The organism is Microcoleus sp. N9_A2 (assembly GCF_036701775.1).
GTDB lineage: Bacteria > Cyanobacteriota > Cyanobacteriia > Cyanobacteriales > Microcoleaceae > Microcoleus.
Genome location: NZ_JAUBRH010000005.1, coordinates 10,516 through 54,119, shown reverse-complemented (window position 1 = coordinate 54,119; position 43,604 = coordinate 10,516). Strand labels below are relative to the sequence as shown.

Below are 43,604 nucleotides of genomic sequence, written 5' to 3'. Positions count from 1 at the left end.
CACTCTCCCCATCTCCCCATCTCCCCCTCAAAGTAGCTTAAATGTTCTGGGCGCGGCCGTACCAACGCAGCAACATCCCCGCCAACCTTTGAGAATTGTGGCGAATTAAACCCGTATTTTTATCTTCATCCATGACATTGGCGATGACTATTCGCCGGCCCAATTGCGTTACGGCTTCTCTATCGAGCACAACCGGATAGGAATTCTCCTGAGAATAGCGGATTAAAGATTTTGCAGAGGGGACTTTTCCTTGAACTACTACAGCATCGAACAGGGGCCGGCCACAAGCGCGATCGATCGCCCGAATGTGATCTGCAACACTGTATCCGTCTGTTTCCCCCGGCTGAGTCATAATATTGCACACATAAATGCGCGGAACTTCGCTGCGGGCGATCGCATCAGCAATTTCCGGCACCAACAAATTCGGAATCACACTCGTATAAAGACTCCCCGGCCCAATAATTATAAAATCCGCTTCCCTCAGCGCTTGGGCCACCCTGGGCAAAGCCGGAGGATTAGCAGGAGTGCAGCCAATTTTGAGGATTTTCCCGTTAGCTTTTGTAATGCTGGACTCCCCCTCAATTCTCCTGCCGTCAGCCAGTTCTGCCCACAAAGAAACGTCGCTCAGAGTAGCCGGCAGCACCTCTCCCCTCACTGCTAAAACTTTAGAACTCGCGGCGATCGCCTGTTCCAAATCTCCAGCAATATCGCTCATCGCCGTCAAAAACAAATTCCCAAAACTGTGACCCACTAAACCGTCACCGGCCTGAAAACGATATTGAAATAACTCAGTCAATAACTTTTCCTCATCTGCCAAAGCTGCCAAACAATTGCGAATATCTCCCGGCGGCAATACCCCAATTTCCCGCCGCAGTCGCCCGGAAGACCCGCCGTCATCGGCCACGGTGACAATAGCAGTGATTTTGGCACTGTAATCCTTCAATCCCCTGAGCAAATGAGAAAGGCCCGTACCCCCTCCAATTGCCACAATTTTTGGGCCGCGGTGCAAGCGACGGTGGTTGAGGAGTCGATCAACCAATTCCTCATTCCCTTCGGGCATCAGCACTTGAGTAATCGAGTTCAAACTGCGAGTTTGGCCCCACAGAATTAACAAAATCCCGCCGGCAATGATGATCGGCCCCGACACGTAATTGGGAATAACTTCCGCAATCCACGCCAAAAAATTTTTCAACAATTGCAACAGGAAAAAAATCGGAGTCATCCCAGTCCAAATCGCTAAACCCAAAGTGGCAAGCACCACACCGCTAGCACTGATCAGCAGCCACCGTTTCACCAACAGTCCGGGGGCCAACCACTTAAACCACTGGTGAACTCGCCCGTTCCGCAAAGAAGGGGGGTAAGGATTTCTGGAATGGGCAATAACCTGCTTGGCTTTAGCCAAGACGCGAAGGGCTTTAGGAAATGAACTAATTGACATGGTTAATTAGTCTTAAGGGTATTGGAACAGCTCGATCTGACAAATTTACAATACAAGAGTGTTTTGATTCTGGCAGTCAATTTAAGTAATTAGTTATTAGTCATGAGTCATTAGTCATTAGCTAGACTGATAACTGAGGACTGACAACTTATTGATAACATCTTATGGCTGAGCCGCTAATCGAACTCAAAGGGGTAAGTAAGTCCTTCGGCCAGAACCAGATCCTCGATCGAGTCGATCTGAGGATTTATCGGGGAGAGGCCCTGGCAATTATTGGCCCTTCCGGGACGGGAAAATCTACGATTTTGCGGATAATTGCGGGTTTGTTGGCCCCCGATGCCGGTGAGGTTTTTGTTCAGGGACAGCGGCGGGTGGGATGGGTGGACGACGTGGCAGATCCGATCGGAATTGGGATGGTGTTTCAGCAAGCGGCTTTGTTTGATTCGCTGACGGTGGAGGAGAATGTCGGTTTTTTACTTTACCAGCATTCTAAGCTGCCGCGCCGCCGCATTCGGGAATTGGTGGAGGAAAAGTTGGAGATGGTGGGTTTGCCGCGAATTGGCGAACGCTATCCAGCGCAGTTGTCTGGGGGAATGCGGAAGCGGGTAAGTTTTGCCCGCGCTATCATGGCGAATCCGGATAATGACAGGGATAATCCAGAGGTTTTGCTGTACGACGAACCGACGGCGGGCTTAGATCCCATCGCATCAACGGTAATTGAAGATTTAATCCGCGACTTGCAGAAAGCTCAAGGGGTTTGCAGCACTTATGCGATCGTCACTCACCAAGACAGTACCATCCGCCGCACTGCCGATCGCATCGTATTTCTCTATCGAGGCAAAGTGCAGTGGGAGGGAACTGTCAGCGACATTGCATCGACAGATAATTTGTTAATCCGACAATTTTTTAGTGGCAGTGTTACTGGGCCAATTCAAGCGCTTGGATAGTCATTAGTCAGTTGTCAGTTGTCAGTTGGCAGTTGGCAGTTGATAGTTGGCAGTGGGTAGTTGGCAGTGGGCAGTGGTTAATTGTTTGTATTATTGAGAGATAAAATATGTCACAAACAAATTTTCAGAAGTTAGATGTTTATAAATTAGGCGAAAAATTAGCTGATGAAATTTGGAATATAGTTATAAAATGGGATGCACTAGCAAAAGATACGGTCGGCAAGCAAATTATTCGCTCTGCTGATAGTATTGGTGCTAATATTGCTGAAGGAAATGGTCGAGGGAGCTATCAGGATCATCGGCGATTTATCAAGCTTGCCAGAGGTTCTTTATATGAAACAAAGGCACTGGTTGAGACGGGCTTATACTAGACAACTACTAACAAGTATGCAAGTAGAAACACTCAAGCCAATTATTGACGAACTGTCGCCCAAGCTAAACGCCTATCTAAAATCTATAGGCAACACATCCGACAAAAATTAAAAACTATCAACTGTCAACTGCCAACAGTCAACTGCCAACTGCCAACTGCCAACTATCAACAGTCAACTGCCAACTGCCAACTATCAACTGTCAACTGTCCACTGCCAACTATCAACTGTCAACTGTCCACTGCCAACTGTCCACTGCCAACTGCCAAAGGAGGCAATATGCGATCGCGAACTGTAAGAGAAGGTTCTGTCGGGTTCTTAATTTTAGTAGGAATCGGTTTATTTGGCGGCTTAGTGCTCTGGCTGCGGGGCGTGCAGCTAGGGAACCGCAGCTACAAATTCGCCGTAGAATTTGGCAGCGCCCAAGGAATGCAAATAGGCACGCCCATCAGGTATCGCGGGGTTGCAGTCGGTAAAATTACCGCCCTCAAACCGGGTTCCAACGGCGTAGACGTGACGCTGGAGATTGCCCCCGGTACTTTAGTGATTCCCCGGGATGTTACGATCGAAGCGAATAAATCCGGTTTAATTGGCGAATCGTCGATCGACATTACCCCCAACTCGATTTTGCCAGAATCCTTACTTACCGCCAATCCCGTTAGTGCCGACTGTCCCCCGGAAATTATCTGCCAAAATTCACGCTTAAAAGGTCAAGCGGGAGTCACTATAGACGAACTAATTAGATCCACAGTCCGGCTAGCTAATTTCTACACCGACCCCGCGCTGTTCAACAATATTAAATCCCTGGCCGAAAATACAGCCAACACAGCTAAAGGGGCAGCTAAACTCACTCAGGATTTGTCTAATTTAACTCAAACTGCCCAAGCCGAAATAAAAACTTTGAATCAATCGGTAAGGGGAGATATCGGCAGCTTAAATCAATCGGTGAAAACCGAGATAGCAAGTTTAAATCAATCATTAAAAGGAGAAGCAACCAGTTTAAATCAATCATTAAAGGTAGAATCTAGCAGTTTAAATCAATCGCTTAAAGGGGAAATATCAGCAGTCGCCGCTGATATTTCTAAAGTAGCAGCTACAGCGGACACTTCTACAAAAGCCGTATCTGCATCTGTGATAAATTCTGCTAATTCAGTAACTCAAGCAGCCAATCAAGTTACATTAACAGCCAACCAACTCAATTCTTTAGTAGCAACCAACCGCGCCAGTTTAGTCTCAACTCTGAATAACATCAATCAAAGCAGTCAGGAACTGCGGGTAGCTGTCAGCAGTTTGAGTCCGACAATTAATCGAATTAACCAAGGACAATTGCTGAACAATTTAGAAGTTTTATCAGCGAATGCTGCCCAAGCTTCTGGTAATTTGCGAGATTTATCCAGCCAGGTAAACAATCCCGCCACTTTGCTATTATTGCAGCAAACTCTAGATTCTGCACGAGCTACATTTCAGAACGTGCAGAAAATTACTTCCGACGTGGATGATTTGACAGGAGATCCGGCTTTCCGCAACAACATTCGCAGGTTGTTCAACGGATTAGGAGGCTTGTTGGGTTCGACAGAACAACTGCGACAGCAAGTTAAAGTCACTCAAACATTAGCTCCTCTTTCTGCTAAAATAAATGCGAGTACACCTGCAAAAAATCAATCAGTAGAGCCGGGATTTCCCAGCTTGCAGAAACAGCAAAAAATGCCTGTTATACCTTCTCAAACTGCTAGGTCATCCGAACCAGTAGATCCATAAATTACCCATGCAAACCAGGTATAATTGAATAACGGCAATTGCACACTATTCGCGATCTACTCTAGTTAGTAAGATGCAAAAGGCGCGCCCCAATTACAGCTAGTTAATAAGGTGCGCCTTTCGCCCCCTGGCATTAAACTTATTGTCCAAATCCTATTAACAAAAAACTCTTTAACTCAAAACAAGGAAAACCAATGACGCAAACATTATCGAAACCGGCTGAAACCAAAACCCAGTATACTGTAACTTGGGAAAAATTGCCAGACGACTTTAAATTACCAGACGATCCTGTGGAAAATATCGACCAACCACTTTTAGCCGCCGCCTTGCGAGAAGCCTTGGATATCGCAGGATTTATCCTAGCTTCAATGCTAATAGCTTCCAATTTTGGACTCTGTGCCAAAGTCAACGACAAAACAGTAGTAAAAGCACCCGATTGGGTGTACATTCCCTCGGTATTGCCAGCAGAACCAGGAGAAGTTCGCCGCAGTTATACGCGCAATGCTGAGGGAGAAGTACCCGCAGTAGTGATGGAATTTTTATCAGATCCTGACGGCAGTGAATATTCAAATAAACCGACATATCCTTACGGAAAATGGCGGTTTTATGAGCGAATTTTGCAAGTCCCGATTTATGTAATTTTTGAACCGAAATCGGGGGTATTGGAAGTGTACAGACTCTCGACATCGGGAGAATACGAACTGCAAGAACCGGATGCTAATCAGCGATTTTGGATAGAATCAATGGGTTTATTTCTGGGGGTTTGGGAAGGTGAAAAATCTCAGAGAACTGGTTATTGGTTGCGCTGGTGGGATGAGAATGGCAATTTGCTGCTGTGGGGTGTAGAACGGGTGGAACAGGAACGCCAGCGCGCCGAAGATGAACGCCAGAGGGCCGATCGACTAATGGCATACTTGAGAAGCCAGGGCATCGATCCTGATGGCATTTGAAGGTGTGGGAGGTCGATCGATTTTCGAGTTTCGAGTTTCGATTGAATAATTGGGAATCAAGGAGCCAGAGCGATCGATTTTAGAGTTGAGATTTTCGATTTTCGATTGGGAATTAAGGAGCGCCATGACTGCAAAAACATTAGAAGAAAAATTAGATCGGCCGTTACTATTTCCAGGCTTAACCTGGGAACAATTCAAAACCTTAGAACCGATGCTGGATATTCCAGGGGTTCGGCTGTCATTTTTAGATGGGATACTGGAGATTCAGAAAATGCCTGGAAGAAAACACGAAACAGCCAAGGGACGTATCGGTGCGTTGGTAGAAACTTACATGATGGCGGCCGGAATCGATTTCACCCCTACGGAGTCTCTGACTTTAGAAAATGAATCGCGACTGGTGAAGTGTGAAGCAGACAAGTCTTACGAATTGGGTGCTGATAGAGAACGTCCAGATTTAGCGATCGAAGTAGTCGTCACTAGCGGCGGAATTGATAAGCTAGAGGCTTACAAACGGCTGCAAATCCCTGAAGTCTGGTTTTGGGAAAACAGCCGACTGTCTCTGTATGCTCTCAGACAGCAAGGATACGAAGAGATTGGCAGTTCCGAATTGCTCCCAGAACTGGATATTGGTTTACTCGTCAGGTGTGTTAATATGCCGAGTCATGTTGAGGCAATTAAGGAATTCAAAAGGGCGATAGATGGGGATTTGTAGTCAAAAATAGATCATACCAGAACCCCGAATTTTTGAATAAGTCGGGACTCTAAAGCACGAGATAGTTTTACGTTTAATTAAATTAACCTACTTAGTTGCATCAAAAAAGTTTATAATAAATCTACAACTCAAAGGAAGCACGACCATGACAACAGTCGTTCCCACCCTCAAAACTTCTGAAATCGTATACCCTAGCGCTGATGGAGAACCAGTGGCAGAAACTTACGACCATGTTTATGCAATCTTAACTACTTTAGAAGTCTTAAAACAATACCTTGCAGACCGTCGAGCTACTGTTTTAGCAAACCAATTTTTATACTACGCTCAAGGTTTCCCAAAAGTCCGTGTAGCACCAGACGTGATGGTAATTTTTGATGTAGAACCTGGTGGCAGAGATAATTACAAAATCTGGGAAGAAGGGCAAGTGCCGAAAGTAATTTTTGAAATTACATCACCAGGTACAAAGTCGGAAGATCAAAATAATAAAAAAGACTTGTACGAGGGGATAGAAGTTCAGGAATATTGGTTGTTTGACCCTAGAGGTGAATGGATTAGGGAACAATTGCGCGGGTATCGATTGGGGGAAGATGGGTATGAATTAATCAGAGATAATCGCAGCGAAGTATTGCAACTGCGGTTAGAAATAGAGGGAAAACTGCTTGGGTTTTATCGGGAAGATAATGGGGAGAAATTATTGATTCCCGATGAATTGGCTTCAGCTTTGCAAGCGGAACGGCAACGTGCTGCTGAACTCGAATCTTTGCTGGCGCGTTATCGAGATCAGTTTGGAGAATTGCCGGAGGATAACGGCTAAAGATGCAGGGGTGCGATCGCCCTTCACCGATCGAGATCGCCCGCGTGTTATTGTTACCTAAATGTCCTTGACAAATCTCAGATTTTATGTATTGGAATAGAATTGGTCTCAAATTTTAAATGGCGAAGGGCGATCGTTTTGCGATCGAACTTGGGCAATCTAGAGATAGGTGCTTTGCGAGTACCAGGAAAACAGCGAGGCCAAGAGTTAGCAATGGAAAGTATACAGAAAAAATCTAGCCCTCGTCCAGTTAATAAGGGCGATCGAATTAAGCAGATTTTTGCTTTAGTATCAATGGTTGGCTTTGGTGGTTCGGCAATTTTTGGTATGGTGAGTCTGTTCGGCAGCGGTTTGAGCAGCCAGCACCAGCAAAAACCCGCGACTGCTGCAGTTTCTCAGGAATCTTTGCTGGCGGCGCAGGAACGGGGATATGAGACGGTTTTGCAGCGGGAACCGCAGAATCAGACGGCTCTGGAGGGGTTGGCAAATGTGCGGTTGCAGATGAATAATCAGGTGGGGGCGATCGAGCCTTTGGAAAAGTTGGTGAAGCTAAATCCTGACAGAGCTGATTATAAGGTATTGTTGGGGCAGGTAAAAAAGTAGAGGGGAAAGAGAGGGGAGCGATCGCTAAGAATTAGTATAAACTGGTGGTTAGGAGTTGTGATGTTGCTGGATCTCCGCTTAGATACTTAGCTTGACCAAGAAACAACTGTTAAGTTCAAAGCAATTAAACAATATTTTTTATCTACAAAGTATCTTAAATTCTATGGCTGAAACACTTGGATCTCTCTGCGACAAGTTGACAATTATTAAACTGAAACAGTGGCATTCTGAAGACGAAATTAGGCTCAACAGCCTTTCTCTTCAAGAAAAGCAGCTTCAGAATGAGATTAACGAATTTGTGAATGCTGCTATATCCGGAAAAATTCCTATAGAAAAACTCACATTTGCCTCGAATAAAGTGTACAAAGAAGAATCTAATTTTGTACCAGATATAACAGGGAGTATCGGCGAAGTCTTCTCACAGCTTGCAGAAGTCAATTGCAAATTATGGCACGAACAGGAAAAAGTGTATGATTTTGAAAATGTTGCGTTCAAGGAAAAAAATATAGTTGTAAAGCAGCTTGCTGTTCTGAACTTGGAGCGAAATAAGTGTATTGATGAAATTGATAAAAATTTATTAGGGATTGTAAAAAGGATTAATTTTATTTAATTGGAATATCAACTTTTCGAGGAAATACAATGCATCTAATTCATCGTAAGACTTGCCGTGTATGCGGCTCTTCCGCTCTCACAAATGTCATCAATCTGGGCGAACAGCATCTGCAAGGTTCATTCATAAAGCCAGGGAAAGAGGAACCACCAATTAGAAAAATTGCCACCTCTCTTGTGCGTTGCGATCCAACTAGGGATGAAAAAGCTTGCGGTTTGCTACAAATGGAACATACCGTTCCGCCGGAAGTGTTGTATTCTGCGTACTGGTATCGTTCCGGCACGAATCATACCATGCGAAACCACTTGCGGGAAATTGCCGAAGAGGGGGCATCGCTTATTGGTAAAGACAAAGCATATGTATTAGATATTGGTTGCAATGATGGCACTTTGCTGAAGTGCTATCCAAAAGAATTTCTTAAGTTTGGAGTTGATCCGTCTGATGTAGCTCAAGAGATTACTGGAGACATTACTGCAATCCAAGATATTTTTCCTTCAGAAGAACTCATTAATGTGTTGCAAGGCGAAAAATTTGACATTATTACATCAATTGCGATGTTTTATGACCTTGAAGATCCTGTAAGTTTCTGCCAAGAAATTAAGAGAGTGCTAGCTAATGATGGAGTGTGGATTTTTGAAATGTCATATATGCCATCAATGCTGAAAATGAATTCCTATGATACTATTTGCCATGAGCATTTGGAGTATTACAGTTTAGCAGTATTGGAGTATGTTCTTAAAAAAGCTGAACTGAAGATAGTAGATGCTATACTAAATGATATCAACGGTGGCAGTATTCGTTGTTATGCGACGCATATTGATAACTTCGTTTACAAGAATAAAGAGGCTTCGCAACGCATTAAGCGGTTACGTCAAGAAGAGTTTGATATGGAGCTTGATACAGATAAGCCATACAAAAATTTTCAAGACCGAATTAACGTACATAAAGAGCAATTAACTTCGATGTTAAAGATGCTTAAAAAAGAAGGCAAGAGCATTCATGTTTATGGAGCTTCCACTAAAGGCAATACTATTTTGCAATGGTGTGGAATTGATAATCGCCTTGTGGATGTTGCAGCCGAGAGAAACCCTGATAAATACGGTGCGTATACTCTTGGTACAGATATACCGATCGTTAGTGAAGCGGAGTCAAGGGCCAGGAAGCCTGATTATTACCTGGTGTTGCCTTGGCACTTCAAAGAAGAATTTATTCAGCGCGAACAAGAAGTTTTGAATAGTGGTGTTGGCATGATATTCCCTCTGCCCAATATTGAGATTATCAAATACTAGCTATAAATACCAAAGCGCCAAGGGTATTTATGACACATAACTTTATTCGTTACAGTTTTGCCAACGGTAATGTAATATGATTTAGAGAGTGATCTCAATTTAGATTCAGATTTAAGGTTAATTAAATTCAGAGGTTTAAATATGTCGTTTTTCTTGTCCAGCCTAAAGCAAAGTGGTCATTTAGATAAAATTCATATGACAATATGTATTGTTGGTTCACGCAAAATAGTCAAGGAGGATGACTATGGCAGTAAAGGCTGGCATCTATTTGCACCTAACTTAACTATCTTAGGATTTGATGCTGACGAAGAGGCTTGTAATTTAGCTAACGCAGAGATTGAAGCTCGACAAGTTAATTGGGCTGAGTCTCACATTCCCTTAGCTCTTTGGAATAGTATAGGAAAACAAACACTTTATGTAACTAGAGATCCCGGATATAGTTCTTTGTATCAACCAAATGAGTCATATATGCAGCGGTTTAACGGGTATATAGATTTAATTCAATTAGATCGTACTATAGAAGTTGAAACAACAACTCTAGATACTTTTTGCCAATCAGAAAAAATCAAAGAAATTGACTTTATTCACCTTGATGTTCAGGGTGGAGAACTTTCTGTTTTAGAAGGAGCTTCTGAAATTTTAGACAAAAGCATTCTCGCAGTTTATAGTGAAGTTGAGTTTACTGATATATACGTCAATCAGCCTCTCTTCGGCGATCTAGATATTTATCTCAGAAACCAAAATTTTACATTGTTTGATTTAATTTTTAGTACGGGACGTGGAGTGCGTACAACTTCACCAATTGCTTCCCCAAATCGTCCTGGATCATTAGTATGGGCTGATGCCTTGTATCTCCGCGATTTGATACGCCCCAACTTAAATACACATTTACAGACACCTGAGCGAATTTTGAAGCTGGCTTGTATAGCTGATGTCATGGACTATACTGATTATGCCCTAGAGCTTCTGGAGTATCTTACTCTGAATTATGGCAATGATTCAAATTATAACTTTGCTGATAATATTATTGAAAGTTTAGCTCAAGTTCCTGAACTGGTAAAGCAAGGGATAGAAAATCTGCCAATAGTAAATCGTCTTCGAGACTACGTAAGCAGTAATAATATATATTTAAGGGATGCTCAAACTAAAATCAAAGGGAATAAAAATCGGATATCTCGCGCCCCTAATTTAACTAATAAATCAGAGAAGGACGCGCCTACTAAACCATCTGTATGTAAAATTTTGAAATTTCGAGATGAAATTTATAAATGTACTGATTATCTACATAGAAATGGCTATGCTTCCCATAATCTTGTCTGTAAAGACTGGGATATCGCTCACATCATCTTTGATTTATCAGACGGTAATCTTTTAGACATGGGTAGTTCTGACTCTTATATTTTAAAGAATGCGGTTTTGAAAAATGTTCAAGGTGAAAAATATGGGATTGACCTTCAACCTCCTGATGTGCCTCTGGAAGAAGTCAAATATATGATTGGCGATCTCATGGATACCAAACTTCCCGATCGTTACTTCACGAATATAACTTGTCTTTCTGTCATAGAACATGAAGTAGATTTCCAAAAATTCGCCACAGAAGTTTCTCGGCTTTTGATAGACAATGGCAAATTGTATGTAACTTTTGATTATTGGACACCGAAACTCAAGCCCGATTTCAAGCTTTACGATAAACTCTGGAATCCGTTGGATGAAAACGATACTAAAAACTTGATAGATGAATGTAAAAAATGTGGTTTAAATTTAGTTGAGCCTGTAGATTGGTCTTTGGGAGATGCAGTAATCAAACCTGGTTACTTTTCTCCGGGAGCAAATATCAGCTATACCTTTGGAATGCTGGTTTTTCAAAAAAATTAGTCTCTATCAAACTACTGTTTTTCAATAATGATGAAAAATTCTATGATTAATTACGGTAAACGAATCCTGCTTGGCCAGCTTGGCTCAAATGGGGATTGTCTCTATACGACTATACTGGCTCGACAAATCAAGCAGGATTATCCCAATTGCCATCTGACTTGGGCGATTTCATCTATTTGTAAGGGGACAGTTGAAGAAAACCCATTTGTTGATGAAATTTGGGAAATTCCTTTAGCGGGTTGGGCTGACATGGCAGCAGCTTGGTATGATTTTGAAAATCAGGCAAAAGCTCGTGCTGAGCGTGGTGATTTTGATGAAATATTTTTGACCCAAATTTATCCCAATAACTTTCAAAATTACGACGGTACTGTTCGACCATCTATTTTTAGAGCTTATCCAAAACCTATAACGGTTCCCATACAGAATATCTTACGATTGCGAAGCAATGAGGTTGAAAAAGTCCAAAATTTTGCCAAAAAGCATAATTTGCAGCAATCCAGTCATGTAATTTTGTTTGAATGTGCATCGAAAAGCGGTCAGTCTTTTGTTACACCGAACTATGCTTTATATGTGGCTCAAGGGCTAATTTCTAAGCTGCCAGATTGCCAAGTTATTCTTTCATCTAATTTCCCAATTCCTCAAGGAAATCCCGGAATTATTGATGGTAGCACTCTTACCATGAGGGAAACTGCTGAATTGACTAAGTATTGTCACCTTTTTATCGGCTGTTCAAGTGGCATTACCCAAATTGCGCTTACAGACTGGGCTAAACCATTGCCAATGATTCAGTTATTGTCACGATCGACATCTGCGTATGGTTCTATTGCACATGATTTTGAGTATTGGGGACTTTCATGTGAACAAATTTTAGAGATGACAGATGTACCAGTAGAACACTTGATCGAATGTACTTATACTGCTTTTACAAAAAGTTTTTCGGAAGCACGTCGAGATTTTCACCAACCAATTGTGATTGATTTTAATTACTATTTAGGCTATGTAAGGAGTTTTATTCTACAAAGAACAGAACAGTATTTCAAAGCGGTTCGCTCAATCTTATATACGGTGGAGCGATACGGCTGGCATCCCCAGTTAAAATTATTTGTACAAACTGAATTAATCCCGAAAATATGTCCTGGTAAAAAATTGCCAGTCACTGATGAAGACTATAGCAAATTGTTACAAGATTCGATTGATAGTTTTAATAAAGACTACGCATGGGCAGATGAGGGAGTGCCTCAGCATCGTATAGTTGATGCTCTTAGTAACGATCTCGGATTAAGAGATATCAACCTAATTATATTTCCCGACTGGAGCCAGTCAGAAGAATTAATCGCGGAGGATTTAGAAAGTGTCATTAAAGCTACTATGGCTCACCCAGACAAAAGCGAGATGACTCTACTGATAGATACTAGCAACATTTCTGATGAAGATGCCAATCTAGTTTTATCTAGCGTGGCGATGAATCTACTGATGGAAGAGGATTTAGATGTTTCTGAGGGGCCGGAAATTTCACTGATGGGGCGGTTAAGTGAAATTCAGTGGGAAACTCTGATGACTTGCCTTGATGGTAGAATTATATTGGAGAATGAGAATAAAGAGGCGATCGCCCAACTTGCCGACGACAATATTCCCTCCTATAAACTCGACCGTTTGAGCGATATTAGCAAATCCTAAATTTGATCTGCTATCTACTTTTTACAGTAAAGATAAATTTTGGTATTTTTATTTAAGTTGCGATTAAAATTTCCAAATTCATACTCTTCAAACTTATCCTTCAAGAACCAACTTGAGGAACTTCTTAAAAAGATTTCCTTCTGATATGGGAAAAGCACAATACATTGGAAGTCTTTTTTATTTGTGATTTTATCCAAAGTCTGATATTTATAAAGGATTTCTATTTTTTTAAAAAAAGAGTTTTGGGGATTCACATAACTATGAAAATACAAGTTAGTTCTCTTAGATACATAATTAATATATTTTTTGATTGAAGTGCTCCATTCATAGGACAGATGAGGGTTTGCAACAATTAAAATTGGATCGTTTACCTGAGTTTTGGCTTCTATTGTTCGCAGTAAAGCATTGGTAGATTTCCCTTCTAGCCCAAAAGTATGTGCCGCATCCCAAGCTAAACTCAAGTTAAAGCTCAACGTAATCATAATTAATAATAAAATTAACTTAGCTGCAAATTTATAAGTTTTATTCAGATAATTGTAGAGAGTTATTATTAAAAAAGCATAACCAAAAATGCCGGGTAATATGTATCGTTGAACAATTCCAGACTTGGCATAAAGCAATATTTGAGGTATTGCAACTAACAAAAGTAAAATAACCGGAAAATACAAAGCATTTAAAATCGGGGAGAGAGATTGAGCATAAGGGGGCTTAATAGTTAATCTAATTGATATCAAACTTATTAATATGAGCCACCAATAACCAGCCTGACTTAAACTTTGAGTAGCGTTGATAATACTGGAAATATTAAGTGCATCAACTCCCGCGTATCCAATATCAGGATTTAGCCCAATATAAAATTTTAAAATCCAAAGTTCTGTTAAAAAAAATATACCCAAAAATGATAGTGATAAAATATTTTTTTTGAGAGATTCAGGCCCTGATAAAGTTCTCATCTGATGAGATATCCAAACTTTAATCGAGGCGATAGCTGGAATCATAAGAATAAAACTTTCTTTAGACAAAGACATTATCAATACAAAAAAAATGAATAATCCTTCATAGATTTTTTTGTATTTATTAGCTCTCTCACTCAGCGCTGCAAATACTAAAGCACCCGCTAGTAAAAATGTACCTATTGTTTCATTAGGCCCAAGTTGCCACCAGACTGCTGATTGCGGCCCTAGAGTTATTAAAAAAGAAAATAGTAAAGCTTCTATTATTGAAAAATTGATCAACCTTCCAAACATGAATAGGAAGAATGTAGTAAAAACTCCTAACATTCCGGTATAAAGTGACCACCAAGCGAAGTTAATTCCTAGTAATCTTGTTTGAAGGATTCTATGAATATAATAAAATGGTCGGAACCTTCCAGTTAGTAAATCATTGTGAATCCATTGACTGCTTACTTCAAAAATACCGAGCTTTTCAACTATAAAATTATAGTTAATATGAGCTATTTCATGGTCATCAGTAAAGTGATATCCAGAAAACAGCGAACCACTTGTGATCAATAGGAGAAACCAAAATATCAAGATGAACAAGAAAACAGTTAGATAATCATATTTTTTGAAAAAGCTAATATACTTAGATATTTTCACGCTAAACCATCTCGATAGACTAATTGTTATCACAATATTTATGCCACATCTGCTCGTAGGCATTCTCCATTTCACGAGTAAACTGTTTGGCATTCCAGAGAGGAGATGTTTGCCTTGATTGCCGCAGCCGCCACGCTATCTGTTGTCGCAAAGCCGAATCTTTACCCAAGCGAACTCCCCACTCGACATACTCTTCATCCGTCCAAGCAATTCCTTCAGTTACACCCACATTCATCATCATCGTGTAGCTGTTACGAGCAGCAAACTGCTCGCCAACCCGCGTTACCAGAGGAATACCCATCCACAGAGTTTCTAGGGTGGTTGTAGCTCCGTTATACGGGTAGGTATCGAGAACTACGTCAGCGATGCCTAAGTTAGCTCGGTGAAAGGCTTCTGAGGGGTCTTGCGCCAAAAATCTCAGGCGATAGCCCTCCACACCCTCTTCTTCCGCTAGCTGAGTAAAAAAGCGTTCAATCGCTTTTCTATCGGCCCCACCCTTGATTAAAAAGTAACTGTTCGGTACTTCTGCCAGAATCTTAATTTGTAATCGCGCTGTGTCAGGATGCCGCTTGTAGCCAACCTGAGAACTAAGATATATAACAGCGTCGCTCGGAATATTCAAATGGTCGCGGCGCAGAGTGGGTACCTCCAGCTCAAAACCATCCACAGCTATATAGGTTTGAGGCAAACGCCAAATTTTTTCGCTGTAATAATCCTCGGCTGACTCCGGCAGAACATAGGGATCGGCAATAAAATAATCAATAGCGGGCAGCCCAGAAGCATCCCAACCCAACCAAGTAACTTGAATAGGCGCCGGTTTGAGCGCCATCACCTCAACACTAAAATCCAGAGTGATGCTGTCTAGATCTATTAGAATATCAATCTCATCCTGATAAATTTGCTCAGCCATTTCCCCCGGAAAAAAACTACCTTGATGAGCTTTATCGGATTGCTCAACATAAAATTCTTCTAACCAATCGTATATCGGCTTTTTTGTATAAGCCATGAAATAGGTATAAACTTGAAAGCGATCGCGGTCGTGATACTGAAACAGCCATCGCACCAGCCAGCCCACAGAATGTCTTCCCAGGCAATGGGATAGGTAGCCAATCTTCAAAGGCTTGGCAGTAGCACTAAGATTGCGACGAGCTAAGTTTCCCTGGCGAAATCGCTCTACCTCCTCCCTGGCAGAGATTTCAATGTTGGTTTGGCACAGTTGAGCCACTTGGTTTTGAAGTTGTCTGTTATTTTTCGCCCGATCTTGAAAGTATGGGAAAAAGAAAGTTGTAGTCCACAAACTTTGAACTCTCGTTTGAATCAGCGATGTCGCCTGTTGATCGATCAGAGCCTGCAATTGTGACTGGTGACGTTGCATGACCGAACAGACTTCTTCCCAATATCCAACAGCACCCATCAACCCTCGAAGAATCTTGTAATTCGCATAAACTTGATCTGGTAATTCCTCTGATAAGGAATAGCACAATTTAGCCAGTTCTATACCTTTTTCGTATTGCCTAGCATTTTGGTAACAAGCCGCCAAATGATGTAAAAGAGTCAACCTTTGCAAAATGTCTAAATTTTCAAAATCTAAACGGCGGCCTATCTCACCAAAACTAGCTGCTAGTGTCGCCGACGACGACGAAATTTTTATACAGGCTACAATCATAAGTTGGACAAAAGCTTGAGGATCGCGGACATGGGGGAGACAGGCTTCCGCTAATTCCAGAGCTGACGGGTGAAAAGGATTGCAATCTAAAACACTTTTCAACACTTGCATTAATAGCTCAAACTCTACTTCTATCGGTGGTTCCGACTGGAGGAGTTCTATTACACCAAAAGAATATAGTTCATCTCCTGTGTAGATATCAAGGAGGATCGACAGCCCTATCAAATGCAATAGGTTATTAATATCGGTGGGATTAATCTCTTTTATGTGTTGACGGATTGTCCAAGCTAGCAAATAGTCTACCAGATTCCCCCTGCGAACAGCTTCCGCTTGCAGCACCTCAATCAGTTCGGCTGTCCACTGCTCAACTTGTTCCGGCTCTCCCTCTGCCATGCCAAGCAACCAAGTTGTCTGAGCTTCTGCCTCTTGCCCTTGCAACAGCAACATCAACCCTAAATACCAGTAACAAGACTTAGTATCAGCTTCGTCTTCTATCGCCTGCTCGTATAAGTTTGCAGCTTGACTATAATCACCTCTGAGCAGGTATTGATGGGCTTGTTGCTGCCAAAGGGCAGGCTCAGGAGATAGCGAACTAGCAATCATAAAGGCAAGATTCTCAAAAATTACTGGTTGACAACTTACTTATGCAACCCCGAATGTTATTGCGAGGGGAACGTAGCTAAAGGAGAGCTATCGCCAAACACAGCTTAAGATTACTGTATTACAGATATCAATTCGGTGGCCATAACAAACTACGCAAGTCCTACGATCCTCTAATAAGAGTGGGTAGCGTACACAGACACTACCCACTCTCCAAAAAATTTTAGGCTAGGCCAGCAAAAAACATTCTCAAGCTAATGCCTTTCCTACTTCGAGACTTCTATGCTGGTAGCAGGATCGCAGACTGGATTAGTGCTAGCAGCAACCCCAGCGAGTGCATCTGTTTGGGTTCCTTTACTCTCGCACAATATTGCCAACGTAGTTGCTTCACTTGTACTAGGAACTACACTCAGAACCACAGAGCCTGTATAGGCTTTGAGTGCACCAACGCTGGGTTTTCCCTGATTGGCAACTGCACTGTTGCTAGTGCCTGAGACTGCGTAAGTGTAGTTAGTAGTTTGAGTTTTGATGCCAATTCCTAGTTTATCAATGGTGTCTGTTACGAAGCCACCAGATTCCGCATATTTTGCTTGCTGAGCTCTGTTCATTGAACCTGTATACTGCTTGGCTTCTGACTGCTTAGCTTTGTTGGCTTGGTTGAGGAAGGAAGGCAAAGCAATAGCAGATAGAATACCGATGATGATGATCACGACCAGCAGTTCAATCAAGGTAAAACCTTTATCTTGTCTCTTTTTGTTGAGGTGTTGCAGGAATCTGGCTTTAAATTCGGTTTTCATGGTTTGTTTCTCCTAGAGGCGTGGGATGCTTGATTTCTAACTCGTAAACTTAACTTACCCAGTTTCCCTAGCTTACATATCACCCCCGGCAATTTTTTTTAATTTTTCAAGCCGATCGCTCCAAAAGCACGTACAGAAAAGCTTCTAGCATACTTAAGAGTTCCTTCACTTCCTCAAACGCTGTCTCTGGGTTTACCTGCTCTAGAGTGGCGGGGTGCAGCGGTCTGAGCTTTAGCCAGAGTTCGACTAGGGACATTATCGGCTGCGATCCCTCCCACAAAGGCAGCAGGCAGGCCGCCAGCATACTTTCGACTGCGATCGGCACTTGGGTGGGCAAAGGGATATAATTGCTAATGATAAAGGGTTTCTGGTTGGCGATGCAGTTGAGCAGGTCTTCTCTCACCTGGGGAGTCTTTAGCTGAGGATGCAGGTGAACCCGTGCTGCCTGCCAGTCAGGCTCAGTCCATTCAGAAACGGGTACAAAGGACTGAGGTTTCTCGGTGGGATGACCGCACCAAAAGTCAATAAGACGATGGACGGGATGTAACAGTTCAAACATATGCAGCCGATCTTCTATAGAAATTTCTGGCAAGCTCATTGCTAAAAAGGCGGGCAAATTTTCTGAATCTTGGAACAAATCCGTCACATCCCAGTGCCGCCAACCCACCATGCTGACAAACTCCAAATCAGCCGCTCTCAAGGTGGCAAACACTTCTGGGATAGTATACCCTTTGTCCCCCTGGAGTAAATAGTTCATAAAAATCCATTCATCACTATTATTAGAATTCCAGTTTCTTGCTTTTAGAAGAACTTCGTTTTTTAAAGCATTCATAGTTTCTCGAACTATTTCAATCTCTAAATCCTGGGGATTTTCATCCATCAAACCCATTAGTTGCCACAACTTTTGAGATCTAAAAAAGCTCGCTCGCTGGAAGTAACTATGTAAATTTGTCCGAATAATTCCCTCTGGCTTTAAAACAGACTTCATTGCTTGCAATCCTACAACCGGATCTGGCAAAAGATAAAGAACTTCATCATTATTAATTAAATCAAATTCTAAACCTAATCTCGGTAAATTCTCTATTGAGAGTGCATGAAATTCTACATTCCTAAAGCCGTGATATTCCAAACGCTGGCGGGCTAATTTCACTGATTCTTCTGATAAATCAATTCCCACAATTTTAGCGCCTGGATTTGCTTCGGCCAAAATCAAAGATTTATATCCACTACCGCATCCAGCATCCAAAATAATTTTTCCTTCAGTTTCTATTATTTTTTGATTTATTAAATAATAAGGCGTTACCAAGTTATGAATATAGAGCGACACACAGTCATTTTTGGGAGTTTCTTCTAGGGCTGTTCTCGGATAGCACACTGTGTCGAATTGCTGGCGAATTTTTTCTGAGACATCCAATTGTTGATTGTTCATTGGGGAATTACTTTGAACCTTCGTTGAAGATGGTAGAGATTTTTTTTGGAGTTCGGTAGCGAGTTCGGCAAGCTCCTCTGACAGAGGATACATATGCTGGTACTGAAGGATTTGTTTGCCTATCAATGCCAGACGCTCCTCGAAATTTGGAGTAACGGATGGGTCAAGTAGCGGAGTTTTATAAGGCTCAACATCACACCTTTGAAATTCACAAGCCAAGCTGATGCGCGGATGAGGCGCTCTTTCGCTGCTGCGGCCTCCCCAGTGCAATACTGCATGATTCCAGCACAAAACAGAACCTGCATTTGCGGGCAATGCACGAATATCTTGAAAGTTGATGCTTTCCCTTTTTTGACCTTTTTGGACGTTACCATAATTGGCATCCAAAGGAGCTGGCACGATGTACATACATCCATTGAGTGGGATGGCATCGCTGAGGGGAATCCAGATGGTTACACACTTGGGCATTCCGTCTGGTAAAAGAGTGCTCTCGGTGTTGTCACGGTGCGGCTGCCATCCTTTTTCGGCATTAGTCGTGTCGATGTACCAACTCCAAAAAGCGGGCAATTGTTGATACTCATCACCAAGGATAGCTGATAATATTTGCGACAACCGAGAAAAAGTATGCCAAAACTCATCATAAATGAACGCAAATGGTACAGGCCAGCCGGACTGTCGCAGTTTTTCTATGCCAGCGGCCATGCGCGAAATCTCTGCTTCAGACAAAAAAGAATCGATTTGAAAGTAGCCTTCTTTTTTGAGATTGAATAACAGTTTTTCCTGGTGTTCTTGCTCAAATGAAAGAACACTTCCAGATAGTGAAGTAAAATCTTCACCTACACTTAGCTGGGGATTTAGGCTTTTCCAATAGTCTGGATTTTGAGCTTGCTCTAAAAAAGTTTTGACGCTAATCATCGGTTTTGGCTGTGAGTCCCTGAGTTGACGACTTATAATTTATCAATTTTTTCGGAAAGATGCTTGGCCTGCTTGAATGATCGCCAGCAACAAGGTCTGCTCTTGCGGAGTTAGCTTAATCTAGGAAATCTCAGTTATGGGAATCTAGCTTAAAACCGAAGCTTACCCAAAATTATCATAAATCTTATCAGCACTCGTCCACGATCGATCGCACTTTTCCCCAAACCCCACACTCAACAAGACCATAGCATGGCCATAATAGTTAAGGTCAAAGTTTCCCACCCCCGCCCAAAAAAAGATTATACAACCAACCAGCACATCTATGAACACCAACATCAGCCCCATCCTCAAAGTATTCTGCTTCTCCGCCGCCCTTTCCCTTGCCATTAAATACGCAGGGCCCAGCTTATCCATACCCTCCACCGACTTAAACGCCCTCATCGCCGTGCTTTCCCCCAGTATCATCCTAGCTGCGATCCTAGGCTGGCGGGCGTGGCAACAGCAGCCGAGATAGCTAGCTAGGTGCGATCGACCAAAACAGCAAAAGCCCCACAATACCCAACAATACAGGACAGACTATCACATGGATATAACCACCTTAAATCTCAAACCCTTAAACTTGCTCATTTTCCCCGATTGGAGCCAATCAGAAGAATTGCTATATTTAGAGTTAGCAGCAATCATTAGAAGTATTGTCACTCATCCCGATAGCCATTATCTAGCTCTGTTAATAGACAGCACCAACATTATAGAATCATCTGAATTAGATGCTAATTTAATTTTGTCAGGAATTCTCATGGATCTCTGCATGGAGGAAAATTTAGATTCTAGCATAGAACCGGAAATTATTTTATTAGAAAACCTCAGTCAAAGCCAGTGGCAAGATATTTTGCCACAAATTAAACATCGAATTAGGTTGGTGGCGGAAAACCAAACAGCACTAGCCGAATCCGGGGCTGACAAAATTCCTGTATTGCAACAGGATAGACTTAGCGATATAACCATTGAATCCCAAGCATCACGGTTGATAGACTTTGGCAACGCACTCTACCGTCAAGGAAGATACGAAGCAGCCATTAAGCACTATCAAAGGTTTTTAGTATCCCAGATAGGAGATATAGAACTGTATGGTAACTTAAGCGAGTGTTTAAGAAACCTCAACAGAATCGAAGAAGCGATCGCGATTCTAGAGTCAGGCATCCGCAATTACCCGACAGCCGGACAACTACATTTTCAACTCATCAAAGTTTGCCAGCAAAACGGACGCACTCAAAAAGCTATATTAAGTGCAGAAAAAGCCATGCAGATATTGCCTAATGAATATGTTTTTCAACTGTTTAAACACTTAACATTGCCGATTATTTATAACACATTAGATGAAATACAATTTTACAAAAAAAGATTTGTTCAAGAATTGAAAAACTTAATTCAGCAAACATCCCTAAGAACTCCACAAAACAAAATTAATGCTTTCCGGGGTTTTAGTAGTTTCACTAATTTTTACCTAGCATATCAGGCTCACAATGTTGTGGAATCGCAATCAAAGTATGCTAATTTAGTCCATCAAGTTATGGCCGCCAACTATCCACAGTGGGTGCAAGCGCGATCGATGCCTCCACTGCTGAAAAATTGCAAAATTAGAGTCGGTTATATTTCTAGTTATTTGCATTCTTACAGTGGCACTTTATGGTTGACTGGCTGGTTGCGTTATGCCGACACAAAACACTTTGAAATTTACTGTTACTATACGGGTAACGATCCCGATCCAATTACAGAACAATTTCGTCAATATAGCACAGAATTTCGGCACATTCCCTACAACCTAGAAGCCGTATGCCAACAAATTATTGATGACAAATTGCATATTCTTGTCTTCCCAGAAATTGGCATGGATGCAGCAACTATCCAAATAGCAGCTTTGCGCCTTGCCCCCGTGCAATGTTCGGCGTGGGGACATCCTGTCACCTCTGGTTTACCTACGATTGATTACTTTATTTCCAGCGAATTGATGGAACCCGAAGATGGGCAATTGCATTACTCAGAAACTTTAATTAAGTTGCCTAATATTGGTGTTGCCTACCCAAAACCCATTGTTGGTCAATTAACTCAGACTCGCTCAGATTTTGACCTCCGAGAAGATGCAATAATTTATTTGTGCTGCCAAGCGCCTTTCAAATACTTACCGCAATATGATTTCATATTAGCAGAAATTGCGAGTCGCGTTCCGCAAGCTCAGTTTATTTTTCCGCGCGGTGAATTGCTGCGGGAACGGCTAAAACGTGCTTTTGCTGCTATCAATCTTGACAGTGAAGATTACTGTCTGTTCCGAACTATTCCAACTCGACAAGATTACATAGCAATTAACTTTATTTCCGATGTTTTCTTAGATACTTTCACTTGGTCGGGGGGGAATACATCTTTGGAGGCGATCGCCTGTAATTTACCCATAGTAACTTGTCCGGGAGAATTTATGCGGGGACTTCACACCTATAGCTTTCTCAAAATGCTGGGAGTGACAGACACAATCGCTAAAAATGAAGCAGAATATATTGAAATTGCTGTCAAGTTGGGTAGAGATTCAAAGTGGCGGCAAGATATTGCACAACGCATGAGTCAGCGACAAGGTAATCTATTTGACGATCGAGTTTGCGTGACTGGGTTAGAGTCTTTTTATCAAAAAGTTGTTCTAGAAAAACTTGAATGTTATAGTAATTCTATAGCTTAGGGTCGCAACCAAACTAAAGGCACTCACCATGATTCAAAGCATAACAGAATTAGTAACATTCGATGAATTCATTGACTGGTATCCTGAAAATTCAGAACACCGCTACGAATTGCACAATGGAGAAATTATTGAAAGGCCAAAAGCAACAGGCAAACATTCTAAAGTTGCCGGTTTTACCGCACTGAAAGTCGGAATAGAGATTGAGCGTCTCAATTTGCCCTACTTCATCCCTAAAGAATGCGTCATCAAACCGATGCCCGAGGAATCGGTATATGAGCCAGATATTATTGTACTTAACGAACAAACCATTGCCAACGAGCCGCGATGGGAGAAATCATCAATTATCACGATGGGTTCATCAGTGTCCCTAATCGTAGAGGTAACTAGCACTAACTGGGAGGATGATTATGCCCTAAAGCTTGAGGCATACGAGGCAATGGGTATTCAGGAATATTGGATTATAGACTATCTAGGATTGGGTGGCAGACGGTTCATCGGCAACCCCAAACAACCTACTTTTTCGATTTACCAACTAATTGACGGGGAATACCAAGTCAAACTGTTCCGAGGGGGCGAGTGTATTGAGTCCCCAACTTTCCCAGAATTGAAGCTGACAGCGCAGCAGGTGTTCGCAAAAGGGAATTGAGGTGGCTGCTTATGCTAATGTCCGAGTAGGGGTATCCGATTCAAGATGCGATCGCGCGCATCTGCTGTATCTTGATATAAAGGCGATTCATCGCTTCTGGGCTGCAGAGCAATTAGCAAGCAGTAATTCCCCATACTCTATTCCTCAATCTAAAATCTAATATCTAATATCTAAAATCTAATGAAGCTAGGACAGTGGATGGGCTTATTAGCCCTCATCGCATCTTGTTACATCCTCTGGCAAATCAGACAAGCCCTGCTGCTGCTGTTTGCCGCTATCGTCTTAGCCACATCCTTAAACAGACTAGCACGCTACTTGCAAAAATTCCGACTCAAAAGGTCGATCGCCGTACTTTTATCAATTAGCTTTTTAGTCCTGGTTTTGGTAAGCTTGTTCCTGATAATTGTACCGCCCTTTGCCCTACAATTCCAACAATTGACCCAAAAAGCACCTGAAGCAATCGCCAAACTCAACGATTGGGTAGATCAAATCGAAGCTCGCTTCTCGGGACAAATCGATCAGCGGCTGCTGCCCAATCTCGATGTTAACGATATTATGCGACAACTGCAACCCTTGTTCAACCAACTCGTTGGCGGTGCAGGAGCTTTTGTCGGCAACACATTAGGGGTTATTCTCAGCTTTTTGCTGGTCTTAGTTTTGACCTTGATGACCTTAGCAGATCCGCTCTCTTACCGCAAAGCATTTATACAACTATTTCCCTCTTTTTACCGCCGGCGAATCGATGGTATTTTAGATGAATGCGAAATAGCTCTCGGTCGATGGGTTGTCGGCGCTCTTATTAGCATGAGCGTGATTGCTTTGTTGAGCTTAATTGGTTTGTCAATTTTGCGAGTTCCCCTACCGCTAGCTCACGCTGTAGTAGCAGGATTTCTTAACTTAATTCCCAATATTGGCCCCACGATCAGCGTCATTCCGCCAATGACGATCGCACTTTTAGACTCTCCCTTACAATCCGGTTTAGTTTTAATTCTTTACTTTCTAATTCAACAATTTGAAAGCAACATCCTCACTCCCTACGTCATGGCACAGCAAGTATCATTGCTGCCAGCAGTAACATTAATCTCTCAAGTATTTTTCGCCACCTTTTTTGGATTTTTAGGACTATTACTTGCCCTCCCCCTCACCGTTGTAGCTCAAGTTTGGATTAGGGAAGTATTAATTAAAGACATTCTCAACCATTGGGACGCGAATCCTAAAACTTTAGCAGCAATCGATTCGGCTATTCACGAAGAATATGAGTCTCTAGGAGTAAAACATCACAGACAAGAAAGCCTTCCAGAACCAAAAACAGACATCGCAGACCAAGCAGAAAATGACGATACTGTCAATCAATAATTCAGGTTTGATCGTTCGGACTTCAGTCAGGTTTGATCGTTCGGACTTCAGTCCTTCTTAATTCTGAGAGTGAGGACTGAATTCCTGGGAGCATCTCATTTTCGCAAAAAGTTTTTTACAGTGCGAGCGTCCCCGCTCGCGTGGTATGTAATAAAACACGCGAGCGGGGACGCTCGCACTACAAATGCAAAACCCAGATGCACCAGAATTCCTGATGATAAAACAATACGGTTTACTTAAGTTATAAGTTGTAGGGTGCGTCGCTCGTTTAATCTGGCGTTTCATGGCGAGATTTGTTATTGGCGACGCACCCTACGTTCACTAAAAATTTAGGAAATTGATCGCCATCAATAAAACTAAAAACTAAAAACTAAAAACTAAAAACTAAAAACTAAAACTAAAACTAAAATTATGAGATCGATCGACGAAATCAACGATAAAATCAGCCAGGGCAAAGCCACAGTCTGGACAATCGAAGAGCTCAAAACTAGAGTTCAAGAAACCAGCATTACCCAAGCAGCCAAAGAAGTCGATGTGATTACCGCAGGCACATTCGAGCCGATGGAATCCTCCGGTGCAATCATCAACCTCGGCCATACCGACCCGCCGATAAAAATCCGCCAATGCTGGCTGGACGGCGTTTTAGCCTACTCCGGCTTTGGGGCTGTAGACCTGTACTTGGGGGCCACCCAAGTAGCCGAAGACGGCGAAGAATCCCGCGAACGGGGCGGCGGACACGTCATCGAAGACTTAATAGCCGGCAAACCCGTGCAGTTGCGAGCCTTGGGGCAAGTCACAGATTGCTACCCCCGCGCCTCCTTTGAAACCACGATTACCCGCGATACCATCAACCAATTTTATTTATTCAATCCCCGCAACGCCTATCAAAACTTTATTGTGGGAGTTAACGGGGGCGATCGCCCGCTGTTCACCTACCTCGGCCCCCTGCAACCAAACCTCGGCAACGCCGTCTACTCGAACCTTGGAGCCATGTCTCCCCTGCTAAACGACCCCGACCTCGAAATCATCGGCATCGGCACCCGCATCTTCCTAGGAGGCGCCACCGGCTACATCACCTGGGAAGGAACCCAGCACTTCCCGCTGCAAAAACGCCAGCCCAACCGCACCCCCATCGGCCCGGCCGCCACCCTCGCACTCATCGGCGACGCCAAACAGATGAACTCGAAATGGGTGCGCGGGTGCTACTTCAAAAACTACGGCCCATCCCTGATGCTGGGAGTCGGCATCCCGTTTCCAGTCTTAAACGAAACGGTCGTCGCCCACTGTGCAGTATCAGACAAAAAAATAGTAGCGCCGGTGGTAGATTTCTCTATCCCCCGGCGCGTTCGTCCCACCTTCGGTTTAGTCAGCTATGCTCAATTAAAGACTGGCCGCATCCTGATAGAGGGCAAACCTGTGCGGGCCGCCCCCCTTGCGAGTATGTTTCTCTCCCGGCAAGTAGCATTGGAATTGAAGCAGCAAATTGAAGCGGGTCAATTTACCCTCACGGCCCCAGTTGCTCCCCTACCCACCGACAGAGTATTTCTCCCGCAAGATTTGTGGGGAGCCCAAGTGAGGCTGGAATAGACATTCGCTAAACTAAAGTCACGGATTATACAGGGTATTCCAGGTGTATAAAATACACCTCAGAAACCGGGTTTCTTTACAGTTCTCGCATCCTTACTGATTCTGTTGCTCGAAACCCGGTTGATCGCGATCTACATCTACATGGAATATGCTGTAAATATGTCATTGATGCGTCCTGGAATGACATCGGAATGACATTAAGGGTGCGATTGTCCCCGCTGGCGAGGCACCTTAGAGGGAGCGAAATCAAAGCGATCGAAATTAGATCGCTTCTGACCCAATTTTCCCGCTTATTCTACAGTCTGAGAAACTGGCCGACAGCCAGACAATATCGAGTGCAAATTGACGACATTTCCGATTACTGCGATCGCAGGTGCTGAAAATCCGATCGCCTCAACTTGCTCTACAATTGTACCCAAAGTCCCGATCAATTCTTCTTGTTCCGGCCGTGTTCCCCAGCGCACTAACGCTATTGGCGTTTCTGCACTCAATTGGGCTGCTGTTAACTGACCGATAATGTAAGGCAAATTGTGGATTCCCATGTATACTACAATGGTTTCCGAGCCGCGGGCGATCGCCTGCCAATTTACCTCCGGCCGATATTTTCCCGCTGATTCGTGACCGGTGACAAAGGTGACAGAGGAACTGTACGATCGATGTGTTAAAGGAATTCCCGCATAAGCAGGGGCCGCAATCCCAGAAGTTACGCCGGGGACGACTTCTACTGACACTCCAGCTTTTACCAACTCTTCCATTTCTTCGCCGCCGCGCCCGAAAATAAACGGATCGCCGCCTTTGAGACGAACTACGATCGCATTATCTCCAGCTTTTTCTATCATTAACTGAGTTGTTTCATCCTGCATTAACGAGTGACGACCTTTGCGTTTTCCGGCATCAATTCGTTCTGCTTGGGGGTTGATTGCTGCCAAAATTTGAGGGCTGACTAAAGCATCGTAAATCACCACATCCGCGCACTCTAACAGAGCTTTTCCCTTCAAGGTCATCAAACCCGGATCTCCGGGCCCCGCACCTACTAAATACACTTTTCCTAAAGACATTTTTCTTTCTTCCTTTACCAGAAAAAATTGGTTTAAAGCCTCTCCCTTAAAGGCGAGAAATTAAAAGAAGACGATTCATTACTTCAATCCTCTTCCTTCTAGGTAGAGGTCGCACTCATCTGTCAACTGTCAACTGTCAACTGTCAACTGAACTCTGCTTTGCCTCTGGGGTTCATTTTTGAATTAAATTCCCAATTAAGTCTGCTAATTGTACACTTGCGCCTAGAGGATTTGCGAGATGAAGTTCCGCCGCAGGAAATTGCTGCTTTAGCTGTGCGACATTTTTGGCGATCGCATCTGTAATTCCTCCATTAAATAAGAAGTATGGCACAATCCCTATTTGCTGCTGTCCACCACGAACCAAACTGTCAATTTGCTCTGACAAACTCGGCTTTACCGACCAATAAGCTGTCTGTGCACCTAGTTTGCTGGCGATTTCCTCAACAATCGAGTTACCTCCGGGACGACGGCTGCCGTGAGATAATAAAATCCATTTTGGCAATAGCAGATTGGGGAGAAAAGTCACCTCTTGCATCTGACTTTTTACCAATTGTGTTAAGCCTGCTTCCTGGGAACCTAAATGCGGGCGCAATTCAATTTTTAGCTTGTCACCAAAAGTTTTTTGGGCAATTTCCACCTCTGCCGGTATGTCTTCGGCGACGTGAACTCCCGGCAATAAAAATACAGGCAGGATTTGCAATTCTGTCAGTCCCAGCGACAGGGTACGTTCGCCAAAACTGCAAATTTGTTCGTGCAGCGGTGCGGGGCCCAGTTCTAAGGTGGCGGTTGCTACTGCGGGGAAGGAGTCAGCCAAATTTTGAGACAGCAGTTGACCTAGGTTTTCCAAAGCTAGTTGGGGTCTGGGGTCGCGGCTGCCGTGAGAGACTAATAAATAGGTCGATCGCAATTTCAATATAGATTTGATGTTAATGTTCGATCGGGATTTCAAATAATTATAACACCGTTGGGCGCGTGACTTGAAAAATACTCAACCCTCAACCGGAAGCTTCCGAGTCACCCACCTCTAACAACTAAAGCAAAGTACCCGGCTTGAAAATTACTCAACACAGGGCTTAAATCTTCTAAGCCGCCCACCTTACAAAACAAGGTGCGCGGCTTAAAAATTACTTAATACTGGGCTTAAATCTTCTAAGCCACACACCCTAGACAAATCTCACATTAACCTTTGGGAGCGGGATCGGCAATGTATTGGAAAGTAGGTTCTGAGTTCCAAGGGCCACGTTCATCCTTGCCATTTGTGGACAAGTTAAAGTAGAGATCCACAGTGGAATCTGGCTGAATATTTCCGAACAGCGGATCCGTGAGTTTACCCAGCGATTCCAAAGCTTTCATGAACATTTGAGTGTGAGAAATTTCGCGAGTCAGCAGAAAGTGCAGCGTCTTTTTCGTTCCCATATCCGGTGCTAGTTTAATCAACTCTTCGTAGGTTTGGCGAGCTCCTGCTTCCGCAGCGATATCAGCGCGCAAATCGCGCACCACCTCCCCGCCTTCGTTGATATAAGCTGCCGTCCAAGCTTGACCTTGGCTGTCCAACAAGTGTGGGCCTACGCCACGCACCGCAAACAAAGTGCTTTTGTAAGCTTCTGTTTGGTCAACGTTTTTGGTGTGCATTTCGATGAGTTGCCCCACCATTTCTAAGTGGCTGAATTCTTCTATTGCAATATCTTGGAGCATATCCTTAATCCCTGCATCTTCACAGTGAAAGGACTGCACCCAGTATTGCAGAGCTGCTGTCAATTCTCCGGTTGCTCCGCCAAACTGTTCTAGCAGCAATTGGGCAAAACGGGGGTTGGGTTCGTCTACAGTCACCGCAGCCATTAATTGTTTTTTGTGAAAAAACATGGATCGATACCTCTCTTTAATTCTGTTGCTACAGTCTGAGGATTGCAGACTTGTAGCTGTGTTCACCTTCAGAATCCATTGTGCGACAAGCGATCGCACCGAACCTCGGTCGCTGGATACATCTAGCGGGACAAATTTCTCTGCTTTCAGGTAGAGTTTAATGTAAAAATTTTAGCTAGTTGGTCGGTATAAATACTACAATTTAGGAGCAGTATTATTGTCGCACTCGGTTAATTTTGCAGACAGGGCATCGAGATGCCGCAGCCACTGAATGCCGCCAACCCAACTGCGAGAGGGGAGGTGTCCGATTGGTGCTTGCTGACTAAATTTAATCTGTCCTAAAGTAGTAGCAGAATTGTAGCTTTGCCAGTTGACCCGATCGCAAAATCTGATATAGTCTCCCTTAACGCTTTCATAAATCTGCTTTTGGACGCTGAAGCCAAACCGACCTTGACTGTAGTGCAACCAAAGACGATCGACTGTGTGCAAATCTTCGCAGGGTAGCTGGTAAATTTGGCTAATTTCTAGCTGAGTTCCCGGTGGCTGGGAAAGAGACTGACACATCAAGCCCCAAGTTTCGCGATCGGCTTCTTTCCACTTTTTGTTACACAAAAAATCTCGCAGTTTGGTATAATCAACTCCCCGTGCAGAAATTAGGGTTGGCTCGATATTTGAAGTATTTGAAGTAGCAGATAAGGAAAAATCTTCTGCACAATGGGCGACGGCATTGGTCGGTAAAATAGGAGAATCAGAAGTTTGTAGCGCGCTGAGATCGGTTGAGTTGTCGCTATTACCGAGAGCAGGAGCGATCGGCTTTTTTGGCGAAAGCAAATTTTGATGGCGAATATCTAAAGCTGCTTGGATATCTTGCAAAACTTCCGCAGCAAAACTGTACCGCTGATTGAGATGAGTTTGCAGCAATTTATCTAAAATTTCACCTAACTCGTCGCTAATACTCGTGGCTTTGGGGAGAAACTCGCGCCACCACCAGCGCTCGTTGTTGCAGTCGTACATATCCAAAGGAGGAACTTGCGTCATCAGGCGAATGCAAGTAACCCCTAAACTGTAAAGGTCGCTAGCAGGAAATACTTTGCCGCGCATTTGTTCGGGAGCTACATAATCTTGACTGCCGATGAGCGTTGCTGGACGGAGTATTGCTGTATCAGTCAGCAGTTTGGCAATGCCGAAATCGATCAATACGAGTTTGTTGTCCGATTGGCGGCGGATAATATTTTCAGGTTTGATGTCGCGGTGAACGACGCGCTTCTCGTGGATAAATTGCAGCACGGGCAATAAGTCTTGCAGCACTTGCCAAATTTTCTCTTCATCGTATACACTCTTGTCTAATTCTTGTTTAAGAGTCGCTCCCTCTATAAACTCTTGAACTAAATAAATATGACCTTCTTGTTCAAAGCAGGCTAATAATGTGGGGATTTGCGGGTGTTTTCCGAGTTCGTCTAAACGGACGCCTTCTTGCCGAAATAATTCAACTGCTTTGTTGAAAATTTCGGGGTCGCGGTCGTAAAAATAAAATTGCTTGACTGCACAGCGGGGTACAGATGGGATGTCTTCATCAATTGCTAGGAAAGTTTTACCAAATCCGCCTCTACCTAAAAGTTCAATCGGGCGATATCGCTGTCTCAGCAACAGGTTAAAGCCGCAGTTTAAGCAAAATTTGGCGGTGTTGGAGTTTTGACGATTTTGACATTCTGGGTTGACACAGTAGCTCATATCGATTTTTGATTTTTGATTTTTGATTTTCGATGGCGGAAAAGACTTTTTTTTAAACGAACCGCGAAGACGCGAAGCTGCGCGTTCGGCGAAGCCGTTCCCGAAGGGTAGGAAGAGGGAATAGAGAAGAGAGAGAAGAGAGAAGAGAGAAGAGAGAGAAGAGAGATGGTTGATAACTCATGCAGTGTGGGATAAGCTGTCCCGCTTCTTGCGTTGTATTTTTCGGGCGGGCGGGACACCCCACAAGCATTTCATCTGAGATGTTGCACCATTCTCAGTCAGGCTTGTAGGGGCGGGCTAGAAGAGCGCACCCTACAAGAAATTCATTCTTTGTGGAACAGGCATCTTGCCTGTTAAGTGAGAATGGTGCCAGATGTGAGTTTTATCAAACTGGAGTGTAAAATTTAGATGCGCCAGGGCTGATAAGGCTATTTTAATGCGCTGGATCGAATCGGGACGCTGCCAAAGCTGCCGAACCCAGGCCAGATGACTGCTGTGGGCGAGATAATTGCCGATCGCACAGGCCGATCGCGCAGAGCGAGAATTGTGCTAAACTCTTACTGTGCGTTGGATTTAAGGCACAATCGATCTGTCCGGTTCAGGGACGCTCAGAAATATTTCAAAATATTTTTGCTTTACCCCTAGACTTGTGCTGAGATCTGATGCTATAGTTACAAAAGATATGGCGAGTGTAGCCAAGTGGTTAAGGCAGTGGTTTGTGGTACCACCATTCGTGGGTTCAATTCCCATCATTCGCCCTTTTAATTCTGAACTGTTTAATTCGATCGCCCGTCGCCTGTACGGTTACTTGCGATGGTGGTAGGGTGTGCATTGCACACCTTAATCTTTTTTGGGATTTAGCGGTTCTGTCGGCACAAGTTCCGATGTGCTAATCTTAAATCCAAGATAAAATCTAAAATCTAAAATCTAACATCAAAATATGCCATCTTTAGTAACAGAAGATTGGGGATATAAATTTAGTGGTGATCGCACAATTAATAAGTTTATTCGCGATGTTGAAGGGGAAGCGGCTTTAGCGAAATATTGCGATTGGGAATGCCGAGAGCGTGCGGAAATTCTGATGTCGGAGATAGCTGGCAAATCCCACAATCTTTTCTACGTGCGTCGCCAAAAGGTAAATGAGAGATTTTCGGAAGAAGAAATCTGGGAATTGCTCCTGGCTACGGATGGAGATGATTTTGAATTACCTCAATTGTTGCAAAAAGCTGATCGCACTTTGCGGTTGTTAGCAACTGTACGTGTTGAAGACGGAATTGGCGGTTTAAAGCTGCTGGATGCTGGTTTGGTGGCGCTTCCGAGAGGAAGAAAAGATGGGTATGCTTTGCCGGTTCAGTTGCGACTTTTGGCTAACAGTCGAGCGCCAATTCCTGTAAAGTCGATCGCCCGCGTCCAAAAAATGCCCTTTTGGGACGACAGACACATACCAACTACCGAACAACTAAAAATTTGGCATACTTTTTTAAATGTGGAAAAACGCATCGCGGAAGCGCGTCAATTTTGCGTGCCTTTCCGAGCGCACAATTACGGTTCAGGCTTTAAAATCGTCACTTTTGAAATTGATCGTAATTCCGCAACTCTTGACGGCTACGAGGAAAATCCCTTAGAATTGGGCGACTTTCGCGATCGGCTGAAAAAGGCGCGAAATGAAGAAATTATTCTGTTTGATTCGCCGCCCGGAAGCAGAAGCAGCCGCGATGGAGAGACATTGGGTAGCATCGCTGAAATTGACTTTGAACATGGTAAATTACGGATTAAGTTAGATGTTGATTTAGGCGATCGCATGGCGGGTGGCAGATATCAACTGCCCAAACAAGGATTCTTGTATTTTGAGGCTGCGGGCGATATCAGTCAGATTGAACGCAAGAAAAAAGCTTTAAAAATGCTGACAGATGGCCGCGCTCAAAATCCCTATTTGAGCGAATTTTTATTCGACTCTTCTCAGGCGAGAATACCCGAAAAACTGATTAAATTGAATAGGGAAAACTTATTAAATCGCAATGCTAATGACGACCAACTTGCTGCCGTAGAAACGGTGCTTTCGGCGCGGGATTTAATTTTGATTCAAGGGCCGCCGGGAACGGGCAAAACGACTGTGATTGCGGAAATTTGCTATCAAATTGCCCGTCAGGGCGGCAAAACGCTGATTGCTTCGCAAGCAAATTTGGCTGTAGACAATGCTTTGAGTCGGTTAGTTCACAATCCAGCGATTCGGGCTTTGCGGAAAGGAAAAGCTCATAAGGTGCAGGAAGAAGGGCAGCCGTTTTTGGAGGAAAATGCGATCGGCACTTGGCTGCAAAATACGGCGACTGACTGCGAAGAAAAGCTCTCGCAGCGCCTGACTAATATCAAATCTTTGCGGCAGTTGGTGGCAGAATCAGAGCGATTTACCGCCTACTGTTCCGCAGAGAGAGATTTTTTTAATGAACTAAAACACCTGCACGACAGTAAAGCAAATCTTGAGGAAAAGTGCAGCCAGCAAGCAGCAGAGTATGAAGGGGTTTTAACCGAAAAAAGGGAGATTGAACCTCTAGTTAGTGGGTTAGAAAATCTGCTGGATGCGCCTAATGTCAACTGGGAATCTCCAGAAGTTGCCGAGTTTATGCCCCGACTAAAACCATATTCCGAAGGCAATGTTTTAGTAGATAACTTTATGGCAAATGTTCGGATTGCCGCTAGCAATGCTATTCAAATAGGCTTCGATCGCCCTGCTTGTGGCGCGTTTGGGATTGCTGTTTGGCTTCAGGAAACTGTAGCAGGGCAAATATCGGAATTTAAGACAGAATTCGATCGCGCTGATGATGTTTGTCACGCTATGTCAACGGTTGCGGAGTCGTTGCGGGTGTCGCGGCAGATGTCGGAGGCTGTTAATCAACTCGAATTGGGCGATCGGCAAAATCAGACACACCGCCACAATCTCGAACAGAAAATCAAGAATTTGGAACTGCGAAAAGCGGAAATTGCAGCCGTTGTCGTCGCCGTTGCACAGTGGATTGAAACAGCGGATACGGGACTCTATGAAGTTGTGAAAACTTGCTGGGAAACGGGCGCGATCCTGACCGATGAAATGGTAGAATTGCCTGTGGGACTGTTGAAAATTGCCCGATCGCTCAAATTGCCGATCGTGCCGCCCAAATGCAAAATAAATTTGCCCGATTTGGATCGGTTGCGAAACGCGGTATCCCACGAAGCAAACGCAGGTTTTAAGGACATACAAGGGCAACAGTTCCGGTTTAGCGAGTTTCTGCACCTAAATTTGAGTCAAACGCCGATCGTGCTCTCTGCGGGCGATCGTACGCAATGGCAGCAGCTAGCCAAAGACTTCGCCAGCTATTCCCAAGTTAGTCAAAGTCAGCGCAAATTCATCATAGAAAAAGCTGGCACTTTCTTAAGTAGCATTCAACAATTTTACAGTGAATCCTTGCAGCCAAATCAGATCCAGGCTACCTTCGATCGCCTAGTCAAAGAATTGCTGCACAGTATCCTCGCAAATGCCCGTCAGTGCGTGGTTCCCCTGAAAACCGAAACCGATCAGCAACTGATCAAACAGCAACAGTTATTAGATAAAATCGGTCAAACCTTGAACCAGCAGCAAATATCCGCCGCTAAACTTCAGGTAGAAACAGCGCAGCAAGAGGCAAACTTAAAAATTAGCGAAGTTACTAATTTGTTGCAAGCAATTGTCCAACAGCCAAATGTACCTGAAAAATTGCGGATTTTATCCGAACAATATCTCGCCCAAAAATCGAATATTTGGGAGCAACCGCAGCATTTTGTCAAGCAAGTTGAGGCTTGGAAAGCCAGCGCCATTCAGCTTGAAAAATCGATTGCTGACTTAGATGCTTTTGGGATTTTGGAGATAATCAAAAACACTCTTGACGATCATTTATCTCCGCTGCAAATTGCCGCCGCAACTTCGCACCAGCAACTCGCCGAACTTCAAACAGAATTGAGCGGAATTACCGCTCAACTGCAACAGCAGCAACCGACAGCAGCATTACTTGCTGAGAGGAATTGGTGGGAATCAACCTGGAAAAAAATCCCGGAACAATACGGGCCAGAAGTTCCCAATACAGGATTGTTCAGCGTAGATTTTTTAAGCAAAATTAAGCGTCTTTTCAAAACTTGGCAGCGAAAATTAGAACAAGAAGAAACAGCCCTAAATCGTTCTCAAACGTTTGTGACTGATTGGATTCAAAAACTCCGCAATCCATCAGAAAAAGACCGCAACGATTTAAAGCAAATTTATATTGACAATGCCAACGTGATCGGCATTACTTGCGTGCAGGCTGCTAGTTTCGATTTTACTAAAAACTTTCCCAGCTTTGATGCAGTCATCATTGACGAAGTTAGCAAATGCACTCCCCCAGAGTTATTAATTCCGGCTTTGAAAGGCAGGAAGTTAGTATTAGTTGGCGATCACAGGCAATTGCCACCGATGTTTAATCAAAGTACGATCGACGATATTGCCGAAGACATCGGTTGTACCGGAGACGAACTTAGCTTCATCAAAGAATCTTTGTTCAAAGTATTGTTTGAGAATGCCAGCGACAGCATCAAAAAAATGCTGACAACTCAATACCGAATGCACCCGCAAATTATGGGCGCAATCAATCAGTTTTACCAACAAAAACTCAATTGTGGCATTCAGGAAGCTGACACCAAGCGCGCCCACAACCTCGCAGGTAGAATCATTCAAGAAAATAATCACATTCTCTGGGTAAAAACGCCCATCGGACAAGGATTTGAAGAGGAAAAACAGGGTACTTCGCGGTTGAATGTCAAGGAGATTGATGCGATCGAGCGTTTGTGCGAGCAAATGGAGGCTGCTTGGCGGCCCAAAGTTGCGATCGGCGAACCGCCGAAAGAAATCGGAATTATCACTTTTTACGGCGCTCAATTAAATGCAATTAAAGACAGAATCGAAGCCGAAAAATTTCCGTCTTTGAGCATCCGCACTGGTACGGTTGACATATTCCAAGGCATGGAAAGACCTGTAATTATTGTTAGCACAGTGTGTAATAATATTAGGGGCGATATTGGATTTGCTAAGGAACCGGAACGGGTGAATGTGGCATTTTCCCGCGCTCAAGAATTGCTGGTAGTTGTCGGCTGCCACGATTTATTTACCCAACAAACAGGTACTGTCGGAAAAATGTATCAGGAAGTTTCAAAAACGGTGCGTCACTGCGGAGGTTTTGTAGATGTTTCTAGCGTCCTCAACTAAACCAATAGACTCGAATTTAAGTTCGCTAGCCGAACAAATTGAGCAACAAAATCCGGGTTTGTCAGTGTTGGCGGCGCGTCAATTCCGCTTCGCAATCCGTCAAACTCCGCTGGAGGTGGCGATTAGTGAACCGCGCGAGTTTAACGTGTTGGAAGAGTTCATTTTGCGGGCGGGTGTTGAGTTTGAACCTGCGCCAACTTTGAAGGAATTGGCGGATTTGCTGGGGTTAGACGAGATTTTTGTGAAGACTACGGCGGCGACTCTGGTTAGTTTGGAAACCTTGGAGGTGGCTGAAAATGGGCGAATTGCGTTAGCGAAGCCCGCCCCTACGGGAGGCTCATCAACGAAGAGGATCGCCCCGCAAGGTGGAGATTTTTTCGATAAAGTTGCGGTTAGTCGATCGCAAATTCAATCAATTTACGCCATTTCCGATCCGCTGAATCAAACTCTTACCTTTAAATTCGATGCTGTAGCCGCAGAATCGATCGACTTACCAGATTTAGCAGAATTAGTATCCCTCGAACATAAAATTAGCGACCTTGCGAATTTAAGTCTAGCAGAAATCCAGCCGTTAATTCAAGATTCCGGCTTAGGAATTCACGCCCCAGAAAACGGCAAAATTGTCTCTGCTTGCGATGTCGTCGGCGACGATTTAGATATTTGGCAAACAGTCTCGATTTTTGTGTTGCTAGATGGAATAGAAAATAAAACTACTATCCAAGTCCGACAGGGAAAGCAAATATTAGAAACAGCTTCAAACAGACTCAACGAACTTGAATCTCAGCAAAAACTTTCCTTAAATGACTTGTGCAAATTAACCCCCGACATCACACAGCAAGAATCAGATACAATCGCCGTCCCGAAAACTCCTAAAAAGCCATCTAAGAAAAAACCCAAGGAAACGATATGATGAGCACTAAAGTGCTGATTACGAACAGGTTTGTAGTAAGGACTTTAGTCCTGATTAACTGATATCTTGCACCATTATCAGTTACTTGTTTAGGAACGGGCATCTTGCCCGTTCCACAAAACTTGATTTTATTGTGGAACGGGCATCTTGCCCGTTCTTGACAAGAGTACAAAATATAACTATAGTAATCCTAAATCATTATCTAGATCGCGAACATAAATGTGATTTCCCCAAAATCCATCAGTAGGGACACGCCAGTGCCGGAACGGGCATCTTGCCCGTTCCACAAAACTTGATTTTATTGTGGAACGGGCATCTTGCCCGTCCTTGACAAGAGTACATATAACTATTAACCAACCAATGAGGTAATTGTGCAATGGACAAACTAACTCAATATCGTCAATACGTTCAGACATTAATGAGCCGTTATGCCGAAGAAGATGTTTCTGATGATGAAGTCGAAGTGCAACTTATCTGCGACACAGAACGAGATCATTATCAGTGGATGAATGTCAGCTGGGAACACTTAACCCGGATTTATCAAACCTTCATTCACATTGACATCAAAGATGGAAAAATCTGGCTTCAGCAAAATTTGACAGAGCAAAATCCTGCGGAGGAATTAGTTGCAATGGGAGTACCGAGAGAGGATATTATTTTGGGATTGCAACCGCCATACAAACGGCCATATACTGATTATGGTGTAGCGTAAACAGTTGACAGTTGACAGTTGACAGTTGACAGTTGACAGTTGACAGTTGACAAATGTCCACTTAATATAGGGCCCGTCTCTTTAGAAAACACCAATTATTTTGTACTTCCTCCTGTGACTTACTATTATCAGGTAGGGTGAGTCACTTGGGAAAATCCCAATTATTTTGCATTCGCTTCCGTGACGCACCCTACAATAATCCTACTGAGCCTTGACGCATTTCACCATCCGTAAAGTAGCCGCGGCGTAATTCCGCTTTGCATAATTATCGAAAGCAAACCGATTGCCAATTTCGTTAATAGCGGCAGCAACAGAACAATAAGCCGACATTTGAGTAATAATAGAAACAGCCCAATAATTCTGAGTGTCTGAAAAAGTTTTATACCGCTCTTTAACAACTAAATTCGGCTGAATTCCCGCCGACAAACCAAATTCGGCCGCTTTTGGCAGCACCGCCATCAATTCAGCGCGAGTGACGGGCTGGGTAGGTTTAAAAGTTCCATCTTGATATTAGCTAACTATCTTGTTGTTCCGTGCCAATAGAAGTTTTCCGGCACTCCAGCGGGAAATATCAAAGTCGCTAAATGGACGGATAGAAACATGGCTAGAAAAGGTGATATTAGCACCTTGTATTCATTTCAAAGATTCCCCAACTAAAGATACCAATTGCTCTCTGCTAACAGCAAGTTGCGGCCCCAAAGCATTATTTTGATAAAACCGGGCTACAAACCCAAAGCCCACAACTTCTTTAATTTCGGAAGCGTAGATATCATCGGTAGCTATCTCCGAATTGTAGAAAAGCCAGTATTGCCTACGGTATTGGTATTTCCTGCGGTATTGGCTGCGGTAATGGCTGCGGTATTGGTATTGGCTGCGGTATTGGTATTGGCTGCGGTATTGGTATTGGCTGCGGTAATGGCTGCGGTATTGGTATTGGCTGCGGTAATGGCTGCGGTATTGGTATTGGTTGCGGTATTGCTTCGGTATTGCCAATTTCTCCCGGTGCGGATTGATTGGTAGTGAAATAAAAGTGGCCTAATGTGCGGCCTTGGTAAGCTCTTTTACTCAAGCGCCAAGCAGGATCGAGACTGATTTTCATGAAGTCGTTAACCTCACCGTTTGTGCGACCGATAATTACCGATTTACCTTGGTAATCTACCGGAGTTCCCATTAGAAGAACATTGCCATCAACAGTTTCCAATGTCAGGGTGTATTTTAATGCTAAATCGCTGCCTGCCATGCGAATTGAAAAGCCGTTGCTGTCTGTTGCGCGGCCACAAATACCGGTGAAATCAAAAGTAACTAATAATGGATCGACTTTCACGGGATTAGAGCCACTTTCGCTCCAGCATTGTCGCTTGTCAGATACTTGTTCTAAAATTAGCAATTGGTAGCCGCCGAAAGGGCGGGGTTGGGCGATGACAATTACTCGGTCTTGGCTAATTTCGGTTTCGTCAAAAGTAAATGCTTTAGCTGAACCGATCGCGCCAAGTGTTAAAATTGCTGAACCTGCCAGTGTGGCCACTGTTCGTACAAGTGAATGTTTCATGATTTTTCCCTATTGGCCCCTTATTGTGACGAGACTTATCTAGAATATAAAAAAGTCGCCCTCTTCAGACAACAAGATAGAATTTTACCATCTCTTGTTCCGGTGGTACCAAGTGCGATCGATCGCCGATCGTCACATTGGTTCGTAGTGAAAACTCAAGTCCGAGCGAATTTTAGGAGAACTTTAGTCCTCACTACAAAGTTATAACCGTTATTTTAGCGAGGAACTTGATAAACTATTCGACCTCTAAATTGTATTTTCCGGGCGGGCGGGACGCCCACTCCACAAGAATTGAAGGGGAGTTGACTGTAAAATTGAGATGCGCCTGGGCTGATTACTTGCGGGAAACGATCGCACTATTGAGCAAAAAAACGGTGCGTTACACTCTTGTTAACGCACCCTAAAACAAACATTCAAAAAGCGCTTTTCCTGTCTAGCGGAACATACTGCTAACAGAACTATCTTCGTGAATCCGCCAAATAGTTTCTCCGAGCAAATTCGCTACCGAAAGCACCGTCAACTGCTTAAAACGGTTCTCTTCCGGCACAGGAATTGTATTCGTAACAATTACCTCTTCCAAAACCCCGCTCGACAAACGCTCGATCGCCGGAGGCGAAAACACCGCATGAGTAGCACAAGCATAAACCTGCCTCGCACCCTCGCGGCGCAACAATCGGGCCCCTTCAGAAATCGTGCCGGCAGTATCGATCATGTCGTCCACCAACACAGCAGTTTTGCCCCTGACATCACCAATAAGATTCATCACTTCTGCCACGTTGTGAGCTTGGCGGCGCTTGTCAATAATAGCCAGGGGAGCATCACCAAGCTTTTTGGCAAAAGCTCTCGCCCTAGCGACTCCGCCAACATCCGGCGAAACCACAACAATATCCGTCAATTGCTTGCTCGCCAGATAATCCAAAAGCACCGGCGAACCGTAAACGTGATCGAAAGGAATGTCAAAATAACCTTGAATCTGAGCCGAGTGCAAATCCATCGCCAAAATGCGACCGGCCCCAGCTTCCGTAATCAAATTAGCCACTAATTTTGCAGTAATCGACTCTCTTCCGGCCGTTTTGCGGTCAGCCCTAGCATATCCGTAATAGGGAATGACAGCAGTAATTTGTCTGGCCGAAGCGCGGCGACAAGCATCGATCATAATTAACAATTCCATGAGGCGATCGTTTACCGGACAGCAAGTTGGCTGAATCAAGTAAACATCGCAACCCCGAATCGATTCTTGAATTTGAACGTAGAGTTCCCCATCAGCAAACCGCTTGCGAACCATCGGCCCCAAATCGATCCCCAGATAGCGAGCCACCTCTTGGGCGAGGGGAACATTAGCAGAACCGGAGAACAGCCGCAGACGGTCATGAGCGGAAACCGGCGGCTCGGGAAGCGGAAGCGGTAAAGTAGCAGAACGGATCACAGCAGGCCTCTTGCAGGACGTTTATTCCATCGATATCTTACCATCTGAAACTAGAAATATTCAGCCAAATTTTTGAGAGATTTAACTTTCGGGGCGACCACAAGTGTGAAGTTAGGCGAATTGAATAGGACTTGCAGAAATATGTCCGAGAAACCGGGTTTCTAGCCCACTTTCGGCACTTTCAACGGTCACAATCGGTTTTTACTTATTTTTATCCACTAATAAAACTCTAAGTTATACTAAAATACCGTACATTAACGGATAAATTACTTTTTAAAGGCATAATTTATTACTGTAAAGATAGAGTATTCTGCGTAATTATGCTGTGTGACACCCCCAGGGTGCGGAATGTGGGTTCTAGCGAACTCTGTACTGGGAGAAGTACGATCGCACTTGTGCCCCTGCGTCTAAAAGTTCTAGCGTGAGTCAATTTGGGGCTGAGGCTGCAAGTGCAGCCACCCCAAATTCAGTCGAAAGCCGAAGGCATCCGGGTTCAATGCGATAAAAAAGCCACCAACAGGCAATAAACTTGAAAAATACTGTAAAAAAAGTTAAGAATCGGAAGCATACTTCAGATTTTTGATGTCGGGCAAAGCAAGGTAGAAATCGATGAGCTTAAGAGAACGCATTGACGCAGAAATCAAAGCAGCCATGAAGTCCAAGGACAAAGTTCGCTTGGAAACAGTTCGCGGCATCAAGAAATTTATTCTCGAAAAAGAAGTCAGCCTTCGTCCTTCCGGGCAAGACACGCTGACAGAAGCTCAAGAAATGGAAATTTTGATGCAAATAGCCAAACAGCGCCGGGATTCGATCGAACAATACCGCAAAGGTGGCCGCGAAGATTTAGTGGCACAAGAGGAGGCGGAGTTAGCAATTGTTGAAGAGTATTTGCCACCGCAGATGTCAGACGAAGAGGTGAGTCAAGTCGTTGACGAAGTGATTGCTTCGGTTGGCGCTACTTCTGCAAAAGATATGGGCAAGGTGATGGGCAAGGCAATGCAGCAGCTTAAGGGCAAAGCAGACGGTAACAGAATTCAAGACATGGTGAAAGCAAAGCTTAGTCAGTTGACAGTTGACAGTTGACAGTTGACAGTTGTTAGTTGACAGTACCATCAGCAGTCATTCGATCGACCCCAAAACATCGGAAATGTAGGGGCAAACCCCCCGTGGTTGCCCCCTCCTTAAATCTAAAAAAAAATTGGTTGCTCAAAGTTGCGTCAAAAAACGTAAGATGCTAACTTTGGTCGGGACTGGGAGCGAGAGACAGTGAAGTATGCTATTGAGTGTTAAAGACCTAGCAGGATCGTCTATTTTTTAACACTGGACAATTAGCAATTGTTGATGAACGGGTTTAAATCCCCAGTCAACTGTCAACTGTCAACTGTCAACTGTCAACTATTTAACAGTTTCTACTTAAACTTATGCAGCCACCTATTGCTATTGGAACTCTCCTACAAAACCGCTACCGTTTGGTGAATATTTTAGGTCAAGGGGGATTTGGCCGGACTTATTTAGTAGAAGATTTGGGACGGTTTCAAGAACGCTGCGCCCTGAAGGAATTGATTCCGGTGCAAAGCGGGCCTTACGTTTTGGAAAAATCGAAGGAATTGTTTCAAAGAGAGGCAGCAATACTTTACCAAATTGGGCACCCGCAAATTCCCCAGTTTCGGGCAATATTTGAAGAGAATCAGCGTTTGTTTTTAGTGCAGGATTACGTGGAAGGGATGACTTACCGCGAACTGTTGCTCGATCGAACTTCAAATGGTCGCAGCTTCACCGAAGCCGAAGTCTTGGTATTTATCCGGCAAATGCTGCCGGTACTGGCTCACATCCACGCCCGCGGCATCATCCACCGCGACATCTCCCCAGAAAATATAATTCGCAGGGAAAACGACCAGTTGCCGGTGCTGATTGACTTTGGAGTGGTGAAGGAACTCGCCACCAAAGTTCAGTCTCCCGAAGGAACAGCCCACGCGACAACTGTCGGTAAAATCGGCTACGCGCCGATGGAACAGTTGCAAAGCGGGCGGGCAACAGCCAGCAGCGACCTCTACGCTTTAGCTGTAACGGCGATCGTCCTGCTGACAGGCAAAGAACCGCAGGAATTGCTCGATCAAACGACGCTGCAGTGGAATTGGCAGCAGCGAGTGCAGGTGAGCACAGGTTTGGCTTTGGTGCTGAATCGGATGTTGAGCCGGTCTCCGGGCGATCGATATCAATCTGTCAGCGAAGTCGCCCAAGCACTCGACGGCCAAACTAATCCTAAACCTACCCAGCCAACTGTACCGCCCGCGCCAGCAGTGGTGCCGACAAACCCTTCGCTAATAGCAACGGTGGCCGTGGGCAGGCCGCCAGAGCCCGCCGCCCAGAGTTCCCACCCGCAAAACCAGCCAGATCCGCTAAGTGAGCCTGTTGGCAACTCTGTTTGGGACAATCCCATCGCTGCGATCGGACTGCTGACGGGCTTAGTAATCTTGACTGGCTTCGGTTCCTGGGCTTTAGTCGGCTCATTTCTCAACAATTCGCGGCCCAAACCCACTCCGACAGCGCCAGCAGTCATCAGTCCGACGCCGACACTAACTCCGGTACCCAACCCGCTACCTTTGCCAACCCCAACCCCGCAACCTTTGCCAACCCCAACCCCGCAACCTTTGCCGGAACCAACCCCAGAACCTTTGCCGGAACCAACCCCAGAACCTTTGCCGGAACCAACCCCAGAACCTTTGCCGGAACCAACCCCAGAACCT

33 protein-coding genes, 1 tRNA gene and 2 pseudogenes are annotated in these 43,604 nt (G+C 44.0%); 21 read left to right on the top strand and 15 right to left on the bottom strand.

Features of this window, described 5'->3' with window-relative positions; all coding sequences use genetic code 11:
- Positions 1-37: 37 nt before the first annotated feature.
- Positions 38-1,438 carry a gluconeogenesis factor YvcK family protein gene (locus tag QUA44_RS04365; protein WP_333248817.1) on the bottom strand — a complete coding sequence of 467 codons (1,401 nt, stop codon included), beginning with the start codon at positions 1,436-1,438 and terminating at the stop codon, positions 38-40.
- A gap of 164 nt (positions 1,439-1,602) precedes the next feature.
- Here QUA44_RS04365 and QUA44_RS04360 point away from each other — a divergent pair, with 164 nt between their 5' ends.
- The 11 genes from QUA44_RS04360 to QUA44_RS04310 all read left to right on the top strand — a co-directional run bounded on the left by QUA44_RS04360 (position 1,603) and on the right by QUA44_RS04310 (position 13,044).
- Positions 1,603-2,385: an ATP-binding cassette domain-containing protein gene (locus QUA44_RS04360; protein ID WP_333248820.1), complete on the top strand. Its 783-nt coding sequence runs from the start codon at positions 1,603-1,605 to the stop codon at positions 2,383-2,385.
- A 107-nt stretch (positions 2,386-2,492) separates the two neighbouring features.
- Positions 2,493-2,756: a four helix bundle protein gene (locus QUA44_RS04355; protein ID WP_333248822.1), complete on the top strand. Its 264-nt coding sequence runs from the start codon at positions 2,493-2,495 to the stop codon at positions 2,754-2,756.
- A 279-nt stretch (positions 2,757-3,035) separates the two neighbouring features.
- Positions 3,036-4,514, top strand: coding sequence for an MlaD family protein (locus QUA44_RS04350; protein ID WP_333248824.1), 1,479 nt, complete (start codon positions 3,036-3,038; stop codon positions 4,512-4,514).
- Positions 4,515-4,708: 194 nt separating this feature from the next.
- Positions 4,709-5,464, top strand: a complete 756-nt coding sequence (locus QUA44_RS04345) for a Uma2 family endonuclease (protein ID WP_333248827.1) — start codon at positions 4,709-4,711, stop codon at positions 5,462-5,464.
- 124 nt (positions 5,465-5,588) lie between these two features.
- Entirely contained in the window at positions 5,589-6,176 is a 588-nt protein-coding gene (locus tag QUA44_RS04340) for a Uma2 family endonuclease (protein WP_333248829.1), read from the top strand.
- Between the two features lie 145 nt (positions 6,177-6,321).
- Positions 6,322-6,990 carry a Uma2 family endonuclease gene (locus QUA44_RS04335; RefSeq protein ID WP_333248831.1) on the top strand — a complete coding sequence of 223 codons (669 nt, stop codon included), beginning with the start codon at positions 6,322-6,324 and terminating at the stop codon, positions 6,988-6,990.
- A 102-nt stretch (positions 6,991-7,092) separates the two neighbouring features.
- Positions 7,093-7,593: a tetratricopeptide repeat protein gene (locus tag QUA44_RS04330; RefSeq protein WP_333248834.1), complete on the top strand. Its 501-nt coding sequence runs from the start codon at positions 7,093-7,095 to the stop codon at positions 7,591-7,593.
- A gap of 163 nt (positions 7,594-7,756) precedes the next feature.
- Positions 7,757-8,203, top strand: coding sequence for a hypothetical protein (locus tag QUA44_RS04325; RefSeq protein WP_333248835.1), 447 nt, complete (start codon positions 7,757-7,759; stop codon positions 8,201-8,203).
- A 29-nt stretch (positions 8,204-8,232) separates the two neighbouring features.
- Positions 8,233-9,492, top strand: a complete 1,260-nt coding sequence (locus QUA44_RS04320) for a class I SAM-dependent methyltransferase (protein WP_333248837.1) — start codon at positions 8,233-8,235, stop codon at positions 9,490-9,492.
- Between the two features lie 141 nt (positions 9,493-9,633).
- On the top strand, positions 9,634-11,367 hold the full coding sequence (locus QUA44_RS04315) for an FkbM family methyltransferase (RefSeq protein ID WP_333248840.1): 1,734 nt from the start codon (positions 9,634-9,636) through the stop codon (positions 11,365-11,367).
- 42 nt (positions 11,368-11,409) lie between these two features.
- Entirely contained in the window at positions 11,410-13,044 is a 1,635-nt protein-coding gene (locus QUA44_RS04310; RefSeq protein WP_333309516.1) for a hypothetical protein, read from the top strand.
- A gap of 14 nt (positions 13,045-13,058) precedes the next feature.
- On the opposite strand, the gene QUA44_RS04305 is transcribed toward QUA44_RS04310, so the two are convergent.
- The 6 genes and pseudogenes from QUA44_RS04305 to QUA44_RS04280 all read right to left on the bottom strand — a co-directional run bounded on the left by QUA44_RS04305 (position 13,059) and on the right by QUA44_RS04280 (position 20,514).
- Positions 13,059-14,642, bottom strand: a complete 1,584-nt coding sequence (locus QUA44_RS04305) for a hypothetical protein (RefSeq protein ID WP_333248844.1) — start codon at positions 14,640-14,642, stop codon at positions 13,059-13,061.
- A 19-nt stretch (positions 14,643-14,661) separates the two neighbouring features.
- A complete protein-coding gene (locus tag QUA44_RS04300) occupies positions 14,662-16,911 on the bottom strand; it encodes an O-linked N-acetylglucosamine transferase family protein (protein WP_333248847.1) in 2,250 nt (749 codons plus the stop codon).
- 263 nt (positions 16,912-17,174) lie between these two features.
- Positions 17,175-17,705: a type IV pilin-like G/H family protein gene (locus QUA44_RS04295; protein WP_333248850.1), complete on the bottom strand. Its 531-nt coding sequence runs from the start codon at positions 17,703-17,705 to the stop codon at positions 17,175-17,177.
- A 106-nt stretch (positions 17,706-17,811) separates the two neighbouring features.
- Positions 17,812-19,134, bottom strand: coding sequence for a class I SAM-dependent methyltransferase (locus QUA44_RS04290; protein ID WP_333248931.1), 1,323 nt, complete (start codon positions 19,132-19,134; stop codon positions 17,812-17,814).
- A gap of 264 nt (positions 19,135-19,398) precedes the next feature.
- Positions 19,399-19,836 (bottom strand): annotated as a pseudogene (locus QUA44_RS04285) (phytanoyl-CoA dioxygenase family protein); the annotation flags it as partial.
- 375 nt (positions 19,837-20,211) lie between these two features.
- On the bottom strand, positions 20,212-20,514 hold the full coding sequence (locus QUA44_RS04280) for a hypothetical protein (protein ID WP_333248852.1): 303 nt from the start codon (positions 20,512-20,514) through the stop codon (positions 20,212-20,214).
- A 118-nt stretch (positions 20,515-20,632) separates the two neighbouring features.
- On the opposite strand from QUA44_RS04280, the gene QUA44_RS04275 reads away from it, so the two are divergent.
- The 4 genes from QUA44_RS04275 (at position 20,633) to QUA44_RS04260 (ending at position 26,363) form a co-directional block, all read left to right on the top strand.
- Positions 20,633-22,774 carry an O-linked N-acetylglucosamine transferase family protein gene (locus tag QUA44_RS04275; protein ID WP_333248854.1) on the top strand — a complete coding sequence of 714 codons (2,142 nt, stop codon included), beginning with the start codon at positions 20,633-20,635 and terminating at the stop codon, positions 22,772-22,774.
- A gap of 28 nt (positions 22,775-22,802) precedes the next feature.
- Positions 22,803-23,420, top strand: a complete 618-nt coding sequence (locus QUA44_RS04270; protein ID WP_333248856.1) for a Uma2 family endonuclease — start codon at positions 22,803-22,805, stop codon at positions 23,418-23,420.
- Positions 23,421-23,600: 180 nt separating this feature from the next.
- The gene (locus tag QUA44_RS04265) at positions 23,601-24,776 is read left to right on the top strand and encodes an AI-2E family transporter (protein ID WP_333248858.1); all 1,176 of its coding nucleotides are present in this window, start codon (positions 23,601-23,603) and stop codon (positions 24,774-24,776) included.
- A gap of 411 nt (positions 24,777-25,187) precedes the next feature.
- Positions 25,188-26,363: a homocysteine biosynthesis protein gene (locus QUA44_RS04260; RefSeq protein ID WP_333248860.1), complete on the top strand. Its 1,176-nt coding sequence runs from the start codon at positions 25,188-25,190 to the stop codon at positions 26,361-26,363.
- Between the two features lie 290 nt (positions 26,364-26,653).
- On the opposite strand, the gene cobA is transcribed toward QUA44_RS04260, so the two are convergent.
- The 4 genes from cobA to QUA44_RS04240 all read right to left on the bottom strand — a co-directional run bounded on the left by cobA (position 26,654) and on the right by QUA44_RS04240 (position 31,015).
- Positions 26,654-27,421 (bottom strand): uroporphyrinogen-III C-methyltransferase, encoded by a 768-nt coding sequence (gene cobA, locus QUA44_RS04255; protein WP_333248862.1) that lies wholly within the window; start codon positions 27,419-27,421, stop codon positions 26,654-26,656.
- A 172-nt stretch (positions 27,422-27,593) separates the two neighbouring features.
- Positions 27,594-28,370: a sirohydrochlorin chelatase gene (locus QUA44_RS04250; protein WP_333248864.1), complete on the bottom strand. Its 777-nt coding sequence runs from the start codon at positions 28,368-28,370 to the stop codon at positions 27,594-27,596.
- A 230-nt stretch (positions 28,371-28,600) separates the two neighbouring features.
- Positions 28,601-29,284: a manganese catalase family protein gene (locus QUA44_RS04245; protein ID WP_333248867.1), complete on the bottom strand. Its 684-nt coding sequence runs from the start codon at positions 29,282-29,284 to the stop codon at positions 28,601-28,603.
- A gap of 195 nt (positions 29,285-29,479) precedes the next feature.
- Positions 29,480-31,015 carry a serine/threonine-protein kinase gene (locus QUA44_RS04240; RefSeq protein ID WP_333248868.1) on the bottom strand — a complete coding sequence of 512 codons (1,536 nt, stop codon included), beginning with the start codon at positions 31,013-31,015 and terminating at the stop codon, positions 29,480-29,482.
- Positions 31,016-31,700: 685 nt separating this feature from the next.
- On the opposite strand from QUA44_RS04240, the gene QUA44_RS04235 reads away from it, so the two are divergent.
- The 4 genes from QUA44_RS04235 (at position 31,701) to QUA44_RS04220 (ending at position 37,882) form a co-directional block, all read left to right on the top strand.
- Positions 31,701-31,773 (top strand) — tRNA-His (locus tag QUA44_RS04235).
- Positions 31,774-31,955: 182 nt separating this feature from the next.
- Positions 31,956-36,260, top strand: coding sequence for an AAA domain-containing protein (locus QUA44_RS04230; RefSeq protein ID WP_333248871.1), 4,305 nt, complete (start codon positions 31,956-31,958; stop codon positions 36,258-36,260).
- Positions 36,238-37,170 carry a hypothetical protein gene (locus QUA44_RS04225; protein WP_333248874.1) on the top strand — a complete coding sequence of 311 codons (933 nt, stop codon included), beginning with the start codon at positions 36,238-36,240 and terminating at the stop codon, positions 37,168-37,170. The genes QUA44_RS04230 and QUA44_RS04225 overlap by 23 nt, the downstream gene beginning before the upstream one ends.
- A 376-nt stretch (positions 37,171-37,546) precedes the next feature.
- Entirely contained in the window at positions 37,547-37,882 is a 336-nt protein-coding gene (locus QUA44_RS04220; protein WP_333248877.1) for a XisI protein, read from the top strand.
- A gap of 201 nt (positions 37,883-38,083) precedes the next feature.
- Here QUA44_RS04220 and QUA44_RS04215 read toward each other — a convergent pair whose 3' ends face one another.
- The 4 genes and pseudogenes from QUA44_RS04215 to QUA44_RS04200 form a co-directional block, all read right to left on the bottom strand.
- Entirely contained in the window at positions 38,084-38,335 is a 252-nt protein-coding gene (locus QUA44_RS04215) for a hypothetical protein (RefSeq protein WP_333248879.1), read from the bottom strand.
- A 6-nt stretch (positions 38,336-38,341) separates the two neighbouring features.
- Positions 38,342-38,392: pseudogene (locus tag QUA44_RS04210) on the bottom strand (S-layer homology domain-containing protein); the annotation flags it as partial.
- A gap of 301 nt (positions 38,393-38,693) precedes the next feature.
- Complete coding sequence (locus tag QUA44_RS04205) at positions 38,694-39,431, bottom strand: DUF3747 domain-containing protein (RefSeq protein ID WP_333248881.1); 738 nt, start codon at positions 39,429-39,431, stop codon at positions 38,694-38,696.
- Between the two features lie 433 nt (positions 39,432-39,864).
- Complete coding sequence (locus tag QUA44_RS04200; protein ID WP_006635514.1) at positions 39,865-40,857, bottom strand: ribose-phosphate pyrophosphokinase; 993 nt, start codon at positions 40,855-40,857, stop codon at positions 39,865-39,867.
- 609 nt (positions 40,858-41,466) lie between these two features.
- On the opposite strand from QUA44_RS04200, the gene QUA44_RS04195 reads away from it, so the two are divergent.
- Positions 41,467-41,940: a GatB/YqeY domain-containing protein gene (locus QUA44_RS04195; protein ID WP_333248884.1), complete on the top strand. Its 474-nt coding sequence runs from the start codon at positions 41,467-41,469 to the stop codon at positions 41,938-41,940.
- Between the two features lie 338 nt (positions 41,941-42,278).
- A partial coding sequence (locus QUA44_RS04190; protein ID WP_333276524.1) for a serine/threonine-protein kinase occupies positions 42,279-43,604 on the top strand: 1,326 nt, incomplete at its 3' end.

Excerpts from the sequence above, each read along its gene's own strand:
- QUA44_RS04365 (WP_333248817.1), bottom strand. The coding sequence starts at position 1,438 with ATGTCAATTAGTTCATTTCCTAAAGCCCTTCGCGTCTTGGCTAAAGCC.
- QUA44_RS04360 (WP_333248820.1), top strand. The coding sequence starts at position 1,603 with ATGGCTGAGCCGCTAATCGAACTCAAAGGGGTAAGTAAGTCCTTCGGC.
- QUA44_RS04355 (WP_333248822.1), top strand. The coding sequence starts at position 2,493 with ATGTCACAAACAAATTTTCAGAAGTTAGATGTTTATAAATTAGGCGAA.
- QUA44_RS04350 (WP_333248824.1), top strand. The coding sequence starts at position 3,036 with ATGCGATCGCGAACTGTAAGAGAAGGTTCTGTCGGGTTCTTAATTTTA.
- QUA44_RS04345 (WP_333248827.1), top strand. The coding sequence starts at position 4,709 with ATGACGCAAACATTATCGAAACCGGCTGAAACCAAAACCCAGTATACT.
- QUA44_RS04340 (WP_333248829.1), top strand. The coding sequence starts at position 5,589 with ATGACTGCAAAAACATTAGAAGAAAAATTAGATCGGCCGTTACTATTT.
- QUA44_RS04335 (WP_333248831.1), top strand. The coding sequence starts at position 6,322 with ATGACAACAGTCGTTCCCACCCTCAAAACTTCTGAAATCGTATACCCT.
- QUA44_RS04325 (WP_333248835.1), top strand. The coding sequence starts at position 7,757 with ATGGCTGAAACACTTGGATCTCTCTGCGACAAGTTGACAATTATTAAA.
- QUA44_RS04320 (WP_333248837.1), top strand. The coding sequence starts at position 8,233 with ATGCATCTAATTCATCGTAAGACTTGCCGTGTATGCGGCTCTTCCGCT.
- QUA44_RS04315 (WP_333248840.1), top strand. The coding sequence starts at position 9,634 with ATGTCGTTTTTCTTGTCCAGCCTAAAGCAAAGTGGTCATTTAGATAAA.
- QUA44_RS04310 (WP_333309516.1), top strand. The coding sequence starts at position 11,410 with ATGATTAATTACGGTAAACGAATCCTGCTTGGCCAGCTTGGCTCAAAT.
- QUA44_RS04300 (WP_333248847.1), bottom strand. The coding sequence starts at position 16,911 with ATGATTGCTAGTTCGCTATCTCCTGAGCCTGCCCTTTGGCAGCAACAA.
- QUA44_RS04295 (WP_333248850.1), bottom strand. The coding sequence starts at position 17,705 with ATGAAAACCGAATTTAAAGCCAGATTCCTGCAACACCTCAACAAAAAG.
- QUA44_RS04290 (WP_333248931.1), bottom strand. The coding sequence starts at position 19,134 with ATGAACAATCAACAATTGGATGTCTCAGAAAAAATTCGCCAGCAATTC.
- QUA44_RS04280 (WP_333248852.1), bottom strand. The coding sequence starts at position 20,514 with ATGATACTGGGGGAAAGCACGGCGATGAGGGCGTTTAAGTCGGTGGAG.
- QUA44_RS04275 (WP_333248854.1), top strand. The coding sequence starts at position 20,633 with ATGGATATAACCACCTTAAATCTCAAACCCTTAAACTTGCTCATTTTC.
- QUA44_RS04270 (WP_333248856.1), top strand. The coding sequence starts at position 22,803 with ATGATTCAAAGCATAACAGAATTAGTAACATTCGATGAATTCATTGAC.
- QUA44_RS04265 (WP_333248858.1), top strand. The coding sequence starts at position 23,601 with ATGAAGCTAGGACAGTGGATGGGCTTATTAGCCCTCATCGCATCTTGT.
- QUA44_RS04260 (WP_333248860.1), top strand. The coding sequence starts at position 25,188 with ATGAGATCGATCGACGAAATCAACGATAAAATCAGCCAGGGCAAAGCC.
- cobA (WP_333248862.1), bottom strand. The coding sequence starts at position 27,421 with ATGTCTTTAGGAAAAGTGTATTTAGTAGGTGCGGGGCCCGGAGATCCG.
- QUA44_RS04245 (WP_333248867.1), bottom strand. The coding sequence starts at position 29,284 with ATGTTTTTTCACAAAAAACAATTAATGGCTGCGGTGACTGTAGACGAA.
- QUA44_RS04240 (WP_333248868.1), bottom strand. The coding sequence starts at position 31,015 with ATGAGCTACTGTGTCAACCCAGAATGTCAAAATCGTCAAAACTCCAAC.
- QUA44_RS04230 (WP_333248871.1), top strand. The coding sequence starts at position 31,956 with ATGCCATCTTTAGTAACAGAAGATTGGGGATATAAATTTAGTGGTGAT.
- QUA44_RS04225 (WP_333248874.1), top strand. The coding sequence starts at position 36,238 with ATGTTTCTAGCGTCCTCAACTAAACCAATAGACTCGAATTTAAGTTCG.
- QUA44_RS04220 (WP_333248877.1), top strand. The coding sequence starts at position 37,547 with ATGGACAAACTAACTCAATATCGTCAATACGTTCAGACATTAATGAGC.
- QUA44_RS04205 (WP_333248881.1), bottom strand. The coding sequence starts at position 39,431 with ATGAAACATTCACTTGTACGAACAGTGGCCACACTGGCAGGTTCAGCA.
- QUA44_RS04195 (WP_333248884.1), top strand. The coding sequence starts at position 41,467 with ATGAGCTTAAGAGAACGCATTGACGCAGAAATCAAAGCAGCCATGAAG.